41 protein-coding genes and 1 riboswitch are annotated in these 48,464 nt (G+C 41.3%); of the genes, 7 read left to right on the top strand and 34 right to left on the bottom strand.

What is annotated here, in order from left to right:
* Positions 1–66: 66 nt before the first annotated feature.
* The 14 genes from ACWXWT_RS04835 to ACWXWT_RS04770 all read right to left on the bottom strand — a co-directional run bounded on the left by ACWXWT_RS04835 (position 67) and on the right by ACWXWT_RS04770 (position 19,527).
* Positions 67–543: a helix-turn-helix domain-containing protein gene (locus ACWXWT_RS04835; protein WP_456040483.1), complete on the bottom strand. Its 477-nt coding sequence runs from the start codon at positions 541–543 to the stop codon at positions 67–69.
* A gap of 168 nt (positions 544–711) precedes the next feature.
* Entirely contained in the window at positions 712–1,188 is a 477-nt protein-coding gene (gene greA / locus ACWXWT_RS04830) for a transcription elongation factor GreA (RefSeq protein ID WP_456040482.1), read from the bottom strand.
* Positions 1,189–1,417: 229 nt separating this feature from the next.
* Positions 1,418–4,639 carry a carbamoyl-phosphate synthase large subunit gene (gene carB, locus ACWXWT_RS04825; RefSeq protein ID WP_456040481.1) on the bottom strand — a complete coding sequence of 1,074 codons (3,222 nt, stop codon included), beginning with the start codon at positions 4,637–4,639 and terminating at the stop codon, positions 1,418–1,420.
* Between the two features lie 22 nt (positions 4,640–4,661).
* Entirely contained in the window at positions 4,662–5,819 is a 1,158-nt protein-coding gene (carA, locus tag ACWXWT_RS04820; protein ID WP_456040486.1) for a glutamine-hydrolyzing carbamoyl-phosphate synthase small subunit, read from the bottom strand.
* Positions 5,820–5,991: 172 nt separating this feature from the next.
* Complete coding sequence (gene dapB, locus ACWXWT_RS04815) at positions 5,992–6,804, bottom strand: 4-hydroxy-tetrahydrodipicolinate reductase (RefSeq protein WP_456040480.1); 813 nt, start codon at positions 6,802–6,804, stop codon at positions 5,992–5,994.
* A 72-nt stretch (positions 6,805–6,876) separates the two neighbouring features.
* A complete protein-coding gene (locus ACWXWT_RS04810; protein WP_456040479.1) occupies positions 6,877–7,494 on the bottom strand; it encodes an FKBP-type peptidyl-prolyl cis-trans isomerase in 618 nt (205 codons plus the stop codon).
* Between the two features lie 80 nt (positions 7,495–7,574).
* Positions 7,575–8,381, bottom strand: coding sequence for a M48 family metallopeptidase (locus ACWXWT_RS04805; RefSeq protein ID WP_456040478.1), 807 nt, complete (start codon positions 8,379–8,381; stop codon positions 7,575–7,577).
* Positions 8,382–8,486: 105 nt separating this feature from the next.
* On the bottom strand, positions 8,487–9,719 hold the full coding sequence (locus ACWXWT_RS04800; protein ID WP_456040477.1) for a DEAD/DEAH box helicase: 1,233 nt from the start codon (positions 9,717–9,719) through the stop codon (positions 8,487–8,489).
* A gap of 110 nt (positions 9,720–9,829) precedes the next feature.
* Positions 9,830–10,957: a molecular chaperone DnaJ gene (gene dnaJ / locus ACWXWT_RS04795; protein WP_456040476.1), complete on the bottom strand. Its 1,128-nt coding sequence runs from the start codon at positions 10,955–10,957 to the stop codon at positions 9,830–9,832.
* A 112-nt stretch (positions 10,958–11,069) separates the two neighbouring features.
* Positions 11,070–12,992 carry a molecular chaperone DnaK gene (gene dnaK / locus ACWXWT_RS04790; RefSeq protein ID WP_456040475.1) on the bottom strand — a complete coding sequence of 641 codons (1,923 nt, stop codon included), beginning with the start codon at positions 12,990–12,992 and terminating at the stop codon, positions 11,070–11,072.
* 294 nt (positions 12,993–13,286) lie between these two features.
* Positions 13,287–14,561 (bottom strand): glutamate-5-semialdehyde dehydrogenase, encoded by a 1,275-nt coding sequence (locus tag ACWXWT_RS04785; RefSeq protein WP_456040474.1) that lies wholly within the window; start codon positions 14,559–14,561, stop codon positions 13,287–13,289.
* Positions 14,562–14,571: 10 nt separating this feature from the next.
* Positions 14,572–15,681, bottom strand: a complete 1,110-nt coding sequence (gene proB / locus ACWXWT_RS04780) for a glutamate 5-kinase (protein WP_456040473.1) — start codon at positions 15,679–15,681, stop codon at positions 14,572–14,574.
* Positions 15,682–15,851: 170 nt separating this feature from the next.
* Positions 15,852–17,141, bottom strand: coding sequence for an NCS2 family permease (locus tag ACWXWT_RS04775; protein ID WP_456040472.1), 1,290 nt, complete (start codon positions 17,139–17,141; stop codon positions 15,852–15,854).
* A gap of 829 nt (positions 17,142–17,970) precedes the next feature.
* Positions 17,971–19,527 carry a M17 family metallopeptidase gene (locus tag ACWXWT_RS04770; protein ID WP_456040471.1) on the bottom strand — a complete coding sequence of 519 codons (1,557 nt, stop codon included), beginning with the start codon at positions 19,525–19,527 and terminating at the stop codon, positions 17,971–17,973.
* A 182-nt stretch (positions 19,528–19,709) separates the two neighbouring features.
* On the opposite strand from ACWXWT_RS04770, the gene ACWXWT_RS04765 reads away from it, so the two are divergent.
* Complete coding sequence (locus ACWXWT_RS04765) at positions 19,710–21,173, top strand: aminoacyl-histidine dipeptidase (protein ID WP_456040470.1); 1,464 nt, start codon at positions 19,710–19,712, stop codon at positions 21,171–21,173.
* Positions 21,174–21,274: 101 nt separating this feature from the next.
* Here ACWXWT_RS04765 and dinB read toward each other — a convergent pair whose 3' ends face one another.
* The 16 genes from dinB to ACWXWT_RS04685 form a co-directional block, all read right to left on the bottom strand.
* Positions 21,275–22,354, bottom strand: coding sequence for a DNA polymerase IV (gene dinB / locus ACWXWT_RS04760; RefSeq protein WP_456040469.1), 1,080 nt, complete (start codon positions 22,352–22,354; stop codon positions 21,275–21,277).
* A 139-nt stretch (positions 22,355–22,493) separates the two neighbouring features.
* Positions 22,494–22,961 (bottom strand): bacterioferritin, encoded by a 468-nt coding sequence (gene bfr, locus ACWXWT_RS04755; RefSeq protein ID WP_456040468.1) that lies wholly within the window; start codon positions 22,959–22,961, stop codon positions 22,494–22,496.
* A 12-nt stretch (positions 22,962–22,973) separates the two neighbouring features.
* Positions 22,974–23,444 carry a bacterioferritin gene (bfr, locus tag ACWXWT_RS04750; RefSeq protein WP_456040467.1) on the bottom strand — a complete coding sequence of 157 codons (471 nt, stop codon included), beginning with the start codon at positions 23,442–23,444 and terminating at the stop codon, positions 22,974–22,976.
* A gap of 230 nt (positions 23,445–23,674) precedes the next feature.
* Complete coding sequence (nqrM, locus tag ACWXWT_RS04745) at positions 23,675–23,899, bottom strand: (Na+)-NQR maturation NqrM (protein WP_456040466.1); 225 nt, start codon at positions 23,897–23,899, stop codon at positions 23,675–23,677.
* A 59-nt stretch (positions 23,900–23,958) separates the two neighbouring features.
* A complete protein-coding gene (locus ACWXWT_RS04740; RefSeq protein ID WP_456040465.1) occupies positions 23,959–24,969 on the bottom strand; it encodes an FAD:protein FMN transferase in 1,011 nt (336 codons plus the stop codon).
* A 121-nt stretch (positions 24,970–25,090) separates the two neighbouring features.
* A complete protein-coding gene (nqrF, locus tag ACWXWT_RS04735; protein WP_456040464.1) occupies positions 25,091–26,338 on the bottom strand; it encodes an NADH:ubiquinone reductase (Na(+)-transporting) subunit F in 1,248 nt (415 codons plus the stop codon).
* A 46-nt stretch (positions 26,339–26,384) separates the two neighbouring features.
* The gene (gene nqrE, locus ACWXWT_RS04730) at positions 26,385–26,993 is read right to left on the bottom strand and encodes an NADH:ubiquinone reductase (Na(+)-transporting) subunit E (RefSeq protein ID WP_456040463.1); all 609 of its coding nucleotides are present in this window, start codon (positions 26,991–26,993) and stop codon (positions 26,385–26,387) included.
* 5 nt (positions 26,994–26,998) lie between these two features.
* Positions 26,999–27,631, bottom strand: a complete 633-nt coding sequence (locus tag ACWXWT_RS04725) for an NADH:ubiquinone reductase (Na(+)-transporting) subunit D (protein WP_456040462.1) — start codon at positions 27,629–27,631, stop codon at positions 26,999–27,001.
* The gene (locus ACWXWT_RS04720) at positions 27,631–28,416 is read right to left on the bottom strand and encodes a Na(+)-translocating NADH-quinone reductase subunit C (protein ID WP_456040461.1); all 786 of its coding nucleotides are present in this window, start codon (positions 28,414–28,416) and stop codon (positions 27,631–27,633) included. The genes ACWXWT_RS04725 and ACWXWT_RS04720 overlap by 1 nt, the downstream gene beginning before the upstream one ends.
* Positions 28,409–29,608 (bottom strand): NADH:ubiquinone reductase (Na(+)-transporting) subunit B, encoded by a 1,200-nt coding sequence (locus ACWXWT_RS04715; RefSeq protein ID WP_456040460.1) that lies wholly within the window; start codon positions 29,606–29,608, stop codon positions 28,409–28,411. The genes ACWXWT_RS04720 and ACWXWT_RS04715 overlap by 8 nt, the downstream gene beginning before the upstream one ends.
* Positions 29,608–30,942, bottom strand: coding sequence for a Na(+)-translocating NADH-quinone reductase subunit A (locus tag ACWXWT_RS04710; protein ID WP_456040485.1), 1,335 nt, complete (start codon positions 30,940–30,942; stop codon positions 29,608–29,610). The genes ACWXWT_RS04715 and ACWXWT_RS04710 overlap by 1 nt, the downstream gene beginning before the upstream one ends.
* 423 nt (positions 30,943–31,365) lie before the next feature.
* On the bottom strand, positions 31,366–33,441 hold the full coding sequence (locus ACWXWT_RS04705) for a TonB-dependent receptor domain-containing protein (RefSeq protein WP_456040459.1): 2,076 nt from the start codon (positions 33,439–33,441) through the stop codon (positions 31,366–31,368).
* A gap of 183 nt (positions 33,442–33,624) precedes the next feature.
* Positions 33,625–34,134, bottom strand: coding sequence for an S-ribosylhomocysteine lyase (gene luxS / locus ACWXWT_RS04700; RefSeq protein WP_456040458.1), 510 nt, complete (start codon positions 34,132–34,134; stop codon positions 33,625–33,627).
* Positions 34,135–34,224: 90 nt separating this feature from the next.
* Positions 34,225–35,349 carry a TRAP transporter substrate-binding protein gene (locus ACWXWT_RS04695; protein WP_456040457.1) on the bottom strand — a complete coding sequence of 375 codons (1,125 nt, stop codon included), beginning with the start codon at positions 35,347–35,349 and terminating at the stop codon, positions 34,225–34,227.
* 145 nt (positions 35,350–35,494) lie between these two features.
* Positions 35,495–35,794, bottom strand: a complete 300-nt coding sequence (locus ACWXWT_RS04690; protein ID WP_456040456.1) for a BolA family protein — start codon at positions 35,792–35,794, stop codon at positions 35,495–35,497.
* A gap of 611 nt (positions 35,795–36,405) precedes the next feature.
* On the bottom strand, positions 36,406–36,627 hold the full coding sequence (locus ACWXWT_RS04685; RefSeq protein WP_456040455.1) for a hypothetical protein: 222 nt from the start codon (positions 36,625–36,627) through the stop codon (positions 36,406–36,408).
* 342 nt (positions 36,628–36,969) lie between these two features.
* Here ACWXWT_RS04685 and ACWXWT_RS04680 point away from each other — a divergent pair, with 342 nt between their 5' ends.
* A complete protein-coding gene (locus ACWXWT_RS04680; RefSeq protein ID WP_456040454.1) occupies positions 36,970–38,760 on the top strand; it encodes an acyl-CoA dehydrogenase C-terminal domain-containing protein in 1,791 nt (596 codons plus the stop codon).
* Between the two features lie 72 nt (positions 38,761–38,832).
* On the opposite strand, the gene ACWXWT_RS04675 is transcribed toward ACWXWT_RS04680, so the two are convergent.
* The 4 genes from ACWXWT_RS04675 to ACWXWT_RS04660 all read right to left on the bottom strand — a co-directional run bounded on the left by ACWXWT_RS04675 (position 38,833) and on the right by ACWXWT_RS04660 (position 43,470).
* Entirely contained in the window at positions 38,833–39,411 is a 579-nt protein-coding gene (locus ACWXWT_RS04675) for a thymidine kinase (RefSeq protein WP_456040453.1), read from the bottom strand.
* Positions 39,412–39,585: 174 nt separating this feature from the next.
* Complete coding sequence (locus ACWXWT_RS04670; protein ID WP_456040484.1) at positions 39,586–41,145, bottom strand: Na+/H+ antiporter NhaC family protein; 1,560 nt, start codon at positions 41,143–41,145, stop codon at positions 39,586–39,588.
* A gap of 79 nt (positions 41,146–41,224) precedes the next feature.
* Positions 41,225–41,440, bottom strand: a riboswitch (Lysine riboswitch).
* A 355-nt stretch (positions 41,441–41,795) separates the two neighbouring features.
* The gene (locus ACWXWT_RS04665) at positions 41,796–42,719 is read right to left on the bottom strand and encodes an electron transfer flavoprotein subunit alpha/FixB family protein (RefSeq protein WP_456040452.1); all 924 of its coding nucleotides are present in this window, start codon (positions 42,717–42,719) and stop codon (positions 41,796–41,798) included.
* Between the two features lies 1 nt (position 42,720).
* Positions 42,721–43,470 carry an electron transfer flavoprotein subunit beta/FixA family protein gene (locus tag ACWXWT_RS04660; protein WP_456040451.1) on the bottom strand — a complete coding sequence of 250 codons (750 nt, stop codon included), beginning with the start codon at positions 43,468–43,470 and terminating at the stop codon, positions 42,721–42,723.
* A 434-nt stretch (positions 43,471–43,904) separates the two neighbouring features.
* On the opposite strand from ACWXWT_RS04660, the gene ACWXWT_RS04655 reads away from it, so the two are divergent.
* The 5 genes from ACWXWT_RS04655 (at position 43,905) to ACWXWT_RS04635 (ending at position 48,236) form a co-directional block, all read left to right on the top strand.
* Positions 43,905–44,315 carry an H-NS histone family protein gene (locus ACWXWT_RS04655; protein WP_456040450.1) on the top strand — a complete coding sequence of 137 codons (411 nt, stop codon included), beginning with the start codon at positions 43,905–43,907 and terminating at the stop codon, positions 44,313–44,315.
* 160 nt (positions 44,316–44,475) lie between these two features.
* Positions 44,476–44,874, top strand: a complete 399-nt coding sequence (gene rcsF, locus ACWXWT_RS04650) for an Rcs stress response system protein RcsF (RefSeq protein WP_456040449.1) — start codon at positions 44,476–44,478, stop codon at positions 44,872–44,874.
* 124 nt (positions 44,875–44,998) lie between these two features.
* Positions 44,999–45,787, top strand: a complete 789-nt coding sequence (tsaA, locus tag ACWXWT_RS04645) for a tRNA (N6-threonylcarbamoyladenosine(37)-N6)-methyltransferase TrmO (RefSeq protein WP_456040448.1) — start codon at positions 44,999–45,001, stop codon at positions 45,785–45,787.
* A 4-nt stretch (positions 45,788–45,791) separates the two neighbouring features.
* Positions 45,792–46,406 carry an acyltransferase gene (locus ACWXWT_RS04640; protein WP_456040447.1) on the top strand — a complete coding sequence of 205 codons (615 nt, stop codon included), beginning with the start codon at positions 45,792–45,794 and terminating at the stop codon, positions 46,404–46,406.
* Between the two features lie 114 nt (positions 46,407–46,520).
* On the top strand, positions 46,521–48,236 hold the full coding sequence (locus ACWXWT_RS04635; RefSeq protein ID WP_456040446.1) for a proline--tRNA ligase: 1,716 nt from the start codon (positions 46,521–46,523) through the stop codon (positions 48,234–48,236).
* Positions 48,237–48,464 lie beyond the last annotated feature (228 nt).

The raw sequence follows: 48,464 nt of genomic DNA, 5'->3' as shown, positions 1-48,464 counted from the left end.
GCTTCATCTTGAAACCAAATATCGACAGTGTCTAAAGGAATATAAACAGGGATCGTTGCGATCGTTTTAGAAATGAGTTTTTTTAAACTCAGCTTGAGCTTCTAAGGATTGTTTTGGGTGCTTAGAGCGACTGGTAATCCAACTTAAGCCAATACTTTTCAATATTTTATACACATGGTTTAGATGATAATGGATACCAAACTGCTGTTCTATATATGATTGAATGTCTATACCCGTTAATCGTCCACCTTGTTCGGAGCGGCTTAATTCGTCTACATATTGATAGAGAACCTGCTTTTGCTGTTCGCCGAGTTTATTAGCATTTGTCGAGTTCATATTGGCTTTCAAACCATCAAGGCCAGAATTTAAGTAGTTTTTAACCCATTCATTAACACTGCGACGACTTACCTTTAGTTGGCGAGCAACTTGAGCTCGATTGTGACATTCCAAGAAGCAAGACACAGCCAAAATGCGAATACGCATACGGGCGTCTTTTTCTGACTTTGATAATTTAACGAGTTCAACAGAGTTGTAATTTTTCACAGAATAAAATGATTTGAAAATAATGAGTATATTAGATCATAATTTAATGCGGATTGGTATTAATGGCATTGGTATAATATAAAAAAAGCACTTAACCATTTAGATTAAGTGCTTAAATTTATGTACAGCTAAATGTTAAAACGTTACTCACTGCAGTTAAGCAAATAACTAAATGTACTGTACAGACATGATTTCGTAATCAGTTAATCCGCCAGGTGTAGTAATTGATACTTCATCACCTTCACTTTTGCCAATTAAACCGCGAGCAATAGGTGAGTTAACAGAAATCAAATTCCGTTTAATATCGGCTTCATCATCACCCACAATACGGTATGTCATTTCTGCATCGGTATCGATGTTTAAAATCGTCACTGTGGTCCCAAAAATAACACGACCTGTGTTTTCTAGGGTTGTGACATCAATAATTTGAGCGTTTGATAACTTACCTTCAATATCTCGAATACGTGCTTCACAAATCCCCTGCTCTTCACGAGCAGCATGATATTCAGCATTTTCTTTTAAATCGCCTAACTCACGCGCTGAAGCAATAGCTTCAGTAATTTTAGGACGGCGATCAAACTTTAAAATCTCAAGCTCTTTACGTAGTTGATCCGCACCAACCACTGTCATTGGAACCTTACTCATAATGTCTTTGTCTCCTTTAAAAACAAAAGCATCCCGTGCTGACAAATGCCAGCACAGTGAAAATTCTATTGGAAATACGCAATCGAGTTTGGTTGCGTCTTTGGGATGCATCTCTTCGATGATGGTTAACAGCTTACCTAAGCTTTAGCAGACTTGCTAGTATGCGTCACCAAAATGTCATAAAAAAGGTCACCTAATGGTGACCTTAATCATTTTTAGGCAATAAAAGTTAGCTTTTAATACGCTTATGTAATTCTTGTACAGATGCCACTTTGACACGATCATCTGCCGCATGGGCTAAACATGTCGCAAATGCAGCATTTAACGTCGTGGTGTAATTTACTTTGTAGCGTAATGCTCCGCGGCGTATCTGACGTGAATCTTCAATAGCTTGACGACCTTCTGTAGTATTAACAATGTAAGTATATTCACCATTTTTAATACGATCCAGAATATGTGGTCTACCTTCGTGTACCTTATTCACCAAGCGAGGATTAATCCCAGCTTCACCTAAGATAATCGCTGTACCATGAGTAGCATCAATATCATAGCCAAGTTCAATCAACTTAGACGCTAAATCAGCAACTCGCTTTTTATCACTGTTACGAACAGATAATAACGCACGACCTGACTTAGGTACTTCAGATGTCGCACCAAGTTGTGCTTTAGCATAGGCTTCGGCAAACGTGTCACCCACGCCCATCACTTCACCAGTTGAGCGCATTTCTGGGCCTAATAATGGATCAACACCGGGGAACTTATTAAACGGTAATACCACTTCTTTTACCGAGAAATAAGGTGGAATCACTTCTTTAGTAAAGTTTTGTGAAATCAAACTTTGCCCAGCCATTACACGAGCAGCAATTTTAGCTAAAGGCACACCAGTTGCTTTTGACACAAACGGTACTGTACGAGCTGCACGCGGGTTAACTTCAATCATATAGATTTCATTATCTTTCACCGCAAACTGCACGTTCATTAAGCCAACAACACCTAACTCAAAAGCAAGTTTGGTTACCTGTTCGCGCATTCTAGCTTGGACATCGGCACTTAAAGTATAAGGTGGCAATGAACATCCAGAGTCACCAGAGTGAACCCCTGCCTGCTCAATATGTTCCATGATGGCACCAACGACAACGGTTTCACCGTCACATACAGCATCAATGTCAACTTCAATTGCATCATCTAAAAAGTGATCAAGTAAAACAGGCGATGCATTAGAGACTTTAACTGCTTCATTAAAATAACGCAGTAAATCTTGCTTGTCGTATACAATTTCCATTGCACGACCACCTAACACATAAGACGGACGGACAACCAACGGGTAACCAATTTTTTCAGCTTCAATGACTGCACTTTCAACGGTTGTCACTGTCGCATTTTCTGGCTGCTTCATGTTCAAACGTTGAATCGCTTGTTGGAAACGTTCGCGATCTTCTGCACGGTCAATTGCATCAGGGCTGGTACCAATAATGGGCACTCCAGCAGCTTCAAGGGCGCGAGCAAGCTTCAATGGTGTTTGACCACCGTATTGAACAATCACACCTTTTGGCTTTTCGATACGAACAATTTCTAGCACATCTTCTAACGTTACAGGTTCAAAGTATAAACGGTCTGAGGTATCGTAATCGGTTGATACCGTTTCAGGGTTACAGTTCACCATGATAGTTTCGTAACCGTCTTCGCGCAGAGCTAATGCCGCATGTACACAACAATAATCAAACTCAATACCTTGGCCGATCCGGTTTGGACCACCACCTAGCACCATGATTTTGTCGCGATTTGATGGGTTCGCTTCACATTCTTCTTCATAAGTTGAATACATGTAAGCCGTGTCAGTTGAAAACTCAGCAGCACAAGTATCTACACGCTTATAGACAGGGAAAATCTCATAACGATGACGGAGTTTACGCACTTCAGCATCACTAACACCAAGCACATCCGCAAGACGGGCATCAGCAAAACCTTTACGCTTTAACTTACGTAAAATATTTTCCGTTAAACCAGACATGCCGAGTTCCGCGACATTTGCTTCATCAGCAATTAAATCTTCAATTTGAATCAGGAACCAATGATCGATATTTGTTAAAGCAAAAATATCATCACGGCTTAATCCAGCACGGAATGCATCGGCTATGTACCATATGCGGTCACAACCAGGCTCTTTTAATTCATGACGAATTCGTTGAATCGCTTCAGGTGAAGATAAATCAACAATAGGGTCAAAACCATTGCGGTTAACTTCAAGGCCACGAAGCGCTTTTTGTAGCGACTCTTGGAATGTGCGACCAATTGCCATCACTTCACCAACTGATTTCATCTGTGTGGTTAAGCGGTCATTGGCCCCTGCAAATTTTTCAAAGTTAAAACGTGGCACTTTGGTGACAACATAATCAATAGCAGGCTCGAACGATGCAGGTGTTTTACCACCAGTAATGTCGTTGCTAAGCTCATCTAATGTAAAGCCGACTGCCAACTTGGCAGCTATTTTCGCAATAGGGAAGCCTGTGGCTTTAGACGCTAATGCAGATGAACGCGAAACACGCGGGTTCATCTCAATAATCACCATACGGCCAGTATTTGGACAAATACCAAACTGAACGTTTGAACCACCCGTTTCAACACCAATTTCACGCAATACGGCTAAAGAAGCGTTACGCATTAATTGATATTCTTTATCGGTTAGCGTTTGCGCGGGAGCAACCGTAATTGAATCACCAGTGTGGACACCCATTGGGTCAAAGTTTTCGATGGCACACACGATAATACAGTTATCGTTGCGGTCACGAACCACTTCCATTTCGTACTCTTTCCAACCAATTAATGATTCATCAATCAATAATTCGTTAGTTGGTGACAAATCTAAGCCTTGAGAACAAATTTCTTCAAACTCTTCTCTATTGTACGCTATACCGCCACCACTTCCGCCCATGGTGAAAGAAGGTCGAATAATACAAGGGAAGCCAACCATGTCTAAGACACCGTATGCTTCATCCATATTATGGGCGATACCCGCTCGAGGACAATCTAAGCCTATCGACTTCATCGCTTTGTCGAAACGGCTACGATCTTCAGCTTTATCAATTGCGTCAGCTGTCGCACCAATCATTTCAACATTAAATTCTTCTAACACGCCTTGTGCTTCAAGCTGAAGCGCGCAATTAAGTGCAGTTTGTCCACCCATCGTTGGTAGAATTGCATCTGGTCGCTCTTTGGCTATGATGTTGCGTACCACTTCCCAATGAATGGGTTCGATATACGTTGCATCGGCCATTTCAGGATCTGTCATGATGGTAGCTGGATTAGAGTTGACCAAAATGACACGATAGCCTTCTTCACGAAGGGCTTTACAGGCTTGAGCACCTGAATAATCAAACTCACACGCCTGACCAATAACAATTGGGCCGGCACCTAGGATAAGAATACTTTTTATATCTGTACGTTTTGGCATTGCGTCGTCTTCTCCCAGATAACTACTTAGCGTGCTGACGGTATTGTTCAATGAGTTCGATAAAGTGATCGAACAGCGGAGCTGCATCAGTTGGACCAGGACTCGCTTCAGGGTGTCCTTGGAAACTAAATGCTGGTTTATCCGTTAGGTGAATACCTTGTAATGAACCATCAAATAATGATTTATGGGTCACTTTTATATTTGCAGGTAATGATGTTTCATCTGCCGCAAAACCGTGATTTTGACTGGTGATCATCACATTGCCTTTTTCAATATTGCTCACCGGATGGTTTGCACCATGGTGACCAAATTTCATTTTTAAGGTTTTTGCACCTGAGGCTAAAGCAAGTAACTGATGACCTAAACAAATACCAAACACCGGAATGTCTGTTTTTAAGATTTGTTGAATGGCTTCAATGGCATAATCACAGGGTTCAGGATCGCCAGGACCATTGGATAAAAATATCCCATCAGGATTCATGGCTAATACATCGGCAGCTGGAGTTTTAGCTGGCACAACGGTGACATCACAACCACGGTCAACCAACATCCGTAAAATATTACGTTTTACACCGTAATCGTATGCGACGACTTTATACTTGAGTTCCGATTCTGGTGTTTCAGACGGTAAACCACCGACTAATTTCCAGCTACCGTTGCGCCATGTATAAGCTTTCTCGGTGGTAACTTCTTTAGCTAAATCCATGCCTTTTAAGCCAGGGAATGCTTTTGCTTCCGCCAAGGCTTTTGCTTCGTCTAGGTCTCCCACCATAATACAACCGGCTTGAGCCCCTTTTTCACGCAAAATTCGAGTGAGTTTGCGAGTATCTATATCAGCGATACCAACCACATTATTCTTTTTTAAATAATCACTTAATGATTGTTGGTTACGGAAATTACTCGCCATAAGCGGTAAGTCACGAATAATTAAGCCACATGCATGAACCGAATCCGATTCTGTGTCTTCATCATTAGTACCTGTATTACCGATATGAGGATAGGTTAATGTTACTATTTGGCGTGAATATGAAGGATCCGTAAGAATCTCTTGATAACCTGTCATTGAAGTATTAAATACTACTTCACCAACAGAGATACCTGTTGCACCAATTGCGGTGCCAGAGAATACGGTTCCATCTTCGAGTACGAGTAAGGCAGACTGTGTCAACGCGACCTCCAGAAAAGAGCCAAGCCACTGAAATTATGTGTTTTTATTTTTCTTTAAAATACCAATTTCCGTTCAATTACGAAATTTTGACAAATTCCAGCGATTGTATAAGAAATTAGCATTTACGTCTATATTTTGTCGGATTGTTTTCAAAAAAAAACACCAATGAATGGTGTTTTATTGTCTAGTTCAATCCTAATACTTGTTGCATGTCATACAGACCTGCATTTTGATCTGAGAGCCAAAAAGCGGCCCTCATCGCCCCATTTGCAAAGGTCATTCGACTCGATGCTTTATGGGTTATTTCCAACCGTTCGCCTATATCAGCGAACATAGCTGTGTGTTCGCCGACAATATCTCCGGCACGAACCGTTGCAAAACCTATGGTGTTACGATCACGCTCACCTGTAATGCCTTCACGCCCAAAAACGGCGCATTGCTCTAAATCACGGCCCAATGTCTGAGCAATAATCTCACCCATTTTTAGTGCCGTGCCTGACGGCGCATCTTTTTTGTGGCGATGATGAGCTTCGATTATTTCGATATCGGTATAATCCCCCATCACTTCGGTCGCAAGTGTGAGCAACTTCCACATTACGTTTACGCCGACAGACATATTGGGAGCAAGAACAACAGGAGTTTGCTCCGAATAAGCATTAATCAGTTCTTTTTGAGCATGATTAAAACCAGTTGTACCAATAACGATTGCTTTGTGGTTTCTAGCGCACCAGTCAAGATGAACAATAGATGATTCTGGTGAAGTAAAATCAATCAGCACATCAAAGTCATTGACCACATTATCAAGTGAGTCAGTAATAGTAACATTCATCAAACCTACACCAGCAAGCTCGCCAGCATCAACACCTATTAGGCTTGAGCCGGTTCGTTCAATGGCAGCACCAAGAACAATAACCTCTTGCTGTTTAGCTGATTCAATCAGTGTCCGGCCCATACGGCCACTGGCACCAACTACAGCAATTCTCACTTTAGCAGTCATGAACGTCTCCCAGTGTTGACTGAAAAATAGCTTATACAAAAACGCCTAAGTTAACTTAGGCGTTTTAACGTATTAGATAATGTCTAACAACTCAACTTCGAAAACCAAAGCCGAGTATGGCGGAATGGAAGCACCCGCGCCACGCTCACCGTATGCTAAGTGATGCGGAACGTATAATTTAAGCTTGGTACCAACAGGCATAAGCTGTAGTGCTTCAGTCCAACCAGCAATCACACCCGATACAGGGAACTCTGCAGGTTGACCGCGAGCAACGGAACTGTCGAACACATCACCACTGATAAAAGTACCATGATAATGAGTACGTACTGTTGAATCATAAGTTGGCGTTTCACCATCACCTTGAACAAGTACTTCATATTGAAGTCCTGATTCAGTAACAGTAATACCATCACGTTTTGCGTTTTCAGCTAAGAAAGTATCGCCTTCAGCAGCAGCAGCTTCAGCAGCGGCTTCTTGAAGTTCTTGTAAACGACGACTGATTTCAGTAAATGCAACTTGAAGCTCTTCCATAGATACTGCGCTTTCTTTACCGGCAAATGCATCAGCAAGACCAGCTTGAACAGCAGGAATATCAATACCTTCAAAAGAATTTGCAGCTAACTGCTCGCCCATTTGACGACCTACACCGTAGCTTGCATGCTGTTCCATAGTGCTGAACAAATCTGACATAATAATATTTCTCTCAATAATCTTAAAAAATTCGCACCAGAGTTTATCACAATAAACCCCGCCGATGTTGGCAAAAAGCATTATTTAACTTGAGCAATTTTACACTCAGTCAAAGACTGTTTTCTTGCCTGTGTATAAAGTGGCATCACTTTACTTTGTGCTGCTTGTAAGTCTTCTATACGGTGACTGTGTGAAGGATGAGTCGACAGAAGTTCTGGTCCTTGGGCACCACCCGCTTTGGCCATGTTTTGCCATAAGGTAATACTTTGAGCAGGATTAAAACCCGCTTTTGCCATTAACTCTAAACCAACAATATCGGCCTCAGATTCTTGACTACGTCCGAAAGGCAAAGTAATACCGACTTTAGCGCCTAACCCCAAACCAGCCATATATAAGTCTTTATTGGCCACACCGGATGCACCTAATGCTGCATCCGCAACTTGCATTCCCAGCCCTGTTAGCTGCGCCCTAGACACCTGTTCATTGCTGTGCTGAGCTAATACGTGCGCCACCTCATGGCCCATTACCGTCGCGAGCTGATCTTGATTATTCGCCACATTTAACAAACCGGTATATACACCAATATGACCACCAGGCAAAGCAAACGCATTGACTTGCTCAGATTCGAACAACACGACATCCCACTGTTGTGTTTGGTCTGGTAACACAGCGGTGATACGTTTAGCGACACAATTTACGTAATCAGTTTGGACTTTACTTTGGCTAATTTTTTCACTTTGCTTCATCGTTTCAAACGACTGAGCCCCCATTTGTTGCATCTGAGCATCAGAAAACAACAAGGTTTGTCCACGCCCAGTGGGTGATTGATTGTTAACACAACCAGCCAATAAAGCTGACATTAACAACGTAAACACGAGTGGTTTCATCTTTTATCCTTTAAAATTCATTTAGCCTAAGTGAGTCCATCGTTAACTCATTTTATACTAATCCACATGGTGAATGCACCACATGTTGCGAACCATAATAGAGTATTAACGGTGAAGTTTCCGTTTAGTAAAATCACTGATCCCACGTTTATTAGCCGTACGTCGATTAGCTTGTTTATCACGCGGCGCACGCTTGCTGGTTGCACTAGTCGGTTTATCCGTCACCACAAAGCCTGCTAATGCAGTCAAAGGTAATGCTTGTCCTATTAACGTTCTAATGGCTTCCAAACTTTGTAACTCCGAGTGACTGATTAGTGATAATGCAACACCACTCAATCCCGCCCGTGCTGTTCTACCAATACGATGAACATATACTGCTGCCTGAGCAGGCAAGTCGACATTAATTACGACAGGTAATGCGTCGATATGTATACCGCGAGCTAATACATCAGTCGCAATTAAAACCGTTAGTTTTTTGTTTTTAAACAACGCTAATGTCTGGCTTCGCAAAGCTTGTTCTTTATCGCCATGAAGTGCAGCAGCGTTAATATCCGCTTTAAGTAACTTTTTACACAATGCATCGGCATCATCTTTAGCATTAACAAATACCAACACTTGTGACCATTGATGCAAAGTAATTAAATGGATCAGTGCTTTTGCCTTACTACCTTTGTTCACGTGATATAGGGTTTGAGCTATATCGGTTACAGTACTATTCATCACATGGGCTTCAATCCGCACACTCGATGCTGACAATATTTGTTCGGCTAATATCGTTAACGGCTCAGGCAAGGTTGCTGAAAACAATAACCGTTGCCCCTTTGGCATTAAAGCAATAAGTGCATTAATATCGGCGATAAATCCCATGTCCAGCAATCGATCGGCTTCATCAAGTACTAGACTTTGAACATGGTCAAATTGAATCACACCTTGTTGCGCTAACGCTAATAAACGTCCAGGCGTTGCAACTATCAGATTAATCGGTTGAGTGAGTCGCTCAATTTGTAATTCAATTGCTTCACCGCCGCACAACACATCAACCCGTAAATTTACCGCTTGTGCTAATGGAGCCAGATTTTGCATAACTTGAGCAGCTAACTCTCTGGTGGGCACAATAACCACCGCAGACAAACTAGCAGCAGACAATTGGCTTAACTGTTGTAATAGAGGTAAACCATAAGCATAGGTTTTTCCGCTACCCGTTTGTGCCAGAGCCAACACATCTTGCCCCTCCAGTACGGCTGGAATAGCCAATTGTTGAATACGGCTAGGCTCAATTATCGCGGTAGGTAATGTGCTTAATAATTTGGGATTGAGCGAAAATGCTGAAAATGACATGAATGGCGCCTAATTAGTCATGAATACAAATAAATTCTATATCCCAATAAAAAAGGCTGTTTACCCAAAGTAAACAGCCTTTATTGATGATCACTTTCTATGAATAGTGATTAACTGTTTAAGTCCTGAAAGAACTTTTTTACACCATCAAAAAAACCTTCCGCTTTTGGGCTGTGTTTTTTCGATTCACCCGTTAAGGTTGCCTCAAATTCACGCAGTAAATCTTTTTGTTTTTCATTCAGATTCACTGGTGTTTCCATCACAACCTTACAAAGTAAATCACCAACAGCATGACTACGAACCGATTTAACCCCCTTTCCACGTAGGCGGAACATACGCCCAGTTTGAGTTTCGGTTGGAATTTTAAGGCTCACCTTACCGTCTAGTGTTGGTACTTCAATCTCACCGCCTAATGCTGCCTTACTGAAAGAAATTGGCACTTCACAATAAAGGTTATTGGCATCTCGAGTAAAGATTGCATGCTCTCGCACACTAACTTGTACATATAAGTCACCTGGAGGTGCACCAAATTCGCCCGCTTCCCCTTCGCCCGTTAGACGAATACGATCACCGGTATCGACACCAGCAGGGATTTTAACTGATAAAGTCTTGCTTTTTTCAACACGGCCTTCGCCATGACACTTGCCGCAAGGTTCTTTAATAATTTTACCGCGACCATGACAAGTAGGACAGGCTTGTTGAACAGCAAAGAAGCCTTGGCGCATTTGCACCTGCCCTTGACCATGACAAGTGCCACATGTGGTAGCAGACGTGCCTTTTTTAGCGCCACTGCCATCACACAAATCACAAGCAGCTAATGTTGGAATACGTAATTCTTTTGTTAAACCGCGAACCGCTTCTTCTAAAGACAATTCCAGGTTGTAACGTAAGTCGCTTCCGCGCGCCGCTTGACGTTGTCCGCCACGACGACCACCACCAAAAATATCACCGAAAACATCACCAAAAATATCGCCAAAGTCACCTTGGCCACCGCCGTGCCCACCACGATTAGGATCGACACCTGCATGACCAAATTGATCATAAGCAGCTTTTTTGTCACTGTCGGTTAAAATTTCGTACGCTTCTTTAATCTCTTTAAAGCTGGCTTCTGCGGCTTTATCACCTGGATTACGGTCTGGGTGAAATTTCATCGCTAAGCGTTTGTACGCTTTTTTAATTTCGCGTTCACTGGTGTCACGTCCGACACCGAGAACTTCGTAATAATCACGCTTTGACATAGTGTTCTATCTTCTCGAAGGTGTGAGTAAAGTGCTAAATTCAATTTATACAAACGGGCGTATGAGGATAACCTCAACGCCCGCTTTAATGGTAACTAACTGAAAAGGCTAATTACTTTTTATCGTCTTTAACTTCTTCGAACTCAGCATCAACAACATCATCAGCAGGTTTTTCTTGGCCAGCATCTTGTGCTTGACCTTCTGCTCCACCTTGAGTTTGAGCTTTAGCTTGGGCAATTTCCATCAACTTAGCAGACGCTTCAATAAGCGCTTGAGTTGCTGTATCCATCGCTTCTTTTTCGCTGCCTTTGATAGCAGTTTCTAAGGTTGCGATAGCCGCTTCAATCTTCTCTTTTTCGTCGCTAGATAAATCATCACCAGCTTCTTCAACTTGTTTCTTAGTTGCATGAACAAGACCGTCTGCTTGGTTACGTGCTTGAACTAACTCTTCAAACTTGGCATCTTCATCAGCGTGAGCTTCTGCATCACGAACCATTTGTTCAACTTCTTCATCAGACAGACCAGAAGAAGCTTTAATGGTGATGTTTTGTTTTTTACCTGTTTTCTTATCTGTTGCAGACACATGCAAAATACCATCAGCATCGATGTCGAATGCCACTTCAATTTGTGGTTGACCACGTGGAGCAGGCTCAATACCTTCGAGGTTAAATTGACCTAAAGATTTATTTGCACTGGCTTGCTTACGTTCACCTTGTAATACATGAATGGTTACCGCACTTTGGTTGTCATCTGCTGTAGAGAATGTTTGACCGGCTTTTGTCGGGATAGTGGTGTTCTTCTCGATAAGCTTAGTCATTACGCTACCCATGGTTTCAATACCAAGAGATAGTGGTGTAACGTCAAGTAATAAAACGTCTTTCACATCACCAGATAATACACCAGCTTGAATTGCCGCGCCTACGGCTACAGCTTCATCAGGGTTAACATCTTTACGAGGCTCTTTGCCAAAGAAGTTAGTTACCGCTTCTTGCACTTTAGGCATACGAGTTTGACCACCAACAAGAATCACTTCATTGATGTCTGATACAGATAAATCAGCATCAGCCAAAGCAACTTTAAGCGGTTCTAAAGTACGTTGGATTAAGTCTTCAACCAATGACTCTAACTTAGCTCGGGTAATTTTAACCACTAAGTGCTTAGGACCTGTTGCATCAGCAGTGATATAAGGTAAGTTAACTTCAGTGTGATTTGTACTTGAAAGTTCGATTTTTGCTTTTTCAGCAGCTTCTTTCAAACGTTGCATCGCTAAAGGATCTTTACGTAAATCTAAACCTTGGTCTTTTTTGAATTCATCTGCTAAGTAATTGATCAAACGATTATCAAAGTCTTCACCACCTAAGTGAGTGTCACCATTAGTTGCTAATACTTCGAATGTTTGGTCACCATCGTTGCTATCAATTTCGATGATAGAGATATCAAAAGTACCACCACCTAAGTCATATACAGCAACAACGTTATCACCTTGTTTTTTATCGATACCATAAGCAAGTGCTGCCGCGGTTGGTTCGTTGATGATACGTTTAACATCTAACCCTGCGATACGACCAGCATCTTTGGTTGCTTGACGTTGTGAATCGTTAAAGTAGGCAGGTACAGTAATAACAGCTTCTGTTACTTCTTCACCTAAAAAGTCTTCTGCCGTTTTTTTCATCTTTTTCAAGATTTCTGCAGAAACTTGTGGTGGAGCCATTTTATTACCACGAGACTCAACCCATGCATCACCATTATCAGCAGCGATAATTTTAAATGGCATGATGTTCACGTCGCGCTGAACTTCGTCATCTTTAAAACGACGACCAATTAAACGCTTAATTGCAAAGAAAGTATTAGCTGGGTTGGTTACCGCTTGGCGTTTTGCTGGCTGGCCAACAATTGTTTCTTCATCTGTGTAAGCAATAATAGAAGGCGTAGTGCGATCACCCTCTGCGTTTTCAATTACACGTGCTTTGCCGCCATCAAGGACAGCCACACAAGAGTTTGTCGTGCCTAAGTCGATACCAATAATTTTGCCCATGGGGTCCTCCAAAATTGACGTTATTTCGTCACAAATATGTTATTTGATGTTGATATGGGGATGAATAACAAGTTTTTCAAGCATTTTGTTGCTTAACTTGAGATTCACAATTAACCACTCATATCAGCCTTGATACCTATATTGGGACAACAAAGTGAATTACAAGGGGGTAGGGAAAAAATTATCACGGTTAACTTATCTTTTTCGCCCCGTAACAATACGCACAACAGGATTATATACCACTATAAAGGGCGCATATTTGCGCCCTTTTTGCCATAAACACCACAAGACTCATTATTGTCTACTGGTATAATCCCCCCACGCTAGCCACTTGTATGTAGTCAGTGCATCTAACGCCATTGGGCCACGTGCATGCAATTTTTGTGTACTCACGGCCACTTCAGCACCTAGGCCAAACTGAGACCCATCGGTAAAACGTGTACTGGCATTGACATACACGGCGGCAGAGTCGACTTGGTTGATAAAATCACTCGCGGTATGAATGTTGTCCGTTAAAATGGCCTCAGAATGCCCGGTGGAATGGTCACGGATATGTGCCACCGCCTCATCAATATCACGAACCACTTTAATCCCCAACGTGAGCGATAACCACTCTGTTGAAAACGATTCATCATGTGCAGGTGTGACATCAAATCCTAAACCATCAAGATAAGGTAACGTTTTTGCACAAGCTTGGAAGCGAACCCCAAGCGAATGTAAGTGAGATGCTATGTTGGGAAGAAACTCGGCGGCCACATCTTGATGAACTAATAACGTATCGAGTGCATTGCACACTGTTGGACGTTGTACTTTTGCATTGGCAATAACGTCAATTGCACGCACCAAATCAGCATGCTTGTCGACAAATAAATGACAGATACCTATTCCACCTAAAATCACAGGTATACTCGACTGTTCAGCGCATAATCGCTGTAGGTTTTGGCCTCCTCGAGGAATTATCATGTCAACGTATTTGTCGAGTCTTAATAACCCCCCAACTAAGCTACGGTCTGGCGAATCAATAAGTTGTACGGCATTTTTAGGTAAACCTAAACTAACCAGCGCATCACGGATCACATCACTTAACACTTTATTGGACGTTAATGTTTCTTTGCCGCCACGTAAAATTACAGCATTACCGGTCTTTAACGCCAGCACAGCAATGTCTACAGTGACATTTGGCCGAGCTTCATATATCACCCCGACGACACCTAATGGCACGCTGCGACGCGTTAAGCGTAAACCATTATCTAACACTCGACTTTCAGCATCCTTACCAACAGGATCGGCCAAAGCGATAATATTATCGATATCGCTTATAATCCCGCTGAGTCTTACTTCGTCGAGCATTAACCGGTCAATCATGGCTTCGGTTAAACCGCTTTTTTTTGCTGCGATGATGTCGGCTTCATTGGCTTGTAAAATATCATGTTTACGCAGCGTTAAGTGGTCAGCAATCGTTGCTAATAACAGATTTTTTTGTTTTGCTGGTAAATTCGCTAAAATAAAACTTGCCGCCTTAGCGCGTTGACCTAATTGTGATAAATATTCTGTATCGGTGGCTGACATCTGCTTATCCTTAATTATCAAGTACGACCATATCATTACGATGAACCACAGCGTCACCATAGTTATAGCCCAATAGATTTTCTATATCATTAGAATGCTTGCCGCTAATTTTGATTAAATCATTGGCACAATATCGGCTAATGCCTTTAGCCAAAATTTTGCCTGTTTGGTTCACTATCAACAAGGTTGCACCACGTTCAAAATTTCCTTCAACGTCCACGATGCCTTTAGACAACAAACTACGGCCATTGGCAACCACTGCGATCGAGGCGCCAGCATCGACAATCAGTTTCCCTTGTGATGCTGGACCAGCAAGGATCCATTGTTTTCGGCTTTCTAATGGGTTTTCTATTGCCTTAAAGTGAGTACCTACCGACTCCCTTACTGCGACTTTGGCAATCACATCAGGATGATGACCAGAAGCTATCACCACGTCTATACCTGCACGCCTCGCAACATCCGCCGCTTCAAGTTTGGTTGCCATGCCACCAGTACCAAGTCCAGATACGGAACCACCTGCAAGTAAACGTAAACTGTCATCAATATTGACGACCTGTTTAATCAATTGTGCATCGGGATGGGTGCGTGGATCTGCGTCAAATAGGCCTTTTTGATCTGTGAGTAAAATAAGCAAGTCGGCATCACAAAGTAATGCTGCTCGCGCGGATAAATTATCATTATCACCCACTTTAATTTCATTGGTCGCGACAGCATCGTTTTCATTAATAATAGGAATAATATTATGCGCTAACAATGCATTTAACGTGTCGCGTGCATTAAGGTATCGTTCACGATCTTGAAGATCTGCACGTGTGAGCAATAACTGCCCAACATGTAAACCGTAAATACTGAATAATTGTGACCAAGCCAAAATTAGCTGGCTTTGCCCTACAGCCGCGAGTAACTGTTTATTAGCCATAGTATCGGGCAACATAGGGTAATTTAAATGCTCTCGTCCAGCAGCAATCGCACCCGATGTACACAACACTATCTCAACACCAGAACGCATAAGAGAAGCCATTTGTCTGGCCAATTCAACCATATGCGCCTTATCAAGCTTTTTACTGCCAGATGTCAGCACACTCGTGCCTAATTTAACAACCACACGGCGATAACCCATTTGTGTTACTCAGTTAACTAAATATATTGAATCCATTTTTATACCCAATTCACACGACAATTCATAGTGAAAGCCGCTAATACAGGTATATTTTCGAATTAAAAAAACAAAAAAGGGCCATAAGCCCTTTTTTGTATTGTTACCATTGACCCATATGCATGGGCTACTCATTAGCTATAGATAAACTTAGCAATAAACAATGCAGCAACCACAAGCACGCCTGCATTCAAATCTTTAAAACGTCCAGTCATCAACTTGATCACCGCATAAGAAATAAATCCGAGACCAATAGCGCTGGCAATTGAAAAGGTTAGCGGCATAAGCAAACACGTTACAACAACAGGTGCCGCTTCAGTTAAGTCTTCCCAGTCAACATGAACCAAGCCAGACATCATCAAAATGGCAACATAAAACAAGGTACCAGTGGTTGCATAAGCGGGGACCATTCCCGCTAAGGGTGAAACAAACAATGCGGCTAAAAATAATAACCCGACAACAACAGCGGTTAAACCTGTGCGACCACCAGCACTGACGCCAGCAATACTTTCAATATAACTCGTCGTTGTTGATGTGCCCAACGCCGCACCTGTGATGGTGGCAACACTGTCTGCGGTTAATGCTCGTTTAACTCGTGGCAAACGGCCTTTTTCATCGAGTAATCCACCACGTTGAGCAACAGCAACCAAAGTGCCAGAGGTATCAAATAGGTCAACAAATAAGAAAGCAAATATCACAGATAACATGCTCACTTCTAGCACGCTAGACAAATCCATTTTCATAAATGTTGGTGCAATAGACGGTGGCATCGCAATCAAACCTTGATACTGCACATCACCAAAGATCATCCCTAAAACCGTTACAATCAGAATACTAAAAATAACGGCAGCTTTAAGACCACGTTGAACCATAGCAATAATCAAGAAAAAACCTAAAGCAGCCATCACAGCAGGAAAAGAAGTGATATCACCCATTGTGACAATAGTTGCAGGACTAGCCACCACAATACCGGCATTTTTCAAACCAATTAATGCTAAAAATAACCCGATACCAGCTGCAATACCAAAACGCAACGACATCGGAATACTGTTCACAATCCACTCACGGATCCTAACTAAGGATAAAATCAAGAAACACACACCAGACATAAATACTGCGCCAAGTGCGGTTTCCCAGCTGTAACCCATTTCCCCTACGACTGTGTAAGTGAAAAAAGCATTCAATCCCATGCCAGGGGCCAATGCAATAGGGTAATTGGCCAACAAGCCCATCACCAAACAACCAATTGCGGCAGCCAAACAAGTCGCAACAAAGACTGCGCCATGATCCATACCAGCATCGGCAAGCATCATAGGATTAACAAATATGATGTAAGCCATGGTTAAGAAAGTTGTAAGACCAGCCATAGCTTCTTGCTTGAGACTCGTTTGGTTCTGTTTCAGTTTAAATAATTTTTCTAACATGGAACGCGGTTCCTTGGGCAAAGGTTAACATTGAGTTAATCGTTTTAATTGTTATAAATGAGGATAAGGTAAACCTTCTACTGTTCACTTTATGATTAAGGGTGTACTTTTTGGGCTGGAATTATAAGTTTTTACGACCTTGATAGCTATCAATAGCCTTTTTGTTGAAAGATTACAGTTTTTTATATAGCGGACTAAACAGATGGACTAAATTCAAGGTAAAAAAAAGCCTACTCAAAAGAGTAGGCAGACATGTTACAAGCATCCCATATGGGGAAAGGAAAGCTAGCATCACTTAACATGATGTGGCGATAAATTAACTAATTTACCACCTTGTCTAAAACCGTCAAACGAGACGAACAAAAGGTTGATGGATATTAACGCTACATTAAGAGGGTCAGTTCTTAACGTTTCATGGCGAATATACCGCCACGTAAAACTGATACATCAGCAAACCAAGTGTTTTGCCAATAAAATTTGTTGCTACCTGTATAAGACATAGTCTTTCTCCTAAATAAAGTTAAGTTGTATAAACCTAGTAAAGCTTGGCTCGGTTCCCTGGAACGTACATTTCTCAAATCCATTGAGACAACTTGTCACTCAGATCCTTGGAGGCTATATCCATCCTGGATTAACTAGAGTCGACAATCACAATGCTTGCCGACGAAATGAATTATACAAAACTGTAATATAATTACAAGTATTATTTGCTTTATTTCACAAAAACGTCAAATTAAGTGATTAGATTACATTAACATTGTATTAAAACTATGTATGACTTTTGTCAAACAATGTTATTTTATCAATAAATCACATATAAAACAAACACTTAAACAAGCCCCTTAGACAGGCTCAAAAAATGTAATAAACTAACTAAAGGGCTTGCGGTAGGCTTACCATATAAAGGATCGCCTTCAACTGCACTACCAGCAATATCAATATGCGTAAAAGCCAATTTTGTTTCGGCTATGCCAGAAGCTTTTATTAAGAATGCAGCAGGATATTGATGACCACGAGCAGTAATTGAAGATGGGCCATTATTAGATGACACCACATCAGCAGCACCGTTTTTATCTGCAACTTTATCAAAATCTTCAGGACGTAATCGAGAAACCTCGAATGGTTCCCCCCATAGCTGACCCACTTCTGCTAATGTTGAAGCCACGCCTTGCTTTTTAGCCGTGCTATTTTCAACTAATGCAGGGTAGCCACCGTAGGCTCGTACAACATGACCGGTTAACGTCGCCACCGAAAATAATTGTGGATTCACTGCAGTTTGTGCCTGTATACGCAAATGCGATAATAAGTCAGCTAACACTAAGCGCCCTTCTGCATCAGTATTACCAATGCGCACTCGCGCCCCTGCGTGGCTAGTAATGATCTCATCAGTGACAAATGCATCACTACCAATACTGTTTCTCACTAATCCGAGTTCGGCAATGACTTTAATACCTTTAGGTTTCAGTATTGATATTGCTTTCATTAAACCAGCAACTGCTGCGGCACCACCTTTATCACGGCTCATTCCCGCCATTGAGCCTGCAACTTTAATATCAGCGCCACCAGTATCGTAAACCACGCCTTTGCCTGCAAAGAATAAAGTTTTTGCAATAGGTCCTTCGCCAACATATTCAAGCTTTACCACTCGGGGATGATGACGTACAACATCAAAAGAGCTTCTACCTACTGCGCTGAGTAATGGGTATTGCATTTTCAACTGTTCGACTTGATCAACCACAGATACCGCCAAACCACTATCAGCAAAAGCATCAACACAGTATTGTGCAAACCCAATGGCAGACATACGCTCAGGCTCAGTACCACAAAGATCACGAGCAAGAACTCGCCCTGATTCTGCAGCATTGAGTAATAAGCTGTGAGCAGCAGAATTTAATAAACCTATCGCAGTTAACCTTGGCATTAATGACTTTGCTTCACGTGTTTCGAGCGGTTGCCAAAGCTCCTGTCCACACGCCAATGCAGCAACTGGCATAGCATTGGCAAAGCGCTTGTCATTAACTGGCGGTACAACTAATAATGGTTTTTTGGCTCCAGCGGCTTTAGCAATGGCAATACCTTCACGAGCAGCTTTAGCAAAAATTCTGACGTCACTATAGTCATTTTCGCTATCTGTCACAGGTGAGATAATTAAACGTCCCCCAGCTAAACCTGGAGCAAAAAGTAATGTGACGCTTTTACCTACACGCAGATCAATTTGACAAGCATGATCTGCAAGCAAGCTCACTTCATCTTGCTTAATGTTGGCTAAACTCGTGGTGACCACCACAACAGCATCCCAACCTTCACCTTCAAAAATGGCATCGTCATGAGTGACATCAATAATGGGCACTTGAAATGCATTGACGACTTTGTTTTCTTGGTTCATACACAATCCTTAATCAATGGGGTTGTAGGTAAATTGATTGGTTCATAATTATTTACAGATTTGTGGCCTAAACCTTGGCAAATTGGTGCAGCAATATCAAGTAACAGCGCAGAATATGTTAAAATACCACTAGTTTTATTTTGTGTCGTATATCGACTTGGTTTCATTTTAGAGGGCGTTTCGTGACTGCATTAACTCAATTATATCCTCAGCCTCTATGGCAATGGTTTGAACAAATTTGCGCTATTCCACATCCATCAAAACATGAACATGCGTTATCGAAACACATTCAACAATGGGCAAAAGCACAAGGCCTTGCGGTTGTTGAAGACAAGGTCGGTAATTTAATCATCCGTAAGTCTGCCACACCAGGAATGGAAAACTGTAAAACAGTCGTGCTACAAGCACACATTGATATGGTGCCGCAGAAAAATGCCGATAAAGTTCATAATTTTGAAACAGATCCTATTGAAGCCTATGTTGACGGTGAGTGGGTTAAAGCCAAAGGCACAACCTTAGGTGCAGATAATGGTATCGGCATGTCTTCAGCATTAGCAGTATTGGGCAGCAAAGACATTAAGCACGGGCCACTCGAAGTACTGCTCACTATTGATGAAGAGGCCGGTATGACAGGTGCTTTTGGATTAGAAGCAGGTTACCTTGATGCTGATATTTTAATTAATACCGATTCTGAGCAAGAAGGCGAAATCTACATGGGTTGTGCTGGCGGTGTAGATGCACAAATCAGTGTACCTATGTCTTGGCAAGCGCCAGAACAAAGTAATGCCAGTTTCTCATTGACCATGTCTGGCTTAAAAGGCGGTCATTCTGGGGTGAATATTCACCTTGGACGTGGCAATGCGAATAAGTTACTGGCTCGCTTTTTATTTAAATACAGTGATGAATTAGCCATCGAGCTAGTGAGCTTTAGCGGAGGCTCGCTGCGTAATGCGATTCCACGTGAAGCAAACATTCAATTTATGTTGCCCGCTGAAAACATTGAAGCACTTAAACAGGCTATCGAGTCATTCCAAGCATTAGTGCGTGTAGAGTTAGCTGTTGCCGACCCAGCTATGGTGCTCACGTTAGCCACAATTGATTCACCAACAAAAGTCATGGGTGAAGATGCGCAAAATACCTTAATTGACTTATTACATGCTAGCCCTAATGGGGTGATCCGCATGAGTGATGAAGTAGAAGGTGTCACTGAAACATCACTCAATATCGGTGTAATAAGTACAGAAGATGAAAGTGTTGAAGTGCTATGTCTTATTCGCTCATTAATTGACTCTGGTCGTGAAGAAGTCACAGGTATGCTGACTGCACTGGCTAACCTTTCTGGGGCAAGTATCGATTTAAGCGGTGCATATCCGGGCTGGAAACCAGACACCACTTCACCAGTAATGGCGATTGTACGTGAAACCTATAACGACATTTACAAAAAAGATCCCACTATCATGGTTATTCATGCAGGTCTTGAATGCGGCTTATTTAAAGAGCCATATCCACACATGGATATGGTATCGATTGGCCCAACAATTCGTTATCCACACAGTCCAGATGAAAAGGTCAACGTCACGACTGTAGGTCAATACTGGGAACTACTGCTTGCAGTATTAGAGCGTATCCCAGCTAAAGAAGTATAAAGTCAGATAAAAATGATTAGCTTATAAGCCATATAGAATAGGCGACTGTCATGTCGCCTTTTTACTTTTTATTGTTTGTGGTTAATTGCTGTTAACGCAGCTTAAAATTGTAAATCGAGTTGAGTAATCTGATCGCTACCATCATCAGTCGCATTGATAATCACATCAGCTAAGCCTACACTCACGCCAACCAAACGGATACCTCTCCCTTGGCTGCGCTGTAAAGCTTGTAATAACAACTCATGAAACAATTTAATTGAAATCTCATCACTGCGGTGTTCGATGGTCGTTTGTTTAAAATCATTAAATTTAAGCTTTACCACTTGCTTGTGGATCTGTCTGTCTTTAGCGCTCCGATGAACTCGAGCACTGAGCTCTTGAATAAGCTGCGGTAATACTTGCAGACATTGCTCTAACGTAAAAATATCTTTGGCTAACGTGGTTTCTACTCCAACAGACTTACGTACACGGTGCGGACTAATTTGCCTGGTATCGATACCTTGAGAACGCTCTATTAGCACATTGCCAAATTTGCCGAAAGTATCGATTAATTGAGGTTTGGGATATTGCTGCACATCATAACAAGTGGTTAAGCCTATATCAGCTAACTTTTTGGAGGTGACTTTACCTACACCAGGAATTTTACTTAGGGGTAAGTCCTTTACAAAATCAGCAACTTGATTGGGGGTAATAACATATTGCCCATTTGGCTTATTCAAATCAGAGGCGATTTTGGCTAAAAACTTAATGGGAGCAATTCCGGCTGAAGCCGTTAAACCAGTAACATCGAAAATCTCATCACGTATCGCCTTGGCAATTAACGTTGCACTCCCTTGATGAGCATCGCAATCAGTCACATCGAGATAGGCTTCATCTAATGATAAAGGTTCAACTAAATCAGTATAACGATGAAAAATTTCCCGTATTTGCAAAGACACCGATTTATACACGTCCATGCGCCCAGGCACTAAAATTAACTGCGGACACAATTGCAATGCATGATAACTAGACATAGCGCTACGCACCCCAAATTTGCGGGCCTCATAGCTGCAGGTACTTATCACACCTCGGCGGTCACTTCTGCCGCCAACAGCAATGGGTTTTCCTCTCAACTCCGGAAAATCACGCATTTCAACCGCAGCAAAATAACAATCCATATCGATGTGAATGATTTTACGCATTCTATTCTGTGACCACTGCCATTAACTAAATTAACAACAATAGTACTGTATACAAAAACAGTATTCAATCATTCTCTGATAGGAACAAAAAAGCCCAAACTTAGTTGGGCTTTATCAAAAAAACAGAAACGATTATATATTACATTTTAGTCTGCAAATAGTTTTGTAAACCAACACGTTCAATTAGACCTAATTGTTTTTCCAACCAATACATATGATCTGACTCAGTGTCATCTAATAACACCTCTAAAATTTCACGAGTTTGATAATCAGCTTTCTGTTCGCATAGCGCGATAACTTTGCGTAAATGATCAGCTACATGGTATTCGTATGCGAGGTCATTTTGAAGCATTTCTTGTACATCTTTACCAATATTCAACGCTTCACGGCTACCAACATCAGGAGTGCCTTCTAAAAACAAAATACGTTGAACTAATTTAGCAGCATGCAGCTTCTCATCGTCCGACTCATGTAAAATACGGGTATACAGTTCATTGAATCCCCAGTCTTCATACATATGAGCATGGACAAAATATTGATCCATGGCAGACAATTCGCCAGTTAATAAACTATTTAAAGCATCGATGACTTCTGGATGACCTTTCATGATAATTTCCTATTAGTCGTTAATTTGTGATTGAAGATAATTCTGAATACCAGTCTGTGTAATGAGCTCTTGTTGCGACTCAATCCAATCTAAATGTTCTTCTTCATCTTCGAGTAAATCTTCAAATAAATCGCGGCTAACGTAATCTTGCTCGGTTTCGCAAACATTAATCGCTTCACGCAACATAGCGATTTGAGCCGTTATAGCGGCCATGTCACAACTAAGCATTTCTTCCGCATGTTCGCCAATACGTAATTTGTCTAGTTGCTGCAGGTTAGGTAGACCTTCAAGAAACAATACTCGTTCAATCAACTTGTCAGCATGCTTCATATCTTCAATCGATTTTTTGTACTCTTTTTCATTAAGCTTGACCAAACCCCAATGTTTAAACATGCGGGCATGTAAAAAATATTGGTTAATGGCAGTCAGCTCACAGGTAAGCACACGATTAAGCTGGCTAATGACTTTAGGATGACCTTTCATAGTTATGTCCCTTGGTAATAATTTGATCTCGATCAATTTCATATAGGATAGAACACTGTAGGAGGAAAGGCAAATTTTCCTTTAATTTCACATACTTACAATTGCTAATCATTATCATTACAACTTAGCTTTGTAATTGTGAATAAAAAAACACCATAAAAAAAGCCTTCAAAATGAAGGCTCTTTACATTGAAATCGATTAAAGTCACTCGTTTTAAAACAAGTTCAACTTAAATAATGCGATTTTGGTCAAGCATTTCTTTACGGGCTTGGTCTTTTTCCATACGACGTTTTCGCGCATCGCATGGATCATCACAGTCGCAGGCCTTCTCGATACCTAATACGCCTAAACCACCACAACTACCTTCTACCGCTTTCTTTTTAACGATATAACCAACAGACATCAATAAAAAAAATAATAACAAACCAACAAACGTAGCAATATATGTGCCCATTTCCACTCCAGTTAACTCATTCAGCTTAGATCTAAATGGCTTAAAATCAGAAAATAAAACTATTTTACATACAATTTAAACGCATCGCTGTAATAGACTTTGTAACCCAGCTCCTGCTTCTCTATCAGCATTATTGCTAAGTTTTTCTCTTTAGCAAGTGCCAACGAGGCTTGAGTGCCTAATACCATCATGGCGGTTGCATATCCATCTGCTGTCATACAACTAGAGTGTAACACGGTTGCTGAAGCAAGTTTATGCTTAATAGGATGTCCACTTCGAGGATCAATTAAATGTGAAAAACGTTCACCATCTTCTTGGTAAAAGTTACGATAATCCCCCGACGTGGCTAATGACATTGTTCCCGGTTCTATCACTTGTTGAACTGCCTGTCCTTCGCTAGTCGGTTGTTCAACCGCCACACGCCAAGGCTCTCCATCAACTTTAGTCCCTTTTACATTTAACTCACCACCAATTTCAACTAAATAACCACTTGCGTGATATTTATCTAAAATCGCTGCAATTTTATCGACACCAAAACCTTTCGCAATTGATGATAAATCGACGTATAAATCAGCATTATGCTTAGTTAATGTGTGTCCACTAATCGACAAGTCAAAAATGCCCATTTTCGCTTTAGCGGCATCAATGTCGGCTTGTGTCGGCACTGATGTTGGCCTCTTATCAGGACCAAATCCCCACAAATTAACTAATGGGCCCAAAGTAATATCTAACGCACCATCGGTTTCCTGATAAAGGCGCATACCTTCTCTGATGACTTTAATCGTATCAGCCGATACTTTGACACTTTGCTGTACCTGCAATTGATTAAACTTTGACAATTCTGAATCGGAACGGTAGGTCGACATTTGGTCATTAACCATTTCCAGTGCCATATCAATTTCTGCTTGCAATAATTGAGGCTCTGGCATGCTTTCATTCGTCACCACTTTTATGTGGTAAGTTGTCCCCATGGTACTGCCTGATAATGAAACAATAGGCTCTGGAGAGCTACAAGCACTCAATAATATGATTAATACCGAGAATAATAACTTGGTGAAATTCACTGTCATTTCAAATTTACACTTGTTTTTAATGAATAAAAAAATTGCAGCCTACAGACCTGTGTTTGACCACCTTGTCTGCACTGCTGCAATTTTCATGACTTACATGTCAATATTTTAGGCTAACGATTTAACCACCGAAATCATCTAGTAAGATATTTTCGTCTTCAACACCTAAATCTTTCAGCATACCAATTACGGCTGCGTTCATCATTGGAGGTCCACACATGTAGAACTCACAATCTTCTGGTGCATCATGGTCACGCAAATAGTTTTCATACAAGACGTTATGAATGAAACCTGTGTAACCAGTCCAGTTGTCTTCAGCTTGCGGATCAGACAATGCAACATGCCACTTAAAGTTCTCGTTTTCAGCTGCTAATCCGTCAAAATCCTCAACATAGAACATTTCACGCTTAGAACGAGCACCGTACCAGAAACTCATTTTACGCTTTGATTTAAGACGTTTTAATTGGTCAAAAATGTGTGACCGCATTGGAGCCATACCAGCACCGCCACCAATAAAGACCATTTCAGCATCAGTATCTTTAGCGAAAAATTCACCAAATGGACCCGAAATAGTGACTTTATCGCCCGCTTTTAAGCTCCAAATGTACGAAGACATTTTACCACATGGTAAGGTTAAATTACGTGGTGGTGGCGTAGCGATACGCACGTTCAACATAATAATACCAAACTCTTCAGGGTAATTAGCCATTGAGTAAGCACGAATAGTTTCTTCGTCTACTTTTGACTCTAGCTTAAAGAACCCAAAGTGCTCCCAGTCGCCACGATACTTTTCAGGCACGTCAAACTCAGCATATTTAACATGATGAGCTGGAGCTTCTATCTGAATATAACCGCCGGCACGGAAAGGCACAGACTCACCATCTGGAATTTGCAGCTTAAGCTCTTTAATGAACGTGGCTTTGTTATCATTAGAGATAACTTCACACTCCCATTTCTTGATGCCAAAAATTTCTTCATCAAGCTCAATTTCCATATCCGTTTTCACGTTTACCTGACAAGATAAACGACAGCCCTGACGCGCTTCGCCTTTGCTTATATGATCAAGTTCAGTAGGCAAAATATCCCCACCACCAGACTTAATCTGTACACGACATTGACCACATGATCCACCGCCGCCACACGCACTTGACACGAATATACCGTTGTCGGCTAATACGCCAAGTAGCTTACCACCAGCACCGGTTTTAATTGCTTTATCTGCATCGCCGTTAATACCAATAGTAATATCACCACTGGCCACTAGTTTTGATTTAGCAAATAAAATTACTAACACCAAAAGCAAGACAATCGCAGTAAACATACTCACACCTAGATAAACATCTAGTGGAGTAGATTCAAGAATACCCATTCACTTATCCTTAAAGGTTCAAATTAATACGTCTTCTCAATATTTCTTAAAGAGAAACACCAGAGAATGACATAAAACCTAGAGCCATAAGACCAGCAGTAACAAAGGTAATACCTAAGCCACGCAAGCCGTTTGGCACGTCAGAATATTTCATTTTTTCACGAATACCGGCTAACAATACAATTGCTAATGCCCAACCAATACCAGAGCCGATACCAAATACCACACTCTCGCCTAAGTTGTAATCACGCTCAACCATGAAAGATACTGCACCAAAAATTGCACAGTTAACGGTAATCAAAGGTAAGAAAATACCTAACGCGTTGTACAAAGGAGGGAAATATTTATCTAACGCCATTTCCAATATTTGTACAAGTGCTGCAATCACACCGATAAAGGTGATGAACTTCAAAAAGCTCAAATCAGCTTCTGGCGCACCAGCCCAAGCTAAAGCACCAGGAGCCAGTAAACCTTGATAAATAATTTGGTTAGCAGGAACCGAAATAGCCAGTACCACAATAACGGCAACACCTAGGCCCATCGCAGTGGTGACTTTCTTAGACACCGCCAGGAAAGTACACATACCTAAGAAGAATGCTAACGCCATATTTTCAATGAAAACTGAACGAATTAATAAACTAATATAATGTTCCATTGCGTTTACCCTTTTGCTTCAACTTGCTCTGGCTTATAAGTACGGATCAACCAAATCAAACCACCAATCAAGAAGAATGCACTTGGAGGTAGTAGTAATAAACCGTTAGGCTGATACCAACCACCGTCAGAGATTTTGCTGAGGATTTCTACGCCGAATAATGAACCATTACCAAACAATTCACGCACGAAACCAACAGACAACAGAATAGCACCGTAACCTAAACCGTTACCGATACCATCCATAAAGCTCATCATAGGTGGTGTTTTCATTGCGTAAGCTTCAGCACGTCCCATTACGATACAGTTAGTAATAATCAAACCTACGAATACCGATAACTGCTTAGAAATGGCATAAGCATAAGCTTGTAATACTTGGTCAACCACAATCACTAATGAAGCAATAATGGTCATCTGTACAATAATACGCACACTGCTTGGAATGTGATTACGAATAAGCGAGATAAACAGGTTAGAAAACGCTGTTACCGCGGTTAACGCAATCGTCATCACGAGTGCGGTTTCCAATTTACTGGTAACAGCAAGCGCACTACACACACCCAAAATTTGCAATGCAATTGGGTTGTTATTGATAATCGGTCCGGTCAGAACCTGTTTAAGTTCTTTAGCGTCAGCCATTAGCTTAGCCCTCCGTTGCGTGCTTTAGCGATAAAGCTTGCAAAACCTTCTTTACCCAACCAAAACTGCAATGAATGTTGTACGCCGTTACTGGTCAATGTCGCACCGGAAAGTGCATCAACACCATGAACAGAGCTCGCCACTGCAGGGTTTTTAGTTACGCTGATGGCCAAGTTGCCTTGTTCATCAAATAACTGTTTGCCTTTCCACAATGCTTTCCATTTTGGATTTTCAACTTCACCACCTAAACCGGGTGTTTCAGCTTGGTCGTAATAAACTAAGCCCTGCACAGTGTTTAAGTCAGCTTCTAATGCCAAAAATGCATACATAGTCGACCATAAGCCGTAACCATGAACAGGCAAAATGACGCTAGTCAATTTACCCGCATCATCACGAACAAGATAAACAACAGCTTTATTAGCAACACGTTTGATTGAGGCAATGTCATTGTCAGGAATCGACGACATATCTGTATTACGAGACGCTTTGCGTTGATCATAAGTGTTAGCATCGCCTTCAACAAATTCACCCGTTTTTAAGTCAACTAAACGAGCTTCAACATATTGATTGTACTTGCTAAGGATATCTTGTTTGGTAACTTTACTTTCTTTGGTGTTAATCAAGCTCGCAGCTTCAAGAATATACTTCTGCTTATCTAATAACTTGTTTTCTTGCTGTGTAGGCTTTAATAGCACTGCAGCAGTCGACACCAAAATAGAGCAGATAAGACATAAGCCGACAACAACAAATAGCGTTCTACCGAACGAATCTTTATTACTAGCCACGAGAAATCCTCCGCTTAATATTTGCCTGTACAACAAAGTGGTCAAATAATGGAGCAAATAAGTTAGCAAATAAGATAGCTAACATCATACCTTCTGGGAATGCAGGGTTAACCACGCGGATAAACACTACCATTGCGCCAATAAGGAAACCGTATGCCCATTTAGCGGTATTGGTAAATGATGCAGAGACAGGGTCTGTCGCCATAAACATCATACCAAACGCAAAACCACCTAATACTAAGTGCCAGTGCCAAGGCATAGCAAACATCGGGTTAGTATCACTACCAATAACATTAAGTAATGTCGCAATCGCCACCATACCTAACATCACACCACCCACAATACGCCATGACGCGATACGGGTGTAAATGATAACTAAACCACCCAGCAAAATAGCAAAAGTGGATACTTCACCCACAGAGCCTGGAATAAAGCCCATGAAAGCGTCAATCCAATTAGCATTTGACGCGTAATCGAAAGTGCCTTGCGCAGCCTGACTCAATGCAGTTGCACCAGAGAAGCCATCAGCTACAACCCACGAGTTGTCTCCAGACATGCTTAATGGGTATGCAAAGAATAAGAAAGCACGCCCAGCGAGTGCCGGATTGAGGAAATTACGCCCTGTTCCGCCGAAAATCTCTTTTGCGACGACGACACCGAAAGTAATACCTAACGCCACCATCCATAATGGGATAGTTGCTGGCAGAGTTAATGCAAATAGCACCGAAGTAACGAAGAAACCTTCATTAACTTCATGTCCACGTATTGAGGCAAAGAGTACTTCCCAAAAACCACCGACAATAAATGTCACGGCATATATTGGTAGGAAGAAACACGCGCCATAGAACATCAAAGATGTTACGCCTGAATCAGCAGAGAGCTGAGCGCCCAACAACTCAAATAGGCCTACCTGCCAAACATCAGGGGTACCGAAACCAGCAGCCATAGCAACTTGAGCTTGTAAACCTACGTTATACATACCAAAAAACATTGCAGGGAATGTACACGCCCAAACCGTAATCATCATACGTTTGAGGTCAAGGTTATCGCGAACATGGGTTGCCCCGTGGTTCACTTTTCCTGGTGTATAAAATACTGTGGCGGCCGCTTCATAAAGGGCATACCACTTTTCGTACTTACCGCCTTTTTCAAATTGCGGTTCAATACGCTCGATAAAATCTTTCAAGCTCATTAGCCTTCCCTCTCGATCGTATCTAAACAGTCGCGTAAATATGAAGCGTAGTCATACTTACCTGGACATACGAACGTACACAATGCCAAATCTTCTTCGTCTAACTCTAACGCGCCCAAACGAGCTGCACCATCAAAGTCCCCAGAGACAAGATCTCGAAGTAGCATAGTAGGTAAAATGTCTAAAGGCATTACGCGTTCATAGTTACCAATAGGCACCATTGCACGATCTGAACCACCTGTACTGGTGGTCATATTAAACAGACGCGATGGATGTAAGTGACCTAAGAATGCACGAGTAATAGAGAACTTATCTGCACCAGGCATAGCCCAACCAAACAATTCTTTCTCAGTACCTTCTTCAAGTACACTCACTTGCTGATGATAACGCCCCAAATAAGCATGAGGCCCAATGGCTGTACGACCACTTAATACTGATCCCGAAACCACACGAACACCTTCACCAACCGTTTCATCAGTAGTCAGTTCAGCTATGCTGGCACCTAAAACAGTACGAACAAGACGAGGCGTTTTCGCTTTAGGACCGCCAATAGCAACCACACGTTCAGTGTTTAACACACCTTGAGTGAACAGTTGGCCAACCGCAATCACATCTTGATAGCCAATATGCCAAACAGTACGAGTAGCAGAAGCTGGAAGAATATGATGAATATGCGTACCCACAAGACCTGCTGGGTGTTTACCCGCAAACTCTTGGACTTGTGCATTGGCAATTGGAATGTCGGCACCCTGCGCTTTACATAGGTAAACATTACCTTCAGTTAATCGAGCTAAGATCTTAAGACCATTAGCAAAATCTTCTTTATGTTCGGCTATAACTACCGCAGGATCGGCAGCAAGGGGTTGAGTATCAATTGCAGTGACAAAAATACCTGCGGCAGTAGCATCTACGGCTGGCACTTTACTGAAAGGGCGTGTACGCAAAGCTGTCCATAAACCTGATTCAATCAGATTATCACGAACAACTTGTGCATCTAAAGTGTCTAATTTATCAGCATCATATTTTGTAAAAGCAACGCTATCGTCACCTTCCACTGCAATAACAACTGACTGAAGTACACGTCTTGCACCTCGGTTGATTTCTAAAATAGTACCACTGGCTAAAGCCGTATATTTAACACCTAAGTTCTTTTTATCTTCAAAAAGAACTTGGCCTTTTTGTACTTTATCGCCCACTTTAATCTTCATCGTTGGACGTAAGCCAATATACTCTTCACCCAAAGTAGCTACGTGTCTAATGGCTGAGCCATTATGGATAACTTGCTCTGGTCCGCCTGCTATAGGCAGTTCCAATCCTTTCTTAATTGTAATCATATCCACAAGCACTACGTTTGAAGGAAAGACAATGCGCCACGTTCCGCTACAAAAACAAAGTGTTAACAAACACTTGCCATTTGAGCTAGCGCAGATTTAACTCGAAAATGCGATCATAATCACGCTGGTCGCGCGCATTTTACCGCAAATATGAGACTATCGCCACGAAAATTATAGGTGTTTTCAAACCAATACCTAACTCAATAGGTTGTGTTTAGCTCAATCTAAACGGATCAGAACCTAACTTATAATATTGCTAGCTAAATTCTGAATCACAAAACTATAGCATTAATTTTTAAAGAAATAATATTAGATGTTCATCCATAAGCATGTGAACATCATAAAAAAACACCACTGAACAGGTTAACAAGATGTTATTGCAACCTGACACAAGGTGATCACCTGTTCCCGGCCTTTCTTTAATTAGAAATGCCCTTGATAACCAAAATAAGTCGTCATTTCTGACTGACCTTGAACCCCCATAGCAGTGCGATTAGCGACTAACTCTTCATCTAATACATTTTCTATTCGTACATACAGTTCATGGCGCTCAGTCAAACGATAAGCCGCCGCCAAATCAACCTTCCATTGACTATCAATAGTAAGATCGTTTGTGAGTGTTCCTTGATAACCGAGTTCTGATTGATACAAAGCATTCACCATAATAGACAGCTGCTCATAAACAACACCTGCATTCAATGTTAGCTGTTGTTCTGGTACCCATGGTAATTGTTGATTAGCAGCAAAACAACCCATCAAATCATTGCAACCAGCGTTATCAACTTCGGCTTGAGCATATTGATATTTTGCGTTAAATGGCATAGAAAAGTGCTCAAAAATAAATCTATACGCTAAGCTAAAGTCCGCCCCCACAACAGAGACATCACTCATGTTCTCTTGCAGTGAGAACTGCTCATCATCACATATCATTCCTTGCATACAGCTAATATGTTGATTCTCGTAATCATACAAATAACCATTAATCGCAACTGACAAAGCATCTTGTTGGTAACCCAATGCAAATTGATATTGAAGTGCCTTTTGCGCAATTTGTTCAATATTACCGGCAGAAGCAGCAGTCCAAGCTTGTTTAGTTTGTAATGCCGCAGACCATGGTCCAGCCTGATAAGCTACTGCTAAAGAGGGTAACCATCCATCATCAGAAAAATCAACAGCGTTAATACTATCCGTTGCCACATCAAATTCACGCGAAACACTAACATGCTCATAACCTAAGCCAAGATTAATAGACCAGTGACCATAATGTAACTTACTGTCAACGGCAGATGAAAAAACCGAAGCATCATCAATATAGGAAAGTGTATATTCATCATCCGTGATTGGCTTCAATAATAAATCGTCTCCCCACAGCCACTCTCGTTGTCCTAAGCGCATTTCAGCTTTATCTGTATGATAACGAGCACTATAGGTCACCTGATGTTGACCATACATACTGACACCTTTTGTTTGTACTCCAAATCCAGAAAAGTCGTTATTTTGTGTTAGCGAACCTAAGTTCATTCCATCGACATTAGGATCTGTTTCAAACAAAGCAATATTAGCCAATAACGCACCATCAATTTTTTCACCATCAACAAAATGCATGTCCTGCGTTTGCTGTGAATAGGTTTGGTAATAAAAGTCGGTCACCATGGTCGACGTAGATGACAACACAACATTATGCGCTAATACGTAACGTTGGCGTTCAGTTTCGACATTATTCATACTGGTGGCTGAATATAATTGAGTTGGTTTTAATCCAAAATCAACACTTGTTAACCCCAACGTTCCGCGATCAACATCTTGAGCTGAATACTGATAACTAAACTCTGTAGTTTGCCTATTACGAGCACCCGGTAAACTGTCGGCAGCAATCTTAAACAGAAAATCTTTTTGTGTTGCATCGGCATTTCTTGCTACGCCTTTACCCACATCGTCAGAGGCTGATTGATAATCAATCGCCATTAACATACCATTGTTCTTAGTCGTACCACTGACAATAACACCACCATTTATGGTGTTGCCATCGCTGCCTTCAACATGAATGTCTGTAGCATATTTTTTAGCGTTAATTTTAACCGATTGATAATCCAGCTTACCAAAGGCAGCCTGTGAGCTTTCTGTCACACTCGTCATACCGGAAAACACCACATGCTGTTGAAGCTGCAAATTAGGTTGAAGGGTGAGATGTTGCCCCGAATATGGCGCTGGAGAAAAGAAAATACCATCTTGTAAAATAGCAATGCCGTCTGTGGCACCGGCATGAGTCACTGTGACATCTTGATGTGATGTGGTGGGTAATACGGTTATGCCCGTCAGCCCTAGCGCAACCTCACTCTGACGATAATGAAAACGGCCTGTCTTTAACGACTGTAAGTCGAGTTGGTTATTAAGGTTGTCAATAGATTCTGTTACCGTTTCGGCAACGGCATTTGTTAAATGAAAAACATAAAGCACTGCAGCCGCTATCACTGACAGCCTTAATGAGCAGTTAGACATATTCATCTCCATTGATGTGTCTGTTTACACTCCCAATCACCCCAAATGACAAATGAGGTAACAGAATGCGACCATTACAGTAGCGGTTTCAACTACATAAAAAAAGCGGGGCGCAAAGGGGTAAGTGTTTTCACAAAAAAAGCGGCTAAGGCCGCTTTTTTTATTATGTGTTGGTCAATTGTATTAAAGGTTTCCTAAAATATCGTCACTTAATTTTAAGTCATCATTTTGATTAACACTCACACCTGCTGCAATAATCATCCGCGCAATATCTTGCGCTTCAGCTAATGAATGCATTTCGTAAGTCCCACATTGGTACTCATTTAACTCAGGAATATCGTTTTGATCAAGTACATTTGTGACATCAACCATTGCGGCTAACCACGCATCGGCAACCTGAGCTTCAGTCGGCTGACCAATTAAACTCATATAAAAACCGGTACGACACCCCATAGGAGAAATATCGATGATTTCTACACCATCACCATTTAAGTGCTCGCGCATAAAGCCTGCAAATAAATGTTCGAGAGTATGAATACCACGCTCACTGAGGATATCTTTGTTTGGTGCACAAAAACGTAAATCAAAGACGGTAATAGCGTCGCCACTAGGAGTACTCATGTGCTTAGCAACGCGAACCGCTGGGGCATTCATACGAGTATGATCTACAGTAAAACTGTCTAATAAAGGCATTGCTCTCTCCCAAGATAAGTAAAATAATTCGACATGATATCATCTAATATTGAAATAATATCACTATTAAAACATTGTCACAGCTACCATTTATTCTTGTTGTAACTCATCTAATTCAAACTGGCTTAATGCATCTTCAGTGTAGCTAAAATAACGTTTCACCTTTTCCTCGTTTGCCATGTAAGATTTCAGGACCTTATTAAAGAGTGGGTCTTTGGCGGCTTCATGGTTAAGAACATCATCTCTTGCATGTTTTAATGCACGGATCACGCTATGAGGAAATGGCTTGACTTGCACATTGTGTTCATTAAGCAAGATATCCATCGCGGCTATATGACCTTGAGTATAGTCATCTAACATATCTTGATTTATGGCTTTGGCCGCGACCTTAACAATCATTTTCAAATCATCAGGTAACATCGCAAAAGCGTGTTGATTAATGAGGAACTCCATTGTGGAACCTGGTTCATGCCAACCAGGATAATAATAATATTTGGCCACTTGATTCAACCCTAGTGGTAAATCATTAAAAGGTCCAACCCATTCAGCAGCATCAATAGCGCCTGTTTGTAAAGCACCATATAACTCCCGGCCTGCAAGCGCATCAACAGGAACACTCCCCAATGTCTTAAGGACTTCGCCACCCAAACCGGGTAAACGAATTTTAAGGCCTTTAAAATCCGCTGGCGAGTTAATCAGTTTGTTAAACCACCCCCCCATTTGCATGCCGGTATTTCCCCCAGCAAGTGGTAATACACCAAAAGGTTGATATACCTCCTCCCACAGCGCCATTCCACCACCATAATGAAGCCAAGCATTCATCTGTTGGGCATTTAAACCAAAAGGAATAGATGAAAAAAACTGTGCAGCTGGCGCCTTTCCTTTCCAATAGTATGACGCACTATGAGCCATTTCAATCGTGCCATTGCTGACACCATCAAACACAGACATAGCGGGCATTAACTCACCTGCACCATAAACGCTAATCACTAAACGTCCATTCGACATTTGCTTAACGAGTTGAGCAAATCGTTCAGGAGCCATGCCTAAGCCAGGCAAATTTTTTGGCCATGACGTAGCTAAGCGCCATTTAATGACTTTTTGAGGTTCTGGAGTAAGTTGAGAAAGGGAATTTGTCTTAGAAGAAGAGTCTTGTTGACAGCCAAATAATAAGATTAAACCGACAAAGTAGCAGGTTTGTATCACTTTGCGCATGTAAATGTCCCTTACCAATCAGACTCATCGAGTTCACGACTGTAACATAAACATAACCAGTGACAAACACCACTTCAATACAGAATAAAAAACCTCACATATTCAGCGAGGTTTTGGTATAAAACGAGCAATAACGAATCAACTATCAGCCTTTGCAATTAGGCGTTCTTGGCACTTCATCTAATGCTTTCCACTCTGGTTGGCTATAAGCATTAATAGACAGAGCATGCACGCCATTAGTTAATTCATCAGCTAACACTTGGTTCACAGCCCGATGACGAGCCAACAACCGCTGCTCGCTAAATTGTTCACTCACCACAACCACTTTAAAATGAGTCTCAGAATTAGGGGGCACATGATGACGATTACTTTCGTTAATCACCTCAAGGTGTAACGGCGAGAAAGCTTGATTCAATTTATCAGTAATGATTTGTTGAACAGACATAGTAATACTCTTGTTTATACACATCTAAGAAATCGCAGAGTACTGGTTTGCCCGTTAAAGGTCAAACAAGCTGAGTAAAAGTCGATACTGGTGCACAGAACATGCAAAAGAAAAATTCGCAATAATCACCTTACGCACTAGGGCCTGTTGATCTTTTCTGGTTAAGTTTTGTTCGAGATAAAAACGTTTTAATCGAGGCGAGAGGATTGCAGCCTAGCAATCTAAGCTACTTTTACTTAACGAAGAGGACTCAACAAAGAGTAAAACGTTTTTAGCCGAACCCTTCGGGCAGAGTTTGTTGGTCATTTTTACTGCATTATCGACTTTTTATGTAGAATAATACCAACCCTATTAAATATGTGATCTTTCAGCGGGAGTTCAAAGTGCTGTAGGAAAGGCAAATGATTGAAGCGAATAGTGATCCTCGGTAACAAGCTCCTGCGTTACTCTACCTCCAGTATCTGACCGTCATGGATGGTGGGAATGTGTTATTTTTTATGGAAAAAATAGACCATGCCGTCGTATTTTGAAAGCATCTAACGAAGCATAAAGGACTTTGAAACCCGCCAGAATGGAGTCTCTCAGGTATTCCACTTCTGTGTTACATCGATTTAAAAGGCAACAACCATTTCTACATCAATGTGCCTTGAATTGAAAAAACTGAGAGACTCTGAACTGACCAGATATTTAATGAGATTGGTATTACCATCGTCTGTGGCTAATTCAAAATTAGCGGCGACAACTTCATCTACTTGTGCCGCTGCGTCCGTTCCGTGTAACGGCATAAAAAACAATAAGAGCAATATGCCCATTCTAAAACCAACTAATTTCATCACTTTCCCCATTTTGATGCTTATTTTCTTTGATAGATAACTTATAGACCGGATAAAACCGATTCTGTATTCGTTAATAGCGTAAAAAATGGTTCATCAATACTGAACTTTCTAAAGATAATTACGTTATGAATAAAAGTGGTTAACTGCACCTGTATGTCAAAGTAAATAAATCGGTACATCTACGTCAACAAGATAAGTTTACGCTTACGTAAAAATAATACTGAGTTTTTACTCGAAATTGGGTATGGTTAGATAAACCAACTATCTGATTGGACCAGTAGCCAATAACAACGTCTGACTGAGACCAAACTAAAATACACATAACCAAGGAATGATCTTATGCCTATTTACCAAGCTCCTCTTCGCGATTACCAATTCATTCTCTCTGAACTGCTTAATGTCTATCAACAAACTGATTTACGCGGTTTTGATGAATTAGATGCAGATCTCACAGATGCAATTTTACAAGGTGTTGCTGATTTTACCACCGACATTATGTTGCCACTCAACGCCAGCGGTGACTTAGAAGGTTGTAAATTGGTTGACGGTATGGTCATCACCCCAAAAGGCTTTAAGCAAGCATACAAACAATATGTAGAAGACGGCTGGGCCACATTAACTTGTGATCCTGAGTTTGGCGGCCAAGGCCTGCCCGAAGTCATCGGTACATTTGCTACCGAAATGAAAACAGCCACGAATATGGCGTTTGCAATGTATCCAGGGTTAACCCATGGAGCCTATTCTGCAATTCATGTTCACGGTAGTGATGCGCTAAAACAAAAATATTTAGCCAAATTGGTCAGTGGCGAGTGGACAGGCACCATGAACTTAACCGAATCTCATGCAGGTACCGATTTAGCCTTACTTCGCACAAAAGCTATGCCTGCAGGGGATGGCCTTTTTGCAGTTAGTGGCGAGAAGATATTCATCTCGTCAGGCGATCACGATCTCGCCGACAATATCATTCATTTAGTATTAGCGCGTCTACCAGATGCGCCAGAAGGTGTTAAAGGTATTTCATTATTTGCCGTGCCTAAATTTCTAGTCAATGCAGATGGTAGCTTAGGAGAAGCCAATAAACTTGGCGCGACAGGTTTAGAGCATAAAATGGGGATCCACGGAAACTCGACTTGTGTGATGCATTTTGATGGTGCTATTGGTGAACTTGTGGGTGCACCGCATCAAGGTTTAAAAGCCATGTTCACCATGATGAACCAAGCACGCTTAGGTGTGGGTATTCAAGGCTTAGGCGTGTCAGACATTGCTTATCAAAATGCCCTCGTTTATGCCAAGGAGCGTATTCAAGGACGTGCATTAAGCGGCGTAAAACAACCTGAGCAAGCGGCTGATTCATTATTAGTGCATGGTGATGTGCGTCGTATGCTGTTATCACAAAAATCCTTTAACGAAGGTACGCGTGCACTAATGGGCCAGCAAGCGTTATGGCTTGACCAAGCTGAACGTCATAGTGACCCAGCTCAAGCAAAGCAAGCCTCTGCACTAGCAGCGCTATTTACGCCAATCGTTAAAGGTTTTGTCACCGACCAAGGCTTTAAAGCCTGTGTTGATGCGCAGCAAGTGTATGGCGGCCATGGTTACATTAATGAATGGGGCATGGAGCAATTTGTGCGTGATATCCGTATCGCGATGATTTATGAAGGAACCAACGGTGTACAAGCTCTCGATCTAGTGGGCCGTAAACTGCTTAGCGACAAAGGGGCAGCATTAACACTTTGGTCTGGTATGGTGAAAGAATTAATTCAGCAACACGCGGTTAAGGATGCAATGAAACCTTACCTTGCAGGCTTAATGGACGCCGCAGGTGATCTTGAAAAAGCCACCGGATTTATTGTTCAATCGGCCAGTAAAAACCCAGATCTCATTGGTGCGGCCTCAATGGCCTATATGCAATTGTTTGGTATTACAGCCCTTGCGTGGATGTGGACTCGCATAGCAGCCACATCATTAGCCGCATTAGACAATGGCACCGAGGAAAGTGAATTTTACCAAGCAAAACTTAACACCGCAAAATTCTTTATGAGCTATTGGGGCAGTCAAACTCGCAGTCTACGCAAACAAATTGAATTGAGCAGTGCTGATATTGTTGAGTTTGCCGAAGCTGACTTTTAATCATTAATGATATAATCAAAAAGCCGCTTCAAATTGACTTGAAGCGGCTTTTTTAGTCATGTTAAATGTAGCTTAATCCCACAAAAACTCACGAAAATGCTTTCGACAAACCGACTCATAACTTTCATTGCCACCAATGGCAACCTGTTCACCTTCACGCATAGGATTCCCTTCACCATCAAGACGCACGACCATATTGGCTTTACGACCACAATGACATATGGTTTTTAGTTCGACGAGTTTATCAGCCCAAGCGAGTAGATAGTGACTGCCCGTAAACAACTCTCCCTGGAAATCACTACGCAAACCGTAACATAACACTGGAATATCTAGATTATCGACAACATAGGTTATTTGTCTGACTTGCTCTTTACTTAAAAACTGACACTCATCAATAAGTACACAATGAATTTTTTGCTCATTATTCGAATCAGCAATTAATTCTATTAAATTATCAGTACTACCGAATACCTGTGCATCCGTTTCAATACCAATACGTGATGCAACTTTGCCGACACCATAACGATTATCTATCGAAGCTGTCATCACTAAAGTATGCATACCGCGCTCACGATAATTATAAGAAGACTGCAGTAATGAAGTAGATTTACCGGCATTCATTGCCGAATAATAAAAGTACAGTTGCGCCAAAATAATACGTCCCAATGGTTAGTCAGATAATGTCGCTCATATTACCTTTATTAACATCGCAACAACAAACAAAAATGCCGTATTCGTTATGAATACGGCATTTTTTAACGATTAAATCCGTTTGTTGCTCTACACTACTCAATACGTTTATTGCACTGTGTGCATGAGCCAGTATTACTTTTTAACAAAAAAATGCAATACAACAAGACTTATAACAAACATAGCCGAACAGCAAAGTAACCCTGCGATTAATGAACCAGTAAAACCTAATACTGTGTAGCCAACTAAACTGATAAATGCGGTTATCAATGCATAAGGCAGTTGAGTGACGACATGGTCAATATGATGACAACTCGCCCCAGTTGACGACAAAATCGTGGTATCGGATATCGGCGAACAATGATCGCCAAATACTGCACCCGACAACACTGCAGCCAACATAGGTAACATCATGGTACTGTCACTGCCCATCGCCATGTCCGCCGCTATGGGTAACATTATCCCGAAGGTTCCCCAACTGGTTCCAGTGGCAAACGCCGTAACCCCTGCCAATAAAAACAGCACGGCAGGTAACATAGCAAATGGAATATTGTCGGTTGCTAAACTGGCCATATACTTGCCTGTTTCTAGCTCCCCTATCACACTCGAAATAGTCCAAGCAAAAAGTAAAATATAAATAGCCGGCAGCATAGAACGTGCACCTACCAGCATCCCCCTTAATAGCATGGGCCATTCAACTTTTTGTTGAATCCCTAAAATCACCGTAGCAATAAGGCCAATAATAGAGCCAAAAAATAGTGATGAACTCACATCGGTATTTTCAAAAGCGCCAAGCACACTAAACGATAATTCTTTTGCTGTTAATGCATCAGCACCGCTTGAAACCATAAAATACACCGTGGCAAACACGAGTATAGCAATAGGTAAAAACAACCCCATAACTTTACCGGTATCGGCTTCTGGTAAATCCGTTGCAGCACCAGGCGGTTGGCCTTTCTTCTCGTCAAATAAACTACCACGCAACGCATTTAATTCATGCTGACGCATTGGGCCAACATCTAAGCTAAACATGACCACACACAGCAATAATAAAAGCGAAAAAATGGCATAAAAATTCATTGGGATCATTTGCATAAACACACTCAAATGCCCCGAATCTGTAAAACCATGGGCAGTTAAAATGCCGCCAATTAATGCAATAATGTATGCTCCCCAGCTTGACACAGGGGAAATAACACACACAGGCGCTGCTGTGGAATCAAGAATATAAGCGAGTTTAGCGCGCGAAATATGATAACGATCGGTAATTGGACGAGAAATTGAACCGACAACTAAACTGTTAAAATAATCGTCAATAAACACGACACAGCCCAAAAACATGGTCATTAACTTGGCATCACGTTTATTACGGATACGTTGTTTGGCCCAATCAGCAAATGCGCGAGCTGAGCCACTCACAGTAATTAATGCCGTTATCATTCCTAGCACAATTAAAAAACCAAGAATATACACATTCCAACTGTTCAATCCACCGTCTTTCCAAACCAATTTCCCAGCAGTTTGTAAGATATATTCACCGGAACCAATGATTGTGAAATCAGTCAGCAGCAAAGCGCCTATGGCAATACCAACCCCTAAAGACAGCAAAACTTTGCGTGTAAAAATAGCCAGTGTAATTGCCACAAGTGGTGGCAAAACAGAAAGTGCCGAATCGGCATAACTTATTATCATAATTTAATTATTTCTTCGTTGGATACGAATAGAGAAAAACTAGAAATAAGACTCACCATACACAGAAAGTGTATGTATGAACTTACCTAGTAGCACTCCACAGTAATATCCATTTAATATGAATATCATTCTTTTTATCATGTCGATAGAAAGACTATGACAGTGCAGCCCCTTTCGAGAACTGCCCCAACAATGAGGCTGATAACCTCATCTGTTTCGGCATTGCATCCTTTAATATTGAATTATTGGCATCACCCAATTCAACACGACTTATATGCAACGCACCTCTACTTTTCGTGTTTGCACTCAACACTCATTACAAACAGCGCGAACATACAATCATAAAGTGCTTATTCTACGCCAGTAAAAAGCACTTAACCGCAGTGCAAATAACAAAACCGCTAACTAAAAACACATTTTTACAGCAATAGTTTAACGTTTTCAAATCAAATACACACTATGGGGCTGAGAACAAATACAACTACAAGATGCAATCAGCACTCACATTATGCAAAAAACCATCAAACACATGTTCCATCCAATAAAAAAGGTTTCTACAGTGTGAAGTAGAAACCTTTATAGATGAACAACCAAGCTACTTAACCACAGATCAAACAGCTTTATTATTCAGCTCAACTTAGAAGAATACGTTATTACACTAAGTTATTTAATGCTGGAACAGCTTCAAACAAATCAGCGACTAAACCATAATCTGCCACTTGGAAAATAGGCGCTTCAGGGTCTTTGTTAATCGCAACAATCACCTTAGAGTCTTTCATACCAGCAAGATGCTGAATGGCACCTGAAATACCTACAGCAATATACAAGTCTGGTGCAACAATTTTACCTGTCTGGCCCACTTGCAAGTCATTTGGAACAAAACCAGCATCCACTGCGGCACGCGATGCACCTACAGCCGCGCCTAACTTATCTGCGAGTTGTTCTAGAATGACAAAATTTTCACCACTGCCCATACCACGACCACCAGAAACGATAATACCAGCATTACCTAACTCTGGGCGTGCAGACTCGGTCAAAGCTTGTGATACAAATTCAGTACGTGCAGCAATGGCTTGAGTTAAATTAACCACTTCAGCACTGCCCGTTGAATCAACAGCATCAAACGCACTTGAACGCACTGTCATGACTTTTTTTGCATCTAAACTTTGTACCGTAGCTAAAGCGTTACCAGCGTATATAGGACGGACAAACGTATCACTACTGACAACTTCAATCACTTCAGAGATCTGAGCAACATCGAGAAGTGCAGCTACGCGGGGTAAAGTATCCTTACCCACACTCGATGCGACAGCCAAAATATGTTCATAATCTGCAGCTAATTCAACAATTAACTTAGATAGGTTTTCAGCCAAATGCGCGCCATATTCAGCAGAGTCAGCGACTAACACTTTACTCACACCAGCTAAGCTTTGTGCAGCTGTGACGGCAGCACTACAATCAACACCTGCGACGAGTACATGAATATCACCACCAATGGCTGCAGCTGCGCTAATCACTTTAGCCGTATCGGCTTTTAAACTCACATTATCGTGTTCTGCTAATACTAAAATGCTCATGTTAGATCACCTTCGCTTCGTTTTTTAACTTCTCAACCAATTCTTCGACAGAAGACACCATAATGCCGGCCTTGCGGTCAACTGGAGGGGTTACTTTAAGTACTGTTTGATGTGCTTTTAAACTCACATCTAAATCAGTAACAGCGACGGTTTCTAACGGCTTACGTTTCGCTTTCATAATGTTTGGCAATGATGCATAACGGGGCTCGTTTAAACGAAGATCAACCGTAACAATTGCCGGCAAAGGCATTTTTAAGGTTTGTAAGCCGCCGTCAATTTCACGAGTGACCGTAACACTATCACCATCAACGTTAACTTCAGAAGCAAAGGTTGCTTGTGGCAAATCAGCTAATGCCGCTAACATTTGCCCTGTTTGGTTATTGTCGCCATCGATTGACTGCTTACCAAATAGTATTAGTTGCGCTTGCTCTTTTTCTTGCACGGCTTTTAATAGCTTGGCAATTGACAGTGGCACTAACTCTTCATCTGTTTCAATGTGAATAGCTCTATCTGCCCCCAAAGCCATCGCGGTTCTTAATTGCTCTTGGACAGCTTTTACACCAACACTCACCACGACAACTTCGGTGGCAATGCCAGCTTCTTTTAAGCGAACGGCTTCTTCAACAGCAATTTCGCAAAATGGATTTAACGCCATTTTAAGGTTTGTTGTATCAACACTTGTGTTGTCAGCTTTTACCCTGACCTTCACATTGGCATCGACTACACGTTTAACAGGCACCAATACTTTCATAGGGTTTCCTTCCTACAACTTGAATGAATGTGGACAACACATTGGCCTTCACCAATGCAAGATGGGTTAACTCTACGTCCTGCTAACGTCAACGTCAACAAAAGTCAAACGCTTGTTTACATATTTTTTTTCTTTGATGGTGGCAATCAAGGTAGATAGGCAGTTGTTGACTATTTGCTTAACGAGATATATTTAATTAAAATATATTTCATAATTGGATGATTTAATTTGATTCAGAGCCGAATAGTTTCTATTATCATACTTATATTCAGTATTTATTAAGTTGTATTGGTAATAACTAACGAGCTAACATTACTTATATTAATAATAAGACAACAATAAACCATATGCAGTACTGGGAACTACTTTAAGCGTTGATGATTTATCTCTTATCACTTTTATTTTATTAATAAATAATTAGGAAACTATACAACATGAGTGACTTTTTAGACATATTAACCCACGGCCGTCGTTTTAAAGCTGCAGTAAAGGAATTATCTCTTGATGATTTGCTCGAAACAGCTGCAAAATTAGAAAAAATCATTACCGAACGTCAAGAAGAAGAAAAACTAGAACTTGAAGCCAATGCAGAACGTAATGCTCGTATTGCTGAAATCCTAGCTCAAATTGAAAACAGCGGTTTATCTATTGAAGATTTAGGTGAAGTGACGTCTTCAGCTAAAACAGCAACCAAAAAGCGTGCTCCACGTCCGCCAAAATATCAAATTACTGTTGATGGCGAATTAATTCAATGGACTGGCCAAGGTCGCATGCCAACGGTATTCAAACAACAAGTTGATAGCGGAAAAAGCATGACAGAATTTTTAATTCCTGGCATGGAATAATAATGCTAACTAACAGTTAACATTACAGTTACCTCATTAAATTAAAAGAGCTTACTTTAAGTAAGCTCTTTTTTTATGACATTTGAACGCTTTAACATCGCTATGAGACAGAGTAAACTATTGATAAATGCTCATCTCCTCTTAATTAAAGGTTTCGGCTATGACTTTTCCTCTTAAATATGTATTTTTTGCCTCTGGCATAACTTTATTATTGAGCGCTTGTACAAGCGATTTTACATTCAAAAGTAATTTAGACAGTAAAGTAATCAATGATTATTTTAAAGTCAGTGATGTACACTTATATGAAGGTTCTGAACAACCAAAAGGTCAATTTGAAGTATTAGGTTTAGTTGAAGGCGAAGCCTGTCAAGAAACCCTTCAAGATGCTCCTCCACAAATGAGTATTGCCCGGACGAATGCCAGAAGAGCGGCAGCAGACTTAGGAGCTAATGGCTTTGTAGTTAAAAGCTGCTTTATCATAAATGAAGCTGATAATAGTTGTTTTAGTCGCGCACTTTGTGTAGGACAAGCAATTAAAGTACCTACTAAGCAAGAATAACAACCTACAGAATAACTCAATGTAATATCTTGGCAAAATACACATAATGAGTGCCAACATCACGCTCATCAATAAGGTTTGTTTTAATTTATGATTTCCTTTCATTGCTTAATTCAGGTATTTCATGGCCCTAAGTAACCAACCAAACAGTCAGCAAGATCCAGTTGACACTCCAGCTACAGCTCCATTTAGTAATCAATTAAATGCGGTCGCCATATGTAGAACGCCTTATAAACAAAAATTCGGTATTCCCCGTCAACCAGGGCTAGTCAATGCCATTGGTTACATTGAGTTTGAGCCAGCCTTTAATCATCTTGATGCGGTTAGAGGGATAGAGCAATATTCTCATTTATGGTTATTATTTTGTTTCCATGAAAATTTAGCCCAAGGCTGGAAAACAACAGTACGCCCGCCCCGTCTTGGTGGTAATGAAAAGCTAGGCGTGTTTGCCACTCGCTCAACCTTTAGGCCCAATGGCATTGGCCAGTCAGTGGTAAAACTTCATGGTGTAGAACAACGTAAAGGAAAGGTGTGTTTAAAAATATCAGGAATGGACTTACTCGATGGCACCCCCATTGTTGATATAAAACCTTATATTCCTTTTTCTGATGCTATTTTTGATGCCAAAGGCGGTATTGCTCAAGAAGCCCCCATTTTATGCTGTGTCACATATACTGATATTGCCGAAAAACAAATCGCTCAACATGCCACACAAAACCACTATCAAGGTTTAAGCGAATTAATTGAAGGTGTGTTGTCACAAGACCCTCGTCCAGCCTATAAAAAAGCAAAAGAAGATCTCAAGCTTTATCAAATAGCATTATATGACTTAGATGTTTTTTGGCGTATTACTCCCCAAGGAATTGAGGTAGTAGAACTCAAACCGACCAATGTTGAACGGCTTAAGGAGTAACAACATGGCGGAAATTGACTACCAAACTCAGCACAAAAAACGCTTATCATGGATGCCTTGGTTGTACTTTTCATTAAAGCCTAAGCACCTACTGTGGGCAAAGCCATGGCAAGATGAAATACAACAGCATCTTTGCCAACTAGAAACCATTCAAATTGGTCAACAATGTTTTATTGCCCCGCAAGCACAACTTTTTGCCGAACCAGGTCGGGATATCAACATTGGACATCAATGTATGATTGCCGCTGAAGTCTTTATGCATGGTCCAATAACTTTAGGTAATGAAGTGGCCATTAACCATGGTTGCAGCTTAGATGGTGGCCGTAACGGTATCAAAATTGGCAACCAAACACGTATTGCCAATAACGTCACTATTTATGCCTTTAATCATGGTATGGCCCCTAACACGCCGGTTTATCAACAACCCGCAACATCTAATGGAGTGATCATTGGCCAAGATGTATGGATTGGCGCTCAAGCTGGTATTGTTGACGGTGTAAATATTGGCGATCATGCCATTATTGGCATGGGTTCTATTGTCACAAAAAATGTCCCCAACTACGCTATTGTTGCAGGAAATCCAGCCCGAGTGATTGGCGATAGACGTGATAAAAAATAACCTACTACCATTTAAGCATCACAAAGCCTTCTTTTGAGTAGAAATAGCAGGTGACATCATTGATGCAGGTGCTAAAATGGCGATCATTCATAGCAACTATTTTGGACATTGGGAATGCGAGTTAGCAAGTACCTGCTTTCAACACAAAAAGAAACCCCTGCAAATGCAGAGGTGATTAGTCATCAGTTAATGTTACGTGCCGGTATGATCCGTCGTAATGCTTCAGGTCTCTACAGCTGGCTTCCGTCAGGTTTACGCGTATTACGTAAAGTTGAAGCTATTGTTCGTGAAGAAATGAACAAAACAGGCGCTATTGAAATATTAATGCCGCTAGTTCAACCTGCTGACTTATGGGTTGAAACAGGCCGTTGGGACAAGTTTGGCCCTGAATTACTGCGTTTTCAAGACCGCCATAATCGAGATTTTGTGCTGGGTCCAACCCATGAAGAAGTTATTACCGACTTAGTCCGTAAAGAATTAAGTTCTTACAAACAACTGCCAATAACTCTTTACCAAGTACAAACTAAATTTCGGGATGAAGTGCGCCCACGTTTTGGCGTAATGCGTGCTCGCGAATTCTTGATGAAAGATGCTTATTCTTTCCATTTAGATCAAGAAACAATGGACAGTACATACCATGCCATGCACACCGCATACAGTAATATTCTGACACGTATGGGTCTGTCATTCCGTCCGGTACTTGCTGACACTGGTTCTATTGGTGGCAGCATGTCACATGAATTCCATGTACTTGCTAGCAGCGGTGAAGATTTAATCGCTTACTCAACGGGCTGTGACTATGCCGCTAACATTGAGAAAGCTGAATCGCCAATGCCTACTCAAACGCGTGAAGCGCCAACACAAACAATGACGTTAGTGGACACTCCTAACGTAAAAACCATTGCCGAATTAGTTGGGCAATTCGATCTGGCGATCACCCAAACCGTTAAAACCTTAATCGTTAAAGGCGCAACGAAAGAAGTACCATTGGTTGCATTAGTGATTCGTGGCGATCACGAACTTAACGAAATCAAAGCCGACAAACTTGAGTTAGTTGCCTCACCATTTGAATTTGCATCTGAAGCGGAAATTCGTGATGCAGTGGGTGCAGGTCCAGGTTCTATTGGACCAGTAGGCTTAAATATGCCGATAATTATAGACCATAGTGTCACTGTAATGAGTGATTTTGCTGCCGGTGCCAATACCGAAGACAAGCATTACTTTGGTATCAATTGGGAACGTGATTTACCGTTAACCACTGCTGCTGATATTCGTAATGTTGTCGAGGGCGAACCTACGCCAGATGGCTTAGGCACTTATGCTATGGCTCGTGGTATAGAAGTCGGTCATATTTTCCAGTTAGGCACTAACTACTCAACATCAATGAACGCCACTGTGTTAGATGAAAATGGCAAAGCTCAAGTATTATTGATGGGTTGCTATGGCGTTGGTGTTAGCCGTATTGTGGCTGCAGCTATTGAACAAAACAACGATGATCGTGGCATTATTTGGCCTGAAGCAATCGCACCGTTTACGGTAGGTATTTTGCCAATGAACATGCATAAATCCCATCGCGTTGCTGACATTGCTGAAAAACTTTACCAAGACTTAACAGAGGCTGGCGTTGAAGTGTTAATGGATGATCGTAAAGAACGTCCAGGTGTAATGTTTGCCGATATGGAATTGCTCGGTTTACCCCATGTGGTAGTCATTGGCGATCGTAATATCGATGCTGGTGTCTTTGAATACAAAAATCGTCGAACAGGTGAGAAGCAAGATATCCCATTTGATGAAATAGTGGCATTTTTAACAAATGCTGCAAAAGGTTAACCGCTCATTGTCACCCATTTAAAAAACGCACTTTTGGTGCGTTTTTTATTGCCTTAAACTAAATATGATTTAGACCAATGCATTTTATTGTTCAAGATCTATATAATACCAATCCTATTAAATATGTGATCTTTCAGCGGGAGTTCAAAGTGCTGTAGGCAAGGCAGATGATTGAAGCGAATAGTGATTCTATTTTGAAAGCATCTAACGAAGCATAAAGGACTTTGA

Source organism: Shewanella sp. A22 (assembly GCF_053850585.1).
The sequence above is the reverse complement of the archived record's forward strand: the minus strand, read 5'-3'. Positions and strand labels throughout refer to the sequence as shown.

What these genes read in the sequence shown, in the direction of transcription:
- greA (WP_456040482.1), bottom strand. Translation starts at nt 1,188, where the DNA reads ATGAGTAAGGTTCCAATGACAGTGGTTGGTGCGGATCAACTACGTAAA.
- carB (WP_456040481.1), bottom strand. Translation starts at nt 4,639, where the DNA reads ATGCCAAAACGTACAGATATAAAAAGTATTCTTATCCTAGGTGCCGGC.
- dapB (WP_456040480.1), bottom strand. Translation starts at nt 6,804, where the DNA reads ATGACTGCTAAAGTGAGAATTGCTGTAGTTGGTGCCAGTGGCCGTATG.
- ACWXWT_RS04810 (WP_456040479.1), bottom strand. Translation starts at nt 7,494, where the DNA reads ATGTCAGATTTGTTCAGCACTATGGAACAGCATGCAAGCTACGGTGTA.
- ACWXWT_RS04805 (WP_456040478.1), bottom strand. Translation starts at nt 8,381, where the DNA reads ATGAAACCACTCGTGTTTACGTTGTTAATGTCAGCTTTATTGGCTGGT.
- ACWXWT_RS04800 (WP_456040477.1), bottom strand. Translation starts at nt 9,719, where the DNA reads ATGTCATTTTCAGCATTTTCGCTCAATCCCAAATTATTAAGCACATTA.
- dnaJ (WP_456040476.1), bottom strand. Translation starts at nt 10,957, where the DNA reads ATGTCAAAGCGTGATTATTACGAAGTTCTCGGTGTCGGACGTGACACC.
- dnaK (WP_456040475.1), bottom strand. Translation starts at nt 12,992, where the DNA reads ATGGGCAAAATTATTGGTATCGACTTAGGCACGACAAACTCTTGTGTG.
- ACWXWT_RS04785 (WP_456040474.1), bottom strand. Translation starts at nt 14,561, where the DNA reads ATGTCAGCCACCGATACAGAATATTTATCACAATTAGGTCAACGCGCT.
- proB (WP_456040473.1), bottom strand. Translation starts at nt 15,681, where the DNA reads ATGGGTTATCGCCGTGTGGTTGTTAAATTAGGCACGAGTGTGCTGACA.
- ACWXWT_RS04775 (WP_456040472.1), bottom strand. Translation starts at nt 17,141, where the DNA reads ATGTTAGAAAAATTATTTAAACTGAAACAGAACCAAACGAGTCTCAAG.
- ACWXWT_RS04770 (WP_456040471.1), bottom strand. Translation starts at nt 19,527, where the DNA reads ATGAACCAAGAAAACAAAGTCGTCAATGCATTTCAAGTGCCCATTATT.
- dinB (WP_456040469.1), bottom strand. Translation starts at nt 22,354, where the DNA reads ATGCGTAAAATCATTCACATCGATATGGATTGTTATTTTGCTGCGGTT.
- bfr (WP_456040468.1), bottom strand. Translation starts at nt 22,961, where the DNA reads ATGAAAGGTCATCCAGAAGTCATCGATGCTTTAAATAGTTTATTAACT.
- bfr (WP_456040467.1), bottom strand. Translation starts at nt 23,444, where the DNA reads ATGAAAGGTCATCCTAAAGTCATTAGCCAGCTTAATCGTGTGCTTACC.
- nqrM (WP_456040466.1), bottom strand. Translation starts at nt 23,899, where the DNA reads ATGGGCACATATATTGCTACGTTTGTTGGTTTGTTATTATTTTTTTTA.
- ACWXWT_RS04740 (WP_456040465.1), bottom strand. Translation starts at nt 24,969, where the DNA reads ATGACAGTGAATTTCACCAAGTTATTATTCTCGGTATTAATCATATTA.
- nqrF (WP_456040464.1), bottom strand. Translation starts at nt 26,338, where the DNA reads ATGGGTATTCTTGAATCTACTCCACTAGATGTTTATCTAGGTGTGAGT.
- nqrE (WP_456040463.1), bottom strand. Translation starts at nt 26,993, where the DNA reads ATGGAACATTATATTAGTTTATTAATTCGTTCAGTTTTCATTGAAAAT.
- ACWXWT_RS04725 (WP_456040462.1), bottom strand. Translation starts at nt 27,631, where the DNA reads ATGGCTGACGCTAAAGAACTTAAACAGGTTCTGACCGGACCGATTATC.
- ACWXWT_RS04715 (WP_456040460.1), bottom strand. Translation starts at nt 29,608, where the DNA reads ATGAGCTTGAAAGATTTTATCGAGCGTATTGAACCGCAATTTGAAAAA.
- ACWXWT_RS04710 (WP_456040485.1), bottom strand. Translation starts at nt 30,942, where the DNA reads ATGATTACAATTAAGAAAGGATTGGAACTGCCTATAGCAGGCGGACCA.
- ACWXWT_RS04705 (WP_456040459.1), bottom strand. Translation starts at nt 33,441, where the DNA reads ATGTCTAACTGCTCATTAAGGCTGTCAGTGATAGCGGCTGCAGTGCTT.
- luxS (WP_456040458.1), bottom strand. Translation starts at nt 34,134, where the DNA reads ATGCCTTTATTAGACAGTTTTACTGTAGATCATACTCGTATGAATGCC.
- ACWXWT_RS04695 (WP_456040457.1), bottom strand. Translation starts at nt 35,349, where the DNA reads ATGCGCAAAGTGATACAAACCTGCTACTTTGTCGGTTTAATCTTATTA.
- ACWXWT_RS04690 (WP_456040456.1), bottom strand. Translation starts at nt 35,794, where the DNA reads ATGTCTGTTCAACAAATCATTACTGATAAATTGAATCAAGCTTTCTCG.
- ACWXWT_RS04685 (WP_456040455.1), bottom strand. Translation starts at nt 36,627, where the DNA reads ATGAAATTAGTTGGTTTTAGAATGGGCATATTGCTCTTATTGTTTTTT.
- ACWXWT_RS04680 (WP_456040454.1), top strand. Translation starts at nt 36,970, where the DNA reads ATGCCTATTTACCAAGCTCCTCTTCGCGATTACCAATTCATTCTCTCT.
- ACWXWT_RS04665 (WP_456040452.1), bottom strand. Translation starts at nt 42,719, where the DNA reads ATGAGCATTTTAGTATTAGCAGAACACGATAATGTGAGTTTAAAAGCC.
- ACWXWT_RS04660 (WP_456040451.1), bottom strand. Translation starts at nt 43,470, where the DNA reads ATGAAAGTATTGGTGCCTGTTAAACGTGTAGTCGATGCCAATGTGAAG.
- ACWXWT_RS04655 (WP_456040450.1), top strand. Translation starts at nt 43,905, where the DNA reads ATGAGTGACTTTTTAGACATATTAACCCACGGCCGTCGTTTTAAAGCT.
- rcsF (WP_456040449.1), top strand. Translation starts at nt 44,476, where the DNA reads ATGACTTTTCCTCTTAAATATGTATTTTTTGCCTCTGGCATAACTTTA.
- tsaA (WP_456040448.1), top strand. Translation starts at nt 44,999, where the DNA reads ATGGCCCTAAGTAACCAACCAAACAGTCAGCAAGATCCAGTTGACACT.
- ACWXWT_RS04640 (WP_456040447.1), top strand. Translation starts at nt 45,792, where the DNA reads ATGGCGGAAATTGACTACCAAACTCAGCACAAAAAACGCTTATCATGG.
- ACWXWT_RS04635 (WP_456040446.1), top strand. Translation starts at nt 46,521, where the DNA reads ATGCGAGTTAGCAAGTACCTGCTTTCAACACAAAAAGAAACCCCTGCA.